The sequence below is a fragment of the Rosenbergiella sp. YN46 genome (genome assembly GCF_036620675.1).
In the GTDB taxonomy this organism is placed as follows: Bacteria; Pseudomonadota; Gammaproteobacteria; order Enterobacterales; family Enterobacteriaceae; genus Jejubacter.
The window spans coordinates 1-56,180 of record NZ_JAZHEE010000021.1 but is presented as its reverse complement, the minus strand read 5'-3'; the positions used below and the strand labels follow the sequence as shown (position 1 = coordinate 56,180).

General features: G+C 57.4%; 55 protein-coding genes, 2 tRNA genes, 1 other RNA gene and 1 pseudogene (1 of these 59 running past the window's edge). 28 read left to right on the top strand and 31 right to left on the bottom strand.

Going from position 1 to position 56,180, the window contains the following annotated elements; all coding sequences use genetic code 11:
* Both V3W49_RS14980 and V3W49_RS14975 read left to right on the top strand, forming a co-directional pair.
* Positions 1-989, top strand: the 3' portion of a protein-coding gene (locus tag V3W49_RS14980; protein WP_500146540.1) for an MFS transporter. It extends 421 nt beyond the left edge of the window; only the last 989 of its 1,410 coding nucleotides appear in the window; its start codon lies beyond the left edge, outside the window; its stop codon occupies positions 987-989.
* Positions 973-3,351: a glycoside hydrolase family 3 N-terminal domain-containing protein gene (locus V3W49_RS14975; RefSeq protein WP_500146538.1), complete on the top strand. Its 2,379-nt coding sequence runs from the start codon at positions 973-975 to the stop codon at positions 3,349-3,351. The genes V3W49_RS14980 and V3W49_RS14975 overlap by 17 nt, the downstream gene beginning before the upstream one ends.
* Before the next feature lie 61 nt (positions 3,352-3,412).
* Here the strand turns inward: V3W49_RS14975 and rprA are convergent.
* An RNA gene (gene rprA / locus V3W49_RS14970) (antisense sRNA RprA) lies at positions 3,413-3,519 on the bottom strand.
* 176 nt (positions 3,520-3,695) lie between these two features.
* Positions 3,696-4,817 (bottom strand): AI-2E family transporter YdiK, encoded by a 1,122-nt coding sequence (gene ydiK / locus V3W49_RS14965; protein WP_500146536.1) that lies wholly within the window; start codon positions 4,815-4,817, stop codon positions 3,696-3,698.
* Between the two features lie 201 nt (positions 4,818-5,018).
* Between ydiK and ydiJ the strand changes: the two genes are divergently transcribed.
* From ydiJ to sra, 3 genes are all read left to right on the top strand, one after another.
* Positions 5,019-8,075, top strand: a complete 3,057-nt coding sequence (ydiJ, locus tag V3W49_RS14960; protein WP_500146534.1) for a D-2-hydroxyglutarate dehydrogenase YdiJ — start codon at positions 5,019-5,021, stop codon at positions 8,073-8,075.
* Entirely contained in the window at positions 8,072-8,482 is a 411-nt protein-coding gene (gene menI, locus V3W49_RS14955; protein ID WP_500146533.1) for a 1,4-dihydroxy-2-naphthoyl-CoA hydrolase, read from the top strand. Before ydiJ ends, menI begins: the two co-directional genes overlap by 4 nt.
* A gap of 98 nt (positions 8,483-8,580) precedes the next feature.
* Complete coding sequence (gene sra, locus V3W49_RS14950; RefSeq protein ID WP_500146531.1) at positions 8,581-8,706, top strand: stationary-phase-induced ribosome-associated protein; 126 nt, start codon at positions 8,581-8,583, stop codon at positions 8,704-8,706.
* Between the two features lie 52 nt (positions 8,707-8,758).
* Here the strand turns inward: sra and V3W49_RS14945 are convergent, their stop codons facing one another.
* The 3 genes from V3W49_RS14945 to V3W49_RS14935 are packed head-to-tail and all read right to left on the bottom strand — an operon-like array spanning position 8,759 to position 11,555.
* Positions 8,759-9,535: an ABC transporter ATP-binding protein gene (locus V3W49_RS14945; RefSeq protein ID WP_500146529.1), complete on the bottom strand. Its 777-nt coding sequence runs from the start codon at positions 9,533-9,535 to the stop codon at positions 8,759-8,761.
* Positions 9,535-10,551, bottom strand: coding sequence for a FecCD family ABC transporter permease (locus V3W49_RS14940; protein ID WP_500146527.1), 1,017 nt, complete (start codon positions 10,549-10,551; stop codon positions 9,535-9,537). Before V3W49_RS14940 ends, V3W49_RS14945 begins: the two co-directional genes overlap by 1 nt.
* Positions 10,548-11,555 (bottom strand): ABC transporter substrate-binding protein, encoded by a 1,008-nt coding sequence (locus V3W49_RS14935; protein WP_500146526.1) that lies wholly within the window; start codon positions 11,553-11,555, stop codon positions 10,548-10,550. The genes V3W49_RS14940 and V3W49_RS14935 overlap by 4 nt, the downstream gene beginning before the upstream one ends.
* A gap of 116 nt (positions 11,556-11,671) precedes the next feature.
* Between V3W49_RS14935 and zigA the strand changes: the two genes are divergently transcribed.
* The 8 genes from zigA (at position 11,672) to ldtE (ending at position 19,885) form a co-directional block, all read left to right on the top strand.
* Positions 11,672-12,901: a zinc metallochaperone GTPase ZigA gene (gene zigA, locus V3W49_RS14930; protein WP_500146525.1), complete on the top strand. Its 1,230-nt coding sequence runs from the start codon at positions 11,672-11,674 to the stop codon at positions 12,899-12,901.
* Between the two features lie 323 nt (positions 12,902-13,224).
* Positions 13,225-13,602, top strand: coding sequence for a Fe-S cluster assembly scaffold SufA (sufA, locus tag V3W49_RS14925; protein ID WP_500146524.1), 378 nt, complete (start codon positions 13,225-13,227; stop codon positions 13,600-13,602).
* Between the two features lie 2 nt (positions 13,603-13,604).
* Positions 13,605-15,089, top strand: coding sequence for a Fe-S cluster assembly protein SufB (gene sufB / locus V3W49_RS14920; RefSeq protein ID WP_500146522.1), 1,485 nt, complete (start codon positions 13,605-13,607; stop codon positions 15,087-15,089).
* 24 nt (positions 15,090-15,113) lie between these two features.
* Positions 15,114-15,860 carry a Fe-S cluster assembly ATPase SufC gene (sufC, locus tag V3W49_RS14915; protein ID WP_500146520.1) on the top strand — a complete coding sequence of 249 codons (747 nt, stop codon included), beginning with the start codon at positions 15,114-15,116 and terminating at the stop codon, positions 15,858-15,860.
* Positions 15,835-17,115, top strand: a complete 1,281-nt coding sequence (gene sufD / locus V3W49_RS14910; protein WP_500146519.1) for a Fe-S cluster assembly protein SufD — start codon at positions 15,835-15,837, stop codon at positions 17,113-17,115. The genes sufC and sufD overlap by 26 nt, the downstream gene beginning before the upstream one ends.
* On the top strand, positions 17,112-18,332 hold the full coding sequence (sufS, locus tag V3W49_RS14905) for a cysteine desulfurase SufS (protein WP_500146518.1): 1,221 nt from the start codon (positions 17,112-17,114) through the stop codon (positions 18,330-18,332). The genes sufD and sufS overlap by 4 nt, the downstream gene beginning before the upstream one ends.
* Before the next feature lie 13 nt (positions 18,333-18,345).
* Positions 18,346-18,774 carry a cysteine desulfuration protein SufE gene (gene sufE / locus V3W49_RS14900; RefSeq protein ID WP_500146516.1) on the top strand — a complete coding sequence of 143 codons (429 nt, stop codon included), beginning with the start codon at positions 18,346-18,348 and terminating at the stop codon, positions 18,772-18,774.
* 97 nt (positions 18,775-18,871) lie between these two features.
* Entirely contained in the window at positions 18,872-19,885 is a 1,014-nt protein-coding gene (ldtE, locus tag V3W49_RS14895) for a L,D-transpeptidase LdtE (protein ID WP_500146515.1), read from the top strand.
* Between the two features lie 240 nt (positions 19,886-20,125).
* Here the strand turns inward: ldtE and V3W49_RS14890 are convergent, their stop codons facing one another.
* Both V3W49_RS14890 and pykF read right to left on the bottom strand, forming a co-directional pair.
* Entirely contained in the window at positions 20,126-20,362 is a 237-nt protein-coding gene (locus V3W49_RS14890; RefSeq protein ID WP_002908860.1) for a major outer membrane lipoprotein, read from the bottom strand.
* 312 nt (positions 20,363-20,674) lie between these two features.
* Complete coding sequence (pykF, locus tag V3W49_RS14885) at positions 20,675-22,087, bottom strand: pyruvate kinase PykF (RefSeq protein ID WP_500146511.1); 1,413 nt, start codon at positions 22,085-22,087, stop codon at positions 20,675-20,677.
* A 478-nt stretch (positions 22,088-22,565) separates the two neighbouring features.
* Here pykF and V3W49_RS14880 point away from each other — a divergent pair, with 478 nt between their 5' ends.
* Both V3W49_RS14880 and V3W49_RS14875 read left to right on the top strand, forming a co-directional pair.
* Positions 22,566-23,231 carry an integrase gene (locus tag V3W49_RS14880; RefSeq protein ID WP_500146509.1) on the top strand — a complete coding sequence of 222 codons (666 nt, stop codon included), beginning with the start codon at positions 22,566-22,568 and terminating at the stop codon, positions 23,229-23,231.
* Entirely contained in the window at positions 23,224-23,892 is a 669-nt protein-coding gene (locus tag V3W49_RS14875) for an RES family NAD+ phosphorylase (protein ID WP_500146507.1), read from the top strand. The genes V3W49_RS14880 and V3W49_RS14875 overlap by 8 nt, the downstream gene beginning before the upstream one ends.
* A 68-nt stretch (positions 23,893-23,960) precedes the next feature.
* Here V3W49_RS14875 and V3W49_RS14870 read toward each other — a convergent pair whose 3' ends face one another.
* The 4 genes from V3W49_RS14870 to mdtK all read right to left on the bottom strand — a co-directional run bounded on the left by V3W49_RS14870 (position 23,961) and on the right by mdtK (position 25,922).
* Complete coding sequence (locus tag V3W49_RS14870; RefSeq protein WP_138097268.1) at positions 23,961-24,101, bottom strand: hypothetical protein; 141 nt, start codon at positions 24,099-24,101, stop codon at positions 23,961-23,963.
* A gap of 139 nt (positions 24,102-24,240) precedes the next feature.
* Positions 24,241-24,317, bottom strand: a tRNA-Val gene (locus V3W49_RS14865).
* A gap of 3 nt (positions 24,318-24,320) precedes the next feature.
* Positions 24,321-24,397 (bottom strand) — tRNA-Val (locus tag V3W49_RS14860).
* 151 nt (positions 24,398-24,548) lie between these two features.
* Complete coding sequence (gene mdtK / locus V3W49_RS14855; RefSeq protein WP_500146506.1) at positions 24,549-25,922, bottom strand: MdtK family multidrug efflux MATE transporter; 1,374 nt, start codon at positions 25,920-25,922, stop codon at positions 24,549-24,551.
* A 387-nt stretch (positions 25,923-26,309) separates the two neighbouring features.
* Here mdtK and V3W49_RS14850 point away from each other — a divergent pair, with 387 nt between their 5' ends.
* Positions 26,310-26,960, top strand: coding sequence for a riboflavin synthase subunit alpha (locus tag V3W49_RS14850; protein ID WP_500146505.1), 651 nt, complete (start codon positions 26,310-26,312; stop codon positions 26,958-26,960).
* Positions 26,961-27,006: 46 nt separating this feature from the next.
* Here V3W49_RS14850 and cfa read toward each other — a convergent pair whose 3' ends face one another.
* Both cfa and punC read right to left on the bottom strand, forming a co-directional pair.
* Positions 27,007-28,155, bottom strand: a complete 1,149-nt coding sequence (cfa, locus tag V3W49_RS14845; RefSeq protein ID WP_500146503.1) for a cyclopropane fatty acyl phospholipid synthase — start codon at positions 28,153-28,155, stop codon at positions 27,007-27,009.
* 311 nt (positions 28,156-28,466) lie between these two features.
* Entirely contained in the window at positions 28,467-29,657 is a 1,191-nt protein-coding gene (punC, locus tag V3W49_RS14840) for a purine nucleoside transporter PunC (RefSeq protein ID WP_500146502.1), read from the bottom strand.
* A 119-nt stretch (positions 29,658-29,776) separates the two neighbouring features.
* Here punC and punR point away from each other — a divergent pair, with 119 nt between their 5' ends.
* Positions 29,777-30,688 (top strand): DNA-binding transcriptional activator PunR, encoded by a 912-nt coding sequence (gene punR / locus V3W49_RS14835; protein ID WP_500146500.1) that lies wholly within the window; start codon positions 29,777-29,779, stop codon positions 30,686-30,688.
* A gap of 15 nt (positions 30,689-30,703) precedes the next feature.
* Here punR and purR read toward each other — a convergent pair whose 3' ends face one another.
* The gene (gene purR / locus V3W49_RS14830) at positions 30,704-31,729 is read right to left on the bottom strand and encodes an HTH-type transcriptional repressor PurR (protein WP_500146498.1); all 1,026 of its coding nucleotides are present in this window, start codon (positions 31,727-31,729) and stop codon (positions 30,704-30,706) included.
* Between the two features lie 299 nt (positions 31,730-32,028).
* Between purR and cydH the strand changes: the two genes are divergently transcribed.
* Positions 32,029-32,118 (top strand): cytochrome bd-I oxidase subunit CydH, encoded by a 90-nt coding sequence (gene cydH / locus V3W49_RS14825; protein ID WP_500146496.1) that lies wholly within the window; start codon positions 32,029-32,031, stop codon positions 32,116-32,118.
* 191 nt (positions 32,119-32,309) lie between these two features.
* Positions 32,310-33,482 carry an MFS transporter gene (locus tag V3W49_RS14820; protein ID WP_500146494.1) on the top strand — a complete coding sequence of 391 codons (1,173 nt, stop codon included), beginning with the start codon at positions 32,310-32,312 and terminating at the stop codon, positions 33,480-33,482.
* A 42-nt stretch (positions 33,483-33,524) separates the two neighbouring features.
* On the opposite strand, the gene V3W49_RS14815 is transcribed toward V3W49_RS14820, so the two are convergent.
* Positions 33,525-34,193 (bottom strand): C40 family peptidase, encoded by a 669-nt coding sequence (locus V3W49_RS14815; protein WP_500146492.1) that lies wholly within the window; start codon positions 34,191-34,193, stop codon positions 33,525-33,527.
* A 342-nt stretch (positions 34,194-34,535) separates the two neighbouring features.
* On the opposite strand from V3W49_RS14815, the gene V3W49_RS14810 reads away from it, so the two are divergent.
* A complete protein-coding gene (locus tag V3W49_RS14810) occupies positions 34,536-34,883 on the top strand; it encodes a Grx4 family monothiol glutaredoxin (protein WP_500146490.1) in 348 nt (115 codons plus the stop codon).
* A gap of 60 nt (positions 34,884-34,943) precedes the next feature.
* Here V3W49_RS14810 and rnt read toward each other — a convergent pair whose 3' ends face one another.
* The 5 genes from rnt to eptA all read right to left on the bottom strand — a co-directional run bounded on the left by rnt (position 34,944) and on the right by eptA (position 39,651).
* The gene (rnt, locus tag V3W49_RS14805; protein ID WP_500146489.1) at positions 34,944-35,597 is read right to left on the bottom strand and encodes a ribonuclease T; all 654 of its coding nucleotides are present in this window, start codon (positions 35,595-35,597) and stop codon (positions 34,944-34,946) included.
* 97 nt (positions 35,598-35,694) lie between these two features.
* Positions 35,695-36,102, bottom strand: a complete 408-nt coding sequence (gene gloA, locus V3W49_RS14800) for a lactoylglutathione lyase (protein ID WP_500146487.1) — start codon at positions 36,100-36,102, stop codon at positions 35,695-35,697.
* A 97-nt stretch (positions 36,103-36,199) separates the two neighbouring features.
* Positions 36,200-37,303, bottom strand: a complete 1,104-nt coding sequence (locus V3W49_RS14795) for an alkene reductase (protein ID WP_500146486.1) — start codon at positions 37,301-37,303, stop codon at positions 36,200-36,202.
* A gap of 82 nt (positions 37,304-37,385) precedes the next feature.
* Positions 37,386-37,976: a TetR/AcrR family transcriptional regulator gene (locus tag V3W49_RS14790; protein ID WP_500146484.1), complete on the bottom strand. Its 591-nt coding sequence runs from the start codon at positions 37,974-37,976 to the stop codon at positions 37,386-37,388.
* A gap of 22 nt (positions 37,977-37,998) precedes the next feature.
* Positions 37,999-39,651 carry a phosphoethanolamine transferase EptA gene (gene eptA, locus V3W49_RS14785; RefSeq protein ID WP_500146483.1) on the bottom strand — a complete coding sequence of 551 codons (1,653 nt, stop codon included), beginning with the start codon at positions 39,649-39,651 and terminating at the stop codon, positions 37,999-38,001.
* Between the two features lie 149 nt (positions 39,652-39,800).
* Between eptA and V3W49_RS14780 the strand changes: the two genes are divergently transcribed.
* Together V3W49_RS14780 and sodC are read left to right on the top strand one after the other, a co-directional pair.
* A complete protein-coding gene (locus V3W49_RS14780; protein WP_500146563.1) occupies positions 39,801-40,043 on the top strand; it encodes a DUF1289 domain-containing protein in 243 nt (80 codons plus the stop codon).
* Positions 40,044-40,144: 101 nt separating this feature from the next.
* Positions 40,145-40,666: a superoxide dismutase [Cu-Zn] SodC gene (gene sodC / locus V3W49_RS14775; protein ID WP_500146481.1), complete on the top strand. Its 522-nt coding sequence runs from the start codon at positions 40,145-40,147 to the stop codon at positions 40,664-40,666.
* On the opposite strand, the gene V3W49_RS14770 is transcribed toward sodC, so the two are convergent.
* From V3W49_RS14770 to V3W49_RS14760, 3 genes are read right to left on the bottom strand one after another with little or no spacing between them, the layout of a single operon-like run.
* Positions 40,663-42,690, bottom strand: coding sequence for an FUSC family protein (locus V3W49_RS14770; RefSeq protein WP_500146479.1), 2,028 nt, complete (start codon positions 42,688-42,690; stop codon positions 40,663-40,665). The two genes, sodC and V3W49_RS14770, sit on opposite strands and share 4 nt — an antisense overlap.
* 5 nt (positions 42,691-42,695) lie before the next feature.
* The gene (locus V3W49_RS14765; RefSeq protein WP_500146478.1) at positions 42,696-43,553 is read right to left on the bottom strand and encodes an efflux RND transporter periplasmic adaptor subunit; all 858 of its coding nucleotides are present in this window, start codon (positions 43,551-43,553) and stop codon (positions 42,696-42,698) included.
* Positions 43,550-43,789: a DUF1656 domain-containing protein gene (locus V3W49_RS14760; RefSeq protein WP_500146477.1), complete on the bottom strand. Its 240-nt coding sequence runs from the start codon at positions 43,787-43,789 to the stop codon at positions 43,550-43,552. The genes V3W49_RS14765 and V3W49_RS14760 overlap by 4 nt, the downstream gene beginning before the upstream one ends.
* Before the next feature lie 185 nt (positions 43,790-43,974).
* Here V3W49_RS14760 and slyA point away from each other — a divergent pair, with 185 nt between their 5' ends.
* Positions 43,975-44,415: a transcriptional regulator SlyA gene (gene slyA / locus V3W49_RS14755; RefSeq protein ID WP_500146475.1), complete on the top strand. Its 441-nt coding sequence runs from the start codon at positions 43,975-43,977 to the stop codon at positions 44,413-44,415.
* 107 nt (positions 44,416-44,522) lie between these two features.
* On the opposite strand, the gene slyB is transcribed toward slyA, so the two are convergent.
* On the bottom strand, positions 44,523-44,990 hold the full coding sequence (gene slyB, locus V3W49_RS14750) for an outer membrane lipoprotein SlyB (RefSeq protein WP_500146474.1): 468 nt from the start codon (positions 44,988-44,990) through the stop codon (positions 44,523-44,525).
* A 294-nt stretch (positions 44,991-45,284) separates the two neighbouring features.
* On the opposite strand from slyB, the gene anmK reads away from it, so the two are divergent.
* From anmK to pdxY, 5 genes are all read left to right on the top strand, one after another.
* Positions 45,285-46,436, top strand: coding sequence for an anhydro-N-acetylmuramic acid kinase (anmK, locus tag V3W49_RS14745; protein ID WP_500146473.1), 1,152 nt, complete (start codon positions 45,285-45,287; stop codon positions 46,434-46,436).
* 88 nt (positions 46,437-46,524) lie between these two features.
* Entirely contained in the window at positions 46,525-46,860 is a 336-nt protein-coding gene (gene mliC / locus V3W49_RS14740) for a C-type lysozyme inhibitor (RefSeq protein ID WP_500146471.1), read from the top strand.
* 57 nt (positions 46,861-46,917) lie between these two features.
* Positions 46,918-47,574: a pyridoxamine 5'-phosphate oxidase gene (gene pdxH / locus V3W49_RS14735; protein ID WP_500146469.1), complete on the top strand. Its 657-nt coding sequence runs from the start codon at positions 46,918-46,920 to the stop codon at positions 47,572-47,574.
* 254 nt (positions 47,575-47,828) lie between these two features.
* On the top strand, positions 47,829-49,103 hold the full coding sequence (gene tyrS / locus V3W49_RS14730; protein ID WP_500146561.1) for a tyrosine--tRNA ligase: 1,275 nt from the start codon (positions 47,829-47,831) through the stop codon (positions 49,101-49,103).
* Between the two features lie 132 nt (positions 49,104-49,235).
* Positions 49,236-50,096: a pyridoxal kinase PdxY gene (gene pdxY / locus V3W49_RS14725; protein ID WP_500146468.1), complete on the top strand. Its 861-nt coding sequence runs from the start codon at positions 49,236-49,238 to the stop codon at positions 50,094-50,096.
* Positions 50,097-50,135: 39 nt separating this feature from the next.
* Here the strand turns inward: pdxY and gstA are convergent, their stop codons facing one another.
* From gstA to V3W49_RS14690, 7 genes and pseudogenes are all read right to left on the bottom strand, one after another.
* The gene (gene gstA, locus V3W49_RS14720) at positions 50,136-50,744 is read right to left on the bottom strand and encodes a glutathione transferase GstA (RefSeq protein ID WP_500146467.1); all 609 of its coding nucleotides are present in this window, start codon (positions 50,742-50,744) and stop codon (positions 50,136-50,138) included.
* A gap of 110 nt (positions 50,745-50,854) precedes the next feature.
* On the bottom strand, positions 50,855-52,357 hold the full coding sequence (gene dtpA, locus V3W49_RS14715) for a dipeptide/tripeptide permease DtpA (protein ID WP_500146466.1): 1,503 nt from the start codon (positions 52,355-52,357) through the stop codon (positions 50,855-50,857).
* A gap of 595 nt (positions 52,358-52,952) precedes the next feature.
* A complete protein-coding gene (gene nth / locus V3W49_RS14710) occupies positions 52,953-53,588 on the bottom strand; it encodes an endonuclease III (protein WP_500146465.1) in 636 nt (211 codons plus the stop codon).
* Positions 53,588-54,277 carry an electron transport complex subunit E gene (locus V3W49_RS14705; RefSeq protein WP_500146464.1) on the bottom strand — a complete coding sequence of 230 codons (690 nt, stop codon included), beginning with the start codon at positions 54,275-54,277 and terminating at the stop codon, positions 53,588-53,590. The genes nth and V3W49_RS14705 overlap by 1 nt, the downstream gene beginning before the upstream one ends.
* Complete coding sequence (gene rsxG, locus V3W49_RS14700) at positions 54,270-54,899, bottom strand: electron transport complex subunit RsxG (RefSeq protein ID WP_500146463.1); 630 nt, start codon at positions 54,897-54,899, stop codon at positions 54,270-54,272. Before rsxG ends, V3W49_RS14705 begins: the two co-directional genes overlap by 8 nt.
* A gap of 9 nt (positions 54,900-54,908) precedes the next feature.
* Positions 54,909-55,958, bottom strand: a complete 1,050-nt coding sequence (gene rsxD, locus V3W49_RS14695; RefSeq protein WP_500146461.1) for an electron transport complex subunit RsxD — start codon at positions 55,956-55,958, stop codon at positions 54,909-54,911.
* Positions 55,959-56,180 (bottom strand): annotated as a pseudogene (locus tag V3W49_RS14690) (electron transport complex subunit RsxC); the annotation flags it as partial. It abuts the gene before it with no gap.

Sequence of the window (56,180 nt, the reverse complement as noted above, 5' to 3'; positions counted from 1 at the left end):
ATCCGCGCGAGCGCCATTCGCTGCAATCCTGGCGCTTTGCGCTGTCGTTTGTCGGCGGTCTGGCGGTGACGGTGATAGCGCTGCCGCTGGTAGCCTGGCTGGGCCAGGGCGATGCCCGAAAGGGCTACTTCTTCGCGATGGGGCTGATGGGGTTATTGGGCGTCACGCTATTTTTCTGCTGCTTTGCGATGACAAAGGAGCGCTATTCTCCGCGCAGCGACTCCAGCGGTTCAATGTGGGGCGATATCAAACTGCTGGTGGCTAATCAGCAGTGGCGGATCGTATTTCTGTTTAATATTTTACTGTTGACCGCCGTCGTTACTCGCGGCTCTGCCACGCTCTATTATGTGAAGTATGTTTTATTACGCCCGGAACTGGTATTCGCGTTTATTGTTTCGGGCATGGTGGCTTCGATGCTGGGGGCGTTATTATCAGAAAAACTGCTCGGTAAATTCGACCGGGTTCGCTGCTATCAGTGGACGATTTTATGCTTTGTGGCGATCGGTGGTTCTATATTCTTTTTACCGCCGACGGCGCTGTGGCTTATTTTTGTCCTGAATCTTATCTTCAGTTTTATTCAAAATCTCACCACGCCTTTGCAGTGGAGTATGTTCTCTGATGTGGTTGACTATGAAGAGCAGCGCACCGGCCGTCGGCTGGACGGGCTGGTTTTCTCCAGCGCGCTGTTCGCCATTAAGATGGGACTGGCTCTGGGGGGCGCCGTGGTGGGCTGGGTGTTGGGAATGGTGGATTACCTGCCCAATATCCAGCAGCAAACGCCTCAGGTGCTGACCACCATTAATGGACTCTTTACGCTGATCCCTGCCGGGCTGTTTTTAACTATGGCGCTGTTATTGTGCTTCTACCAACTGAACAGTCGCCGGGTGGCCGATATCGCCGATGAACTGGCCGCCCGCCGTCAGAAAAATCCTGAAGCAGCCCCGTCTTTACCCGTAACCCAGGAGCTAACGCATGACCGCAATTTATAAGGATCCTACCCGTCCTGTCGCTGAACGCGTCGCCGATCTGCTGGCGCGCATGACCCCGGAGGAGAAATTCGCCCAGATGCACGCGTTCTGGCTGATTCTGTCGCCGGACGGTCAGCATCGGGAACGGAGTGATTTGAGCGATACCTTTGCCGGCGTCAGCGAACAGGCGGCACTGCAGGAACGCCTGAAACTGGGCGTGGGGCAGATAACCCGGCCCTTAGGCACTCATATCGTCAGCCCGCAACAGGGGGTTCGTGCCGCTAACCGGCTCCAGAAAACGCTGGTGGAAGAGACTCGCCTGGGGATTCCGGCGCTGTTTCATGAAGAGTGTCTGGTGGGGCTGCTGTGCAAGGACGCGACCCTGTTTCCTTCGCCGCTGAATTACGGATCGAGCTGGGACCCGACGCTGGTGGAGGCGGTAGCCGCCGCTATCGGCGCCGAAGCCCGGGCCGTGGGCTGTCACCAGGGGCTGGCGCCGGTACTGGATGTCTCACGGGACGTGCGCTGGGGGCGAACCGAGGAGACTTTCGGCGAGGATCCCTGGCTGGTGGGGCTGATGGCCACCCGCTATGTCCAGGGGTTACAGGGGCGGGACCGATCCCTGCTGGCCACCCTTAAGCACTATGTCGGCCACTCGTTCAGCGAAGGGGCCCGCAACCATGCCCCGGTGCATATCGGTTTTCGCGAGCTGAATGACACCTTCCTGCTGCCCTTTGAGATGGCGGTAAAACTGGCGAATGCCGGATCGGTCATGCCCGCCTATCACGATATTGATAATCAGCCCGCCCATTCGGATGCGTTTCTACTCACGGAAGTGCTGCGCGAGCGCTGGGGATTTGATGGCCTTATCGTTGCGGATTACGGCGGCGTTAGCCTGCTGCATCAGCACCATGGCGTTTCTGCGGGGCCGGCTGAGTCTGCCGCGCTGGCCTGGAATGCCGGGCTGGATATTGAACTGCCGAAAGATGACTGTGCGCGCCATCTGGGCGAAGCGCTGGAGCGCGGGCTGATAAGCCAGCAGAAAGTGGACGAGGTTGTGGCCCGTATCCTGACCGAAAAGTTCCGGCTGGGGCTATTTGAACAGCCTTATACCGATGAAAGCGCTATTGCTTTGCAGTCGGATGAGAGTCGCCGTCTGGCGCGCGAGGTGGCGACCCGCTCCATGACGCTGCTGGAAAATAACGGCATTCTGCCGCTGCGCGATGCCTCCCGGGTGGCGGTGATTGGGCCGACGGCGGACGATCCGCTGGCGCTGCTGAGCGGCTATAGTTTTCCGGTACACCTGATTATCAGCGACTGGCTGGATCAGGCGCCCCAGGTCACTACGCCGCTCCAGGCGCTGCGCGAAGCTCTGGGGGAAGAACGGGTCAGCTATGCCAGAGGCTGCCATATTATCGAGCAGCGCATGGCGGGAGCGCCGGTATTCCCGGGTGAAAGTACCGATAAGCCGCAGCAGCAGTCGCCGGTATCCCGCGATACCTCGCTTATTCCGCAAGCGGCGGCGCTGGCGGAAAGCAGCGATGTGGTGGTGCTGTGCGTGGGGGATCTGGCGGGACTGTTCCAGAGCGGTACAGTAGGCGAAGGTTCGGATACCGACAGCCTGGCACTGCCCGGCGTTCAGCAGCAGTTGCTGGAAGCGTTAGTAGAGAGCGGCACTCCGGTCGTGGTGGTGATGACCGGCGGGCGCCCCTATCATCTGAACGGCTATGAGGATAGGGTCGCCGCGCTGCTGATGGCCTGGGCGCCGGGTCAGGAGGGGGGATATGCCATTGCCGATGTGCTGACCGGCGTAGCGGAGCCGCAGGGGCGGCTTGTCGTTTCGGTACCGAAGAGCGCCGGGGCCATGCCGTACTATTACAACCATAAGCTGAAGAGCGGCGGTACGCCGCTGGCGTTTCATTTCGGTGCTCGTTATCCCTTCGGCTATGGCAAAAGCTGGACAACCTTTGACTACGGTGAGCTGACCCTGGCCGCCGAGCGGGTGGCCAACGATGAGGAGAGCGAGATCGTCGCGCAGTTGAACGTTCGCAATAGCGGCGCCGTGGCGGGCAGCGAAGTGGTGCAGCTTTACGTGCGCGACGAGCTGGCGTCGCTGGTGCGCCCGATCATGGAGCTTAAGGCGTTTGGGCGGATACATCTGGCGCCTGGCGAGCAGGCGACGCTGCGTTTCTCTGTGCCTGTCGATATGCTGAGCTTTACCGGGCAAGACAACGAACGGGTGGTGGAACCGGGGGTGTTTGAGATTATGGTTGGCGCCTCCAGCGGTGATATTCGTCAGCGTGCCAGGGTATATCTGGAGGGTGATATGCGCCATCTTGCCAGCCGCTGGCGGATGCTCAGCCGGTGTGAGGTACTCGCTTAGCGGTTAAGGATGATGTGGCGAGTGCGGTAGTGACCAACTGCACCGCCACCCTGTGTCGTCGGAAAAAAAAGGCCCATCGTAAGAGATGGGCAAAGACTACACACAGCAATTCGTTGTATCACTCAGGGGATTTCCATGCTTATAAATCAAGGCGTTGATCTATAATATGCGGCTAATAGTAGGCAGTGCCCGGGATGGCGTCGATCGGATTCCTCTCAATCGTTAATCTCTTTTAAGAAATCCGGGTGTGCATTAGATAAATCTGATGGTAATTGATTAAATTATGCGCGTATTAGATAAGATTTTCTAACCAATAGGCGGGGTTTTCCCGCCTTTTCTTAGTCTTACTGAGCCTCTTCCGGCTCTTCTTCCGGCTCTTCCAGAATCTCCACGACCTTGTCGGGATCCTCATCAGGTAGCGGAGCTTCGGCTACCCAGACTGAGTAAACCCGCCAGGAGACTGCCAGAGCCACCGGACCGATAAACAGACCGATCATTCCGAAGGCGATCATGCCGCCGATAACGCCGGAGAGGATAAGCACCATCGGCAGGTCGGCGCCCATGCGAATCAACACCGGGCGCAGAACGTTATCCAGGGTGCCCACCAGGCAGCTCCAGACCAGCAGCACGGTGCCCCAGGTGGTGTCGCCGCTCCAGTAGAGCCAGATGATGGCCGGTACCAGCACCGGCAGCGGCCCCAACTGAATCAGACAGGAGAGAATCATCACTACCGCCAGTAGCGTGGCGTAGGGAATGCCGGAGACTGCCAGACCAACGCCGCCCAGCACGCCCTGAACCAGCGCGGTAACGACCACACCCAGCGCCACGGCGCGAACGGCCTGGGCCGCCAGAATCACTGCGGCATCGCCGCGCCGCGCCGCCAGGCGGCAGGCAAAATGACGCAGACCGTAGGCTACCTGTTCGCCGCGCCAGTAAAGCAGCACGCTGAACAGCAGCATCAGGCCGCAGTGCATCAGAAATCGACCGATATGGGCCGCCTGGCCGATAAACCAGGTGGTGGTGGTGCCGATATAGGGGCGTACCTTATCCATAATGGCGTGGCCGCCGCTTTCCACCAGGGTATTCCAGCTGGAATAGAGCTTGTCGCCCACCATCGGAATGGACTTCAGCCACTCCAGGGTTGGCAGCGTCATATGGCCGCTCGTCGCCCAGTGCACCAGCGGGCCGCTGCTCTCCACCACGCTGTTGACCAGCAGGGCGAAGGGCAGTACGAAAACCAGAATCAGAATCAGCATCATCACAAGGACGGCCAGAGAGCGACGTCCCCACAGCAGTTTCTGGAGCTTAATCAGCAGCGGCCAGGTGGCGATAACTACCGTACCCGCCCAGGCGAAGCCCAGAATAAAGGGGCGCACAATCCATAAACAAGCGACGATCATCACCATCAGAAACAGTACGGACAGCAGGATCTGAGGCACATCCACGGGCCGTCGATTCATAACCATATTAAAGTATCCTTGCAGGCACCCGGCGGGTGCGGTAATGAGAGAGTTCGATTGCATAATGATGATGTATTTCAGCCAGTTTGCACAGTCTCATTATCCTGCACGGCGGCAGCGCGAATGGAAAAAATGTGATACAACCTATGGCTGCGGCTACGCAAACGATAACTCACAACACTCAATGTACAGACAGGGTCACCACTAATGATCCCACAGATTTCTCAGGCGCCAGGCCTTGTGCAACTGGTGCTCAGCTTTTTGCAGGAACTGGAGCAACAGGGTTTTACCGGCGATACCGCCACCAGCTACGCTGACCGGCTAACCATGGCCACCGACAATAGCGTTTATCAGCTAATGCCGGATGCGGTACTGTTTCCCCGCTCAACGGCCGATGTGGCGCTTATTGCCCGACTGGCGGACGACAATCGCTTTAAGAGCCTGGTCTTTACCCCGCGCGGCGGCGGTACCGGCACGAACGGCCAGTCCCTGAACCGGGGCATCATCGTCGATATGTCGCGCTACATGAATCGCATTATCGAGATTAACCCCGAACAGGGGTGGGTGCGGGTCGAGGCCGGAGTGATTAAGGATCAGCTCAATCAGTACCTGAAGCCGTTCGGCTATTTTTTTTCACCGGAGCTTTCCACCAGCAACCGCGCCACCCTGGGAGGCATGATCAATACCGACGCTTCCGGCCAGGGATCGCTGGTATACGGTAAAACCTCCGATCACGTCCTTGGATTGCGGGCGGTGCTGCTGGGCGGCGAAATTCTGGATACCCGGGCATTACCCATGACGCTGGCAGAGGAGCTGGGGCGTGAAGAGACGCAAACCGGGCGCATTTACCGCACCGTGGTGGAACGCTGTCGCAGCCAGCGTCAGCTTATTCTCGATAAATTTCCGCCCCTTAACCGCTTCCTGACCGGTTACGATTTGCGCCACGTCTTCGACGATGAGATGACCCACGTCGACCTGACGCGGATTCTGACCGGCTCCGAGGGGACGCTGGCCTTTATCACAGAAGCAAAGCTGGATATCACGCCGTTGCCGAAGGTGCGTCGTCTGGTGAACGTTAAATATGACGCCTTCGATTCGGCGCTGCGTAACGCGCCTTTTATGGTGGAGGCGAAAGCGCTGTCGGTAGAGACCGTGGATTCGAAGGTGTTGAATCTGGCGCGTGAAGACATCGTCTGGCATTCGGTGAGTCAACTTATCGCCGACGTGCCGGATAAAACTATGCTGGGACTGAATATCGTCGAATTCGCCGGTGATGACGAGGCGCAGATTGACCACCAGGTCGAACAGCTGTGCCAGCGGCTCGACGGGCTGATGGCGGCGGGCGAGGGGGGCGTGATTGGCTGGCAGCTGTGCCGCGAGCTCGCCGATATCGAACGTATTTACGCGATGCGCAAAAAAGCAGTGGGTCTGCTGGGTAACGCACCGGGGCAGGCCAAGCCAGTCCCCTTTGCGGAAGATACCTGCGTGCCGCCCGAACATCTGGCTGATTATATTGTTGAATTTCGCGCGCTGCTCGACAGCCATGGTCTGAGCTACGGTATGTTTGGCCACGTGGACGCCGGGGTGCTGCACGTCCGTCCGGCGCTGGATATGTGCGACCCCCAGCAGGAACTGCTGATGAAGCGGCTTTCCGATGAGGTGGTGGCGCTCACCGCCCGCTACGGTGGTCTGCTGTGGGGCGAACACGGTAAAGGCTTTCGGGCCGAATACAGCCCGGCCTTCTTCGGGGAAACGCTGTACGAAGAGCTGCGTCGCATTAAGGCGGCCTTCGACCCGGATAACCGGCTGAACCCCGGGAAAATCTGCCCGCCGCTGGGCGTTGATGAACCTATGATGAAGGTGGATGCGGCAAAGCGCGGCACCTGGGATCGCCAGATCCCGCTGGCGGTGCGCAGCTCCTGGCGCGGCGCGCTGGAGTGTAACGGCAACGGCTTATGCTTTAACTTCGATGCCAAAAGCCCGATGTGCCCCTCGATGAAGATCACCCGTCAGCGCATCCATTCGCCGAAAGGGCGCGCCACCCTGGTGCGGGAGTGGCTGCGCCTGCTGGCGGAGCGCGGCGTCGATCCGTTGCTGCTTGAAAAAGAGCTGCCGGATAAGCGCACCACATTACGCAGCCTGATTGAGCGCACCCGCAATTCGTGGCATGCGAAGAAGGGAGAGTATGATTTTTCCCATGAGGTGAAAACGGCGATGTCGGGCTGTCTGGCCTGTAAAGCCTGTTCCACTCAGTGCCCAATCAAAATCGACGTTCCGGCGTTCCGTTCCCGCTTCCTGCAGCTTTATCACACCCGCTATCTGCGCCCGGTACGCGACCATCTGGTGGCGACGGTGGAAAGCTATGCGCCGCTAATGGCGCGGGCGCCGCGAACCTTTAACTTCTTTATGGGCCAGCCCTGGGTTCGTCATCTGGTGCGTAACCGCATTGGCATGGTGGATCTGCCCGCGCTGTCGGTGCCTACTTTGCAACAGCAGCTGGTGGGGCATCGCTCGGCGGGGATGACCCTGGAGCAACTGGAAAAACTCAGCGTGGAGGAGCGCAGCCGTACGCTGCTCATCGTTCAGGATCCCTTCACCAGCTACTATGACGCTCAGGTGGTGGCGGATCTGGTGCGGCTGGCGGAAAAGCTGGGCTGGCAGCCGGTGATACTGCCGTTTTCCCCTAACGGTAAGGCGCAGCATATCAAGGGATTCCTGCAGCGCTTCGCCCGTACCGCCCGCAAGACTGCCGATTTTCTTAACCGCGTCGCGCAGTTGGGTATGCCGATGGTGGGGGTCGATCCGGCACTGGTGCTTTGCTATCGCGATGAGTATCGTCAGACCCTGGGGAGCGATCGCGGCGACTTCCAGGTACAGCTGGTGCATGAATGGCTGACCGGGGCGCTGGAAGGCAGAGAAGCGCAGAACCCATGCGGTGAAGCCTGGTATCTGTTCGGCCACTGTACCGAAGCGACGGCGCTACCCGGCGCGGCGGCGCAGTGGGGGGCGATTTTCCGCCAAATGGGGGCGCAGCTCGAAAGCGTCAGCGTGGGCTGCTGTGGTATGGCGGGCACCTACGGTCATGAAACCAGCAACCTGGCGAATTCGCTGGGGATTTATGAACTTTCCTGGCATCAGGCGCTGCAAAAGTTACCGCGTAACCGCTGCCTGGCGACCGGCTACTCCTGCCGTAGCCAGGTTAAACGGGTAGAGGGCAGCGGCATTCGTCACCCGCTGCAGGCCCTGCTGGAGATAATCGGATGATCTGGCGACGTGAAGTTTCGCTCGAGGCGCTGAACGCCACGGGCAACGGCAATATGGTGGGGCTGCTCGGCATTCGTTTTGTTCACCTTGGCGATGATGTGCTGGAGGCGACTATGCCGGTGGACGATCGCACCCGTCAGCCGTTCGGCCTGCTGCACGGCGGCGCTTCGGTGGTGCTGGCGGAAACCCTGGGGTCGGTGGCCGGCTGGCTCTGCACCGAAGGCGAGCAGAAGGTGGTGGGGCTGGAGGTTAACGCCAACCATCTGCGCGCCGTGCGGGAAGGGCTGGTTCACGGCAGTTGCCGGGCGCTGCATCTGGGGCGGCGTCATCAGGTGTGGCAGATAGAGATAACCGATGAAGCCGGGCGTCTGTGCTGTAGCGCGCGCCTGACGACGGCGCTGGTCTGAATACTGGTCACAGAATCACCGGAGACAGTTGCCAATGTTGCCTGGATGTTGCATACTCGAGTGGCTTTTTTCAGATAAACCACGCAGGAGAATGATGAATGAAAACCAATCGTCAGGCCCGTAAGTTACTGAAAATGGACCACTGGGCATCGAACAAGTACAAAGTCCGCGTCGGCGAGGACGGCACTGAAAATGTCTCCCGCAAATCAAGCGGCAGAAAATAAGCCTCCAGACCTTAGCCTGAGCCCGCCATTCGGCGGGCTTTTTGTTGTGCTGTTATCCGGCCTGTGCCTGGGGAGGCAGGAAATGAATCATCATGCCGTCGGGTGGACAGTGCTCCACCCTGGCTTCAACCTGCCAGGCGCGGGCAATGTTGCCGGGTGTCAGCACCCGCTCGGGTTCTCCCTGTGCCGTTACGGTGCCGTGATTCAGCAATACCAGATGCTGGCAGTAGCGGGCGGCCAGGTTGAGATCGTGCAGGGCGATAATCACCGTGACAGGCAGTTCGTGAATCAGCTGCATCAGCGCCAGCTGGTGGCGGATATCAAGGTGATTGGTCGGTTCATCCAGCAATAACAGCTGCGGCTTTTGCGCCAGCGCCCGGGCAATCTGGCAGCGCTGACGTTCACCCCCGGATAGCTGACGCCACGGACGATCGGCCAACGCCTGTAGTTGCGTCAGTCGGATTGCCTGCTCCACGGCGGCGCTATCTTCCCGACGCCAGGTGGAAAAAGCGCCGCGATGCGGCGTGCGCCCCAGGCGAACGATCTGTTCGACCCGCAGGTCGGGATCGGCGCTGGCGTGTTGGGGAACAAAGGCCAGCCGGCGGGCGAGAATGCGGTGCGGGTACGCGGCCAGTGGAGTGGCGCCCAGGGTAATGCATGGCGAGCGTGAGGGTATCAGCCCGGCCAGGCAGCGTAGCAGGGTCGACTTCCCGGAGCCGTTTGGCCCCAGCAGCCCGACGGTCAGGCCCGGCGCGGCGCTAAAGGCTACATCGCGCAGAAGGGCGCGGCCTTTCAGCGTGACGTTCAGTCGTTCGACACAGAGTCTCATTAGGGGTTCTCCCGGGTGCGGTAGAGAATGATGGCGAAAGCTGGCGCGCCGATCAGTGCGGTGACCACGCCGACGGGCAGCACCTGGTGGGGGAGCAGGCTACGAGATGCCAGATCGGCCAGAATCATAAAGTGGCTGCCCATCAGAAAAACGACGGGGATGAGCGTCAGGTGGCTGGTACGGATCAGCATTCTGGCCACGTGGGGAATAACCAGCCCCACGAAACCCACGGCGCCGATAGCGCTGACGATTGTGGCAGTCACCAGCGCGGTGACCAGGATCAGTACGATCCGCAGCCGGATCACCGGAATACCGAGCGTGGCGGCCACCTCTTCACCGAAGGCAAAGGCGTCCAGCGAGCGGGCATAGCACAGGGCGATGACCAGACCTGCCGTTGCGGCTGCCAGCCCCAGTAGCGCTTCCGGCCAGCGAACCCCACTCAGGCTACCCATCAGCCAGAACATGACGCCACGTGACTGCTCGGCATTGGCGGAGGTGCTGACCACCCAGGCCGTCAGCGCGTTAAACAGCTGGGTTCCCGCCACGCCCGCCAGAATGATGCGCGTTGCTTCATCGCGCAGGCCACCGGCCAGCAGCATAATCAGCCCGAAGGCGCAGCAGGCGCCGAGAAAGGCGCCACCGCTCACGCCGAGCAGCCCGCTGCCCACGCCCAGCAGCATTATGCAGACCGCGCCGGTGGAGGCGCCCGCCGAGATCCCCAGCAGCCACGGCTCGGCAAGAGGATTGCGTAGCAGGGTTTGCAGTATCAGGCCACATAGCGCCAGACCGCCGCCGCTACAGGCCGCCATCAGCGCACGGCTCATGCGGTACTGCCAGACGATCCCTTCATCAATGGGCGATAGGCGGTAGTGGCCGATACCCAGACCGTTGGCGATGGCCCGCACGACGTCTGCGGGAGCGATTGGCATATCGCCGCTGGCCGCGGTGACCACCATCATTAGCGGAAGGCAGAGGGTGCCGCTCAGAATCAGCAGGACGCTACGATTTCTCATCATGGGAGCTGCTTGCCTATCTGTTCCACGGCATCGACGTTACGCAGTGAAGGATTCAGAGACATGGCGGGAATCACGATGATGCGGCCCTGTTTCACGGCCGGTATCTCCCGGGTGACAGGATCATTTTTCAGAAAGGCGATTTTTGCCGCGGCGTTATCGGCGGGATAGAGTCGACGCTCCATATCGGCGATAACGATAATATCGGGCCGGGAGCGGGCAATATGCTCCCAGGTCACTGCCGGCCACTCCTCACGGGAATCGATAATATTTCGCAGGCCCAGGGTGCGGCTGATCCAACCTGGAGCGCCATCGCTACCTGCGACCCAGGGATCGCCGTTCAGGCGAGGACTGGAAAACCAGAATACCACCTTAAGGGGTGTGGAGCCGGGGCGCGCTGCCTGCTGGCGAGCATGCGCAATCCGCAGCTTAAGCTGGCGTCGCAGCCTCTGGCCCCGTTCGGTGACGTTAAAAATGCGCGCCAGTTCGTCGATTTCGCGGTTAATGCTCTCCAGGGTAAAGGGGGCGGTGCGGGCACCGTCGCCGTTGGAGTCGGCAGTGACGGCTTTACCGACACAGTCGGCCGGCGCTACCCAGGTGTGGATACCCAGATCTTCAAAGCGTTCCCGGGTTGCGACTTCGCCACGGGGGCCCAGGTGCCAACTGTATTGTGCCAGCACCAGATCGGGGCGTTGGGCGGCGACTGCTTCGAATCCCGGCGCGTTATCTGCCAGTCGTTTCAGCCCATGGCCCGCAGGTGCCAGCGCCGGAGGCAGGCGGCCAAACCAGACCGCAGTACCGACAATGCTTTTGCCTAACCCCAGCGCCAGCAGCAGCTCGGTTTCGTGTTGCCCAAGGGTAACTACCCGCTGCGGCGGCTGAAGGAAGGTCTGCGAGCGGCCGCAGTTCTCCACCGTCAGCGGATAGTGCGTCGCGTGGCTTTGCGCATAAACGCTGCCCGTCAGGCAGAGCAGCGCCGGCAGTAACCGCAGTGATTTTCTGAACATCGGTATCCTTTATCTCCTGAAAAGCGGGGGCTGGAAAATCAATGTTGAGATGTTATAACATAACAAATACTGTAAAAGATAGACCTTCACTTTTAACGATATAAGGGGTTGTCACCATGTCAGAGCCGTTCACCAGACGCCGTGAGGCGAAAAAACTCCCCGTTACCGTACTGTCAGGATTTCTTGGCGCGGGTAAGACTACGCTGCTTAACCATCTCCTCAACAACCGCGAACAGCTGCGCGTGGCGCTGATTGTGAACGATATGTCGGAAGTGAATATCGATGCCGGACTGGTCAGGGGCGGTGAAGCGGCGCTGTCGCGCACCGACGAAAAGCTGGTAGAGATGAGTAATGGCTGTATCTGCTGTACGCTACGCGAGGATCTGTTACTGGAGGTTAACCGGCTGGCCAGAGAAGGGCGCTTTGATTATCTGTTGATTGAATCTACCGGGATATCGGAACCGCTGCCGGTGGCGGAAACCTTCACCTTTGCCGACGAAAACGGCAACTGCCTGACGGATATCGCCCGGCTGGATACGATGGTCACCGTGGTGGATGCCTGTCACTTTCTGAGGGATTATGACGAAGGAGAGAGTCTGCATGCTCGCGGAGAATCGTCGGGTGAACAGGATAGCCGCACGGTGGTGGATCTGTTGAGCGACCAGATCGAGTTCTGTAACGTCCTGGTGGTGAATAAAACCGACCTGGTCAACGAAAGCCAGTTACGTAAGATAGCGGCGATTCTTCACTCCCTGAATCCGGAAGCGCGGATCCTGTATACCCGCTTCGGTGAGGTCGCGCTGGAAGATGTGCTGGATACCGGACTGTTCGATTTCGACAAGGCCGCTCAGGCGCCGGGATGGCTTAAGGAACTGCGGGGCGAGCATATTCCGGAAACTGAAGAATACGGTATCAGCAGCTTTGTCTGGCGGGCGCGGCGTCCGTTTCATCCCAAACGCTTCCATCATCTGGTGATGCATGACCTTGCGGGCGTGATTCGCTCCAAAGGCTATTTCTGGCTGGCGAGCCGCCCGATGCATGCCGGTATCTGGTCCCAGGCTGGCGGAGTAGCGCGACAGGAGCCGGGTGGTATGTGGTGGGCGGCGGTACCGGGCAATCGCTGGCCGACCGATCCGGAATCTCTGGATTTTATTCGCCGTCACTGGGTGGATGGCGTTGGTGATGCACGTCAGGAGCTGGTCTTTATCGGCAGTGAAATAGATGAGAACAGGTTGCGGCAGCGGCTTGATGCCGCGCTGCTTAACAATAATGAGATGGCCATGGGGCCGGAAGCCTGGCGCCGGTTCAGCGATCCCTTCGACCCCTGGTTTGCCGAAACGCTCTGATATTCCCCTTCAGGCGCCGCTTCATCTTTCCGGCGCCTGCTATTTTCCCGCCAGTCGCTATCAGATAAATAGGTATTACCTATACACCTTTAACACTGATTGCTAAAGCCTTTTGCAGAGTGCGACTGATTCTATAAATATCAATCATATAGAACATTGTCCCGGGGAGCGGCAAGCCTGGTGACAGGGTCTATCCTTATAAAAAACCCCCGTAAAAGCTCTTCTGCGGTGAATGCCCCTGCGGAGCTTGGGTTGAAGTGAGAATTGTTATCATTACCATTATGCTATCGACCCATTAACAGGGTCAAAAGTGAGGTGAAGCTATGGAACTGCATGCAGGAACATTCGATCCCGGCGATTTTGCATGGCAGGGGCTGACGCTGACGTCAGCAGCCGCGGAGCAGATTCGCCAGTTAACTCAACGGGAACCAGGCGTACTTGGTCTGCGATTGGGGGTGAAAAAGAGCGGCTGTGCGGGTTTTGGCTACGTGCTGGATACGGTAAGCGAACCTCAGGCTGACGATCTCCTGTACCAGCGCGATGGCGCACGACTGTACGTATCGACCCAGGCGATGCCGTTTATCGACGGCACCGAAGTCGACTATGTGCGTGAAGGTTTAAACCAGATCTTTAAATTTCATAACCCGAAAGCGCAGAACGAATGCGGCTGCGGTGAAAGCTTTGGGGTTCAGGCGGAATAGTTATGTCCAGAGATACCACAGAAGACAATGTACAAACCTGGAGCGGAAGCCTGAACTATAAAGAGGGCTTCTTTACACAGTTACAGACCGATGAACTGGCGAAAGGCATTAATGAAGAGGTGGTGCGCGCCATTTCAGCGCGGCGCAACGAGCCCGACTGGATGCTGGAGTTTCGCCTTAACGCGTTCCACGCCTGGCAGAAAATGGAAGAGCCACACTGGCTGAAGGCGCACTACGACAAGCTCAACTATCAGGATTACAGCTATTACTCGGCGCCTTCCTGCGGTAACTGCGACGATAACTGCGCATCGCAGCCCGGCGCCGTGCAGCAGACCGGCCAGGAGAGCGCCTTTCTGACCAAAGAGGTGGAAGAGGCTTTTAACCAGCTGGGCGTACCGGTGCGCGAAGGCAAAGAGGTGGCGGTGGACGCTATCTTCGATTCGGTCTCTGTCGCCACCACCTATCGCGACAAGCTGGCGAGTCTGGGCATTATTTTCTGCTCCTTTGGCGAAGCGATTCATGAATATCCGGAGCTGGTGAAGCGGTATCTTGGCACCGTGGTGCCGGGCAACGATAACTTCTTCGCCGCGCTGAATGCGGCAGTGGCGTCGGACGGCACCTTTATCTATGTACCAAAAGGGGTGCGTTGCCCGATGGAGCTTTCCACCTACTTTCGTATTAACGCCGAAAAAACCGGTCAGTTCGAACGCACCATCCTGGTGGCGGACGAAGGCAGCTACGTCAGCTATATCGAAGGCTGTTCGGCACCGGTTCGCGACAGCTACCAGCTGCATGCCGCGGTGGTCGAGGTCATCATCCACCGGGATGCCGAAGTGAAATACTCTACGGTGCAGAACTGGTTCCCTGGCGACAGCAATAACGGTGGGATCCTGAACTTTGTCACCAAGCGAGCGCTGTGCGAAGGCGAAAACAGCAAGATGTCCTGGACTCAGTCCGAAACCGGGTCGGCCATTACCTGGAAGTACCCGAGCTGTATTCTGCGTGGCGATAACTCCATTGGCGAGTTTTTCTCGGTGGCGCTGACCAGCGGCCGTCAGCAGGCGGATACCGGTACCAAGATGATTCATATCGGTAAAAACACCCGCTCCACTATTATTTCTAAGGGCATTTCCGCAGGCCAAAGCCAGAACAGCTACCGTGGACTGGTGAAGATCATGCCGACCGCCACTAACGCCCGTAACTACACGCAGTGCGACTCGATGCTGATAGGCAGTGAGTGCGGCGCGCACACCTTCCCGTATGTGGAGTGTCGTAACAACAGCGCCCAGCTGGAGCATGAGGCTACCACTTCGCGTATCGGCGAAGATCAGCTGTTCTACTGCCTGCAGCGTGGCATCAGCGAAGATGACGCTATTTCGATGATCGTCAACGGATTCTGTAAGGACGTTTTTTCGGAGCTGCCGCTGGAATTTGCGGTAGAGGCCCAGAAGCTGCTGGCCATCAGCCTTGAACACAGCGTCGGGTAACCGCAGTTTTATAAAGGAAACACTATGTTAAGTATTAAAGATTTGCACGTAAGCGCGGAAGATAACCCGATTCTGCGGGGCCTGAATCTTGAGGTGAAACCGGGAGAAGTGCATGCCATTATGGGGCCGAACGGCTCCGGCAAGAGTACCCTGTCGGCGACCCTTGCAGGCCGCGAGGATTACGAGGTGACCGGCGGTGAAGTGCTGTTTAAGGGCAAGGATCTGCTTGCGCTCGATCCCGAAGAGCGGGCGGGCGAAGGGATTTTCATGGCATTCCAGTATCCGGTGGAGATCCCGGGCGTCAGCAACCAGTTTTTCCTGCAGACCGCGCTGAACGCGGTACGTGAATATCGGGGCCAGGAGCCGCTCGACCGTTTCGATTTTCAGGATCTGATGGAAGAGAAAATTGCGCTTTTGAAGATGCCGGAGGATCTGCTTACCCGTTCGGTTAACGTCGGCTTTTCCGGTGGCGAAAAGAAGCGCAACGATATTCTGCAAATGGCGGTGCTGGCACCTTCGCTGTGCATCCTCGACGAATCCGATTCCGGGCTGGATATCGACGCCCTGAAGATTGTGGCGGATGGGGTGAATTCCCTGCGCGACGGCAAGCGCTCGTTTGTGATTGTGACCCACTACCAGCGCATTCTGGACTACATCAAACCTGACCATGTACACGTGCTATATCAGGGGCGCATCGTGAAATCCGGCGACTTTACCCTGGTGAAACAGCTGGAGGAGCAGGGCTATGGCTGGCTTACCGAACAACAGTAGTAACGCGTTGCAACAGTGGCATCATCTGTTCGAAAACGAGGAGGTTCGTAGCCCTGAAGCGCAACAGCATATGCAGCAGCTACTGCGAGAGGGGTTGCCGAGCCGTAAGCATGAAAACTGGAAGTACACCTTTACGCCGCTGGAAAAACTGCTGGCTTACCGCTTTGTACAGCCGCAGGGCGAGCCCGTAACGGCGGAGCAGCGCGATGCGCTGGCGCTCAGTATCGATGCGTTCAGGCTGGTCTTCGTCGACGGGCGATACAGCGAAGCGCTGAGCGACGAACTGAGCGGCAGCGGCTATGAGATTGCGGTGAGCGCCCGGCGTCAGGAACTGCCGGTCGCGATTCAGCCAGAGATTTTCCTGCACCTGACCGAAAGTCTGGCGGGCGAAGTGACCCATATCCGGGTACCCCGCAATACGCGCCCGCAACGGCCGCTGGTATTGATGCATATCACCCGCGGGCGGGATGGCGATGAGATGAATACCGCCCACTACCGCCATCATTTGACCCTGGAGCAGGGGGCGCAAGCCCGGGTGATCGAGCATTTCGTCAGCGCCGATGCGCGTACCCACTTTACCGGCGGGCGTCTGACCATGCAGGTGGCGGCGGGGGCCAGTCTGCACCACACTAAACTGGCTTTTGAAAATCCGCTCAGTTACCACTTCTCCCATAACGATCTGTGGCTGGAGAGAGACGCCAGCGCCCTCAGCACCAGCTTCCTGCTGGGGAGCAGCGTGCTGCGTCATCACACCAGTACCCGTCTGGAAGGCGAGAATACGACTCTGCGCCTTAACAGCCTGGCGATGCCGGTTGGCAGCGAAGTGTGCGACAGCCGTACCTGGCTTGAGCATAACCAGGGCTGGTGCAACAGTCGCCAGCTGCATAAAACTATCGTTAGCGATCGGGGGCGGGCGGTGTTCAACGGCCTGATTAACGTGGCGCCCCACGCCGTTAAGACCGACGGGCAGATGACCAACAATAACCTGCTGCTGGGCCGGCTGGCGGAGGTGGATACCAAACCGCAGCTGGAAATTTATGCCGACGACGTGAAATGCAGCCACGGCGCGACCGTAGGTCGTATCGATGATGAACAGCTGTTTTATCTGCGCTCGCGCGGTATTGGCCATCAGGCGGCGCGCCAGATGATTATCCACGCTTTTGCCGCAGAGTTAACGGAAGCCATCGACGACGAAGCGCTGAAACGCCAGGTTCTGGCCCGTATTGACCAGCGTCTGGCAGGGGGGCAGTCATGAGTTTCTCAATCGAACAGGTGCGAGCGGATTTCCCTATCCTGACGCGAGAGGTCAACGGTCAGCCGCTGGCCTATCTGGACAGCGCCGCCAGCGCGCAGAAACCGCTGGCGGTCATTGAAGCAGAAACGGAACTATACCGCCACGGCTACGCGGCGGTGCATCGCGGTATTCATACCCTGAGCGCCGAAGCGACGGAGCGCATGGAAAACGTGCGCGCCGGCGTGGCGAAATTTATTAACGCCCGCTCGGCGGAAGAGGTTGTCTTCGTGCGCGGCACCACTGAAGGGATAAACCTGGTGGCCAGTAGCTGGGGCAACCAGGCCGTGGGGGCAGGGGACAACCTGATTATCAGCGCGATGGAACATCACGCCAATATCGTTCCCTGGCAGATGCTGTGCGAGCGGGTCGGCGCCGAGCTGCGGGTGATTCCGCTGAATCAGGACGGCACCCTGCAACAGGAACGGCTGGCGGAATTGATTGATGAACGTACCCGGCTGCTGGCTATTACCCAGGTTTCCAACGTGCTGGGCACCGAAAATCCGCTGCGGGAGATGATAGCCAGGGCCCGGGCTGCCGGTGTGAAGGTGCTGGTGGATGGCGCTCAGGCGGTGATGCATCACGCGGTGGACGTTCAGGCGCTGGATTGCGACTTTTATGTTTTCTCCGGCCATAAAATTTACGGCCCTACCGGTATCGGCGCGCTCTACGTTCGCCAGGAGATTCTGCAGGCGATGCCGCCCTGGGAAGGGGGCGGTTCGATGATAGCCACCGTCAGCCTGAGTGAAGGCACTACCTATGCGGCCGCTCCGTGGCGCTTTGAAGCCGGTACGCCGAATACCGCCGGGATTATCGGTCTGGGTGCGGCGCTGGATTATGTCTTACGCGTGGGGCTGGACGAAATCGAGCAGTATGAAACCACGCTGATGCGTTATGCGCTGCGCGAACTGCAGGCGGTGCCGGATTTAACGCTGTATGGCCCTGAAGAGCGGCGCGGCGTGATCGCCTTTAATCTGGGGCAGCATCACGCCTACGATGTGGGCAGCTTCCTGGATAACTACGGGATTGCGGTACGTACCGGCCACCACTGCGCCATGCCGCTGATGGCGTTTTACCAGGTTCCGGCCATGTGCCGCGCTTCGCTCGCCATGTACAATACCGAAGAGGAAGTGGACAGGCTGGTGGCCGGGCTGATCCGCATCCATCGTCTTTTGGGTTAACAGGGGGGCCGAGATGGCTGCGATGCCGGATAAAGAAAAGCTGCTGCGAAACTTCAACCGCTGCGCCAACTGGGAAGAGAAATATCTCTACATTATTGAACTGGGGCAGCGTCTGGCGCCGCTCAGCGAAGAGGCGCACACCCCCGATAATCTTATTCAGGGCTGTCAGAGCCAGGTGTGGATCGTGATGGAGCAGGCCTCGGATAACGTTATCCAGCTACGGGGCGACAGCGATGCGGCCATCGTTAAGGGGCTGATAGCCGTGGTGTTTATTCTTTATCACCAGATGACGGCACGCGATATCGTGGCATTTGATGTGCGCCCCTGGTTCGAGAAGATGAATCTGACCCAGCATCTGACCCCATCGCGCTCTCAGGGGCTGGAAGCGATGATTCGTGCGATTCGCGCGAAAGCCGCCGCGTTGGCCCCGACTCTCAGCTAAACTTTCAGATAACAGCTTTCATTCTGTGGATGCGGGGCGGGGCTCTCCTCCCCGCGCTTTTTCTGCATTCCGGCACATTGCCGGTGAGGGGTTCAGTATGAAACGCGCGTTATCTCTCTCTATGACCGGGTTGCTGTGTGCGCTGGCGCTTGCCCCGCTTGCTGTCCGCGCCGTCGACTATCCGCTGCCGCCCCCCGGCAGCCGCCTGATTGGCCATAACCAGCGCTACATCATGCCCGACAACGGGAAGAACCTTGAGTACGTAGCGGACAAATTTGGTACAGGCATTCTGTTACTGCTGGAGGCGAACAGCAAAGTCGACCCGCTGCTGCCGAAGGCGGGCAGCGAAATCATTATCCCGTCGCAGATGCTGCTGCCGGATACTCCCCGGGAAGGTATTGTCATTAACCTCGCGGAGCTGCGACTTTATTACTATCCGCCGGGGCAAAATAAGGTAGAGGTTTATCCTATTGGCATCGGTCAGCTCGGTCGCGAAACGCCGGAAATGGTTACCCGTATTAGTCAGAAAATCCCCAATCCCAGCTGGACGCCGACTGCTAATATTCGGGCTCGTTCGTTGGCCCAGGGAATAAAACTGCCTGCGGTCGTTCCGGCCGGGCCAAATAATCCACTGGGGCGCTATGCATTACGCCTGGAGAAAGGTGGCGGGGAATATTTAATTCACGGAACTAACGTGCGTCGCAGCGTCGGCCAGCGGGTTAGTTCCGGATGTATCCGTCTGCGCTCCGAGGATATCAAAGCGCTATTTTCGAAAGTGGATTGGGGTACCCGGGTTCAGATTATTAATGAGCCGGTGAAATATTCCGTTGAACCGAATGGCCGACGTTATGTGGAAGTCCACCAGCCGCTTTCAACTAACGACTGGGAAAATCCGCAAACGGTGCCGATTGCCATCAGCGCCAGTTTCGGGCGTTTTATCGATGATGAACGAAGCGATCGCAACGCGGTGGATAACGCGATGACCCGACGGGCCGGATATCCGGTGGAGGTGTCTGGCAGCGCGTCGCTTACGCCGTCGACGGCGCCGATGCAGAGCGCCCACAACGCGTCCAGCGAACAGAGCGAAAGGCTGCTTTCCGGGGTTCAGTAATTCCTCTGGTCTCTGCCCTGAACTGCGGCGCCATTCGACACCGTTGCTTTATCTGGCCTCAAAGCGTCTGAACGGCGTGCTAAAGCGTTCTGGCCGGGAGCTATGTCACTGCATAGAAAAAGCTTCAGAATGCGGCAGAAGCCATTTGAGGGCGTGAAAACAGAGGATAGCAGTAAACCGGGAGTGGAAGACAGATAAAAAAATGGCGCACAAGGTGCGCCATTTTTATTACAGGAACTCTTACTTACGGTAAGAGTGAGCCTGGTTGTCCAGACGCTGGTTAGCGCGAGCTGCGTCGTCTTTAGCAGCCTGAACGTCAGAACGCATTGCGTTCACGTCGTTGCTCAGCTGGTCAACTTTAGCGTTCAGAGTCTGAACGTCAGAAGACAGCTGATCGATTTTAGCGTTGCTGGAGCAACCAGCCAGCAGAGTAGAACCCAGGATTACCGCGCCCAGTACCAGTTTAGTACGATTCATTATTAATACCCTCTAGATTGAGTTAATCTCCATGTAGCGTTACAAGTATTACACAAAGTTTTTTCGCTTGAGAATATTTTTTTTGTGCGAACACACTCAAATTTGATCGTTCGCTCAAAGAAGCAGCGAATTGCCGCAAATTGCTAAAAACTCTGAGTTAAACGCGGGGACTTTCATCGGATTCATCTTAAGTTTAGTCTGGCTTAAATAGTAAAAGCCGATTTGATTTTTTATTGATAGCGGCTACGCGAAGTTAAAAAATAAAAAAGGCGCCGGATGGCGCCTTGTAGTGATTTACCGCCAGGCGGTTTATTACAGAACGTGTACCGATGCGGTATTGGTGGTGCCGCTCGGCACCAGCGCGCCGGAAACCATCACGACCACGTCGCCTTTATGGGCCAGGCCGCTTGCCAGCGCCGCTTCTTTACCCAGGCGATAGAAGTCGTCGGTCGAGGCGATGGACTTAACCAACTGAGGAATAACGCCTTTGCTCAGTACCAGCTGACGGCAGGTGATCTCATTGGTGGTCAGCGCCAGAATGTTGGCGTTCGGGAAGTATTTGCGTACCGATTTCGCGGACTTACCGCCTTCGGTCGCTACCACGATCAGCGGCGCTTCCAGGTTTTCAGCGGTTTCAACCGCGCCACGGCACACGGCTTCGGTGATGCGCAGTTTACGATTGCTGTTCGCGTGGTCGAGGCGGCTCTGCATCACGCGGTCGGTGCGTTCGCAGATGGTCGCCATAATAGATACCGCTTCCAGCGGGTATTTACCCTTGGCTGATTCGCCGGACAGCATCACGGCGTCGGTGCCGTCGAGGATGGCGTTTGCGACGTCGCCAGCTTCCGCACGGGTCGGACGCGGATTTTTGATCATGGAGTCCAGCATCTGGGTGGCGGTGATCACCACTTTACGGGCGAGGATACATTTCTCGATCATCATCTTCTGAGCGAAGATCACTTCTTCTACCGGGATTTCAACACCCAGGTCGCCGCGAGCGACCATGATACCGTCAGATGCGTTGAGGATTTCGTCGAAGTTATTCAGGCCTTCCTGGTTTTCGATCTTGGAGATTATCTGGATATGGTCGCCGCCGTGGGCCTGCAGATGTGCGCGGATCTCTTCAACGTCGGAACGCTTACGGATAAAGGAGGCCGCCACAAAGTCGACGCCCTGCTCGCAGCCGAAGATCAGGTCTTTTTTGTCTTTTTCCGCCAGGGCTGGCAGGGCGATGGAAACGCCTGGCAGGTTAACGCCTTTGTTTTCGCCCAGATCGCCGTTGTTCAGCACCTTACAAACCACTTTGTCGCCTTCGATGGCGGTGACTTCCATGCCGATCAGGCCATCGTCCACCAGAACGGTGTTGCCGACGGAAAGATCGCTGGTGAAGCCTTCATAGGTTACAGCAACGGTTTCGCTGTTGCCGACCACGGATTTATCGGTGGTGAAGGTGAAAGTCTGACCAGCCTTCAGAGAGACGTCGTTGCCGCCTTCCAGCTTCATGGTACGGATTTCCGGGCCTTTGGTATCCAGCAGAATCGCTGCTGGTTTACCGGTCTTCGCAACGACGTTGCGCAAATTTTTAATGCGCTGACCGTGCTCCTCGTAATCCCCGTGGGAGAAGTTGAGGCGCATGACGTTCATGCCTGCTTCCAGCAGTTTGGTTAACATCTCTTCAGATTCGGTTTTCGGACCGATAGTACAAACGATTTTGGTCTTTTTCATGACAGTCTTAGTCTTAAGTTGGGAAGGATGGGAATTTAAGCTCCGGCTGCGGTAACCGCTGTGTCGGCAACCGGAAACGATATTTCGATAAACGTTGAGCCACATCCACAAGAATAGGTGACAGAAGCAGAGCGTGCAGAAGAAAGTATCCGGGCGTTTGTGAACGCCATCGGAGGCTGGCTCGGTTTGTGATGTGGATGCAGTTCAAAAAGCTGAAACCATTCAAGTTCAATTTTCGCCTAGTATAAGTCAAATGTTAGGGTAAAAGGAATTAAAAACAGCGTTTCATTCTTTCAACGGAGGAGTTTTAGCGCAGTCAGGGCTGCCATGAAAGGAAAAAAGACAATCAGACTGCGGCGGATTTTTCCTGCGCCTGGCAAACGTGACAGAGAAGCGGTGGTGTGGCGAATATTTGACCATTCGGCGTGATGGTGTATGATAACCAATATCACGAATATCACGCAGGCGAGGGATTTTGATGAGTGATAAAACGCAGGTTCAGGTTTCAGCTTCCGATATGAGCTACCCGAAATTCGCCACTCTCAGCGGTGAAGAGCTGCGCCATCTGAAAACGGATAAGGGCAGTCACTATCTGGTGATGGAATTGCCTGAGGCGCTGGCGGGAAGCCGTCAGGAGAGGGTGCTGCAACTGGCGCTGGAAAGTGCATTGCGTTTGACGGCCTCGTTGACCGGCGAAGCCCCTCAGTCGGTGATTCAGGCTACAGCGCGCGCCCTGCCTTCGGGACAAATGGTGGATGCACAGACGCAGCTTAGTGAACGCATACTGCGCGAATCGGAGTGGCTGACTGCCCGGGATATTTCGATGCGCGCCGGGCTGGCGCTCTCTAACCCGAGCGCGGCGCCTAACCGCTGGAAGACGAAAAAACGTATTTTCGCGCTGTCGGTAAACGGACGGGACTACTACCCGGCGTACGGACTGGATGAAGGTTATATACCGCTTCCGGTTATGGCCAGACTGATAGCCTTGTTTGGAGAACGTAAAACCCCCTGGGGAATGGCTATCTGGCTGGGTTCAGACAATAGCTGGCTTGGCGGGCGTAAGCCGAAAGAGCTGTTGGCTACGGAGCCGGAAGCCGTTTGTCGCGCTGCGCAGGCAGAAATTCAGGGACCGGTACATGGCTGACGGAAGGTCGGCCTCCCTGATTCCGTTACCTGGCCACGATAACCGGGTAAAAACCGGCGTTTGGGAGGCGGGGCGTCCGTTACACCGTATTCACTCTTTACGCTTCGGCGCCAGCCAGTTTAACCCGGGGCTGGGCGAAGCGCGCTTCAGCCCGCTGCGCGACGCGCAGGGGCTTCCCATACCCACACTCTACGCCGGCGCTTCCCCCGATGTTGCTATAATGGAAACCCTGTTTCACGATCTGCCGCAGTACAGCGATGGCGCTCCGTTCGATCTTGCGAAGCTGGCCGGGCTGGTCTGGTCACAACTGGTACCGCGGCAGCCGCTGACGCTGGTGAAGCTAACGCCGATGACGCTGCGGCGTCTGGGGATTAAACGTGCCCAGTTGCTGGACAGCGATGCCAGCCAGTATCCGATCACCCGCCTGTGGGCGCTGACACTGTGGCAACAGAATCCCATAGCCCAGGGACTTTGCTGGTCGTCGCGCCAGCACGGCGATGAGGCCGTGATGCTGTTCGGCGATCGCGTCGCTCAGCGGCTTTTTGAAGTCAAAGTCGCATCCCGGCCGCTGATTCAGAGCGATGAACTGCTGGTGCGGATCGAAGCGCTGGCGGATGAAATGGGCGTTGTGCTGCTACCGCCGGGGGGAGGATACCCGTAAAAGGCAGGAAGAACGCAGCGGAAGCACATCATCAGACGGCTTCCGCTTCCGAATGGGGCGCTCAGCGCTTAAATTTTACAGGCATCGCCGCAATCGTCGTCGGCCACGATGGCCTGCGCTTTTTTATCCGCTTCTTCCAGACGTTCAGCGTTACGCTCTTCGGCTTCTTCCAGTCCGCTAATGACCAGATTGTCGAGATCAATTTCCATAAGTCACCTGTCTTTAGTTCAGTTTCACTTCGGGTCGATTATAGGGGAAAACAGCGGTTACGCCAGCGGTGGCTGAATCGATTGTCGGGAAAACAGGCGATAAGGCAAAAAGAGAAAAGCGAGAGAGTCGCACCAGAAATGGTGCGTCCGAGTGGACTCGAACCACCGACCCCCACCATGTCAAGGTGGTGCTCTAACCAACTGAGCTACGGACGCAAATGGTGCGTTCAATTGGACTCGAACCAACGACCCCCACCATGTCAAGGTGGTGCTCTAACCAACTGAGCTATGAACGCAACGCTGTAGGTGACAGTGGGGACGAATATTAACGACAGCGATGGGGCCTGGCAAGGGGAAAATGATAAATTTACCGGGAAATTAACGCGATTGCTGACCAACTGCGCAATGCGTTGAAAAAACAGCCGCCCGTAGGCGGCCGTTGCAGGATTAACGTGCGGCGCGCTGCAAAATCAGCACCGAAGGTTGACGCTGGAACCAGCGGATCCGTAGCACCATCATAATCGCGGCAGCGGTCAGGCCGATAATAAAGCCTATCCAGAACCCCGCCGGGCCCATGGCTGGAACGATAAGATCCGTCAGAGCCAGCAGATAGCCGCTGGGCAGCCCCAGAATCCAGTAGGCGGTCAGCGTGATAAAGAAAATGGAACGGGTATCTTTATAACCGCGCAGTACGCCGCTGCCGATGACCTGAATAGAGTCGGAGATCTGATAAATCGCCGCCAGCAGCATCAGGTGGGAGGCCAGCGTCACCACAGCCGGGTTGTCGTTATACAGCAGGGCGATGGGTTCGCGCAGCAGTATGGTAAACAGCGCTGTGACGCAGGCCATCATCACGCCAACGGCTATCCCGGTCCACGCCGATGTGCGGGCGTCCAGCGTTGAGCCCTGGCCCAACCGGAAGCCGACGCGAATCGTTACCGCCGCCGATAATGACATCGGCAGTACGAACATCAGGGAACTGAAGTTAAGGGCTATCTGGTGCCCGGCTACGTCGATAATGCCCAGCGGCGATACCAGCAACGCCACCACGGCAAACAGCGTCACTTCAAAGAACAGCGCCAGCGCGATGGGCAGGCCCAGCTGTACCAGGCGCTTCAGAATCTGCCAGTCCGGAGCGCCGAAGCGTTCAGCATTACGGATATCACGCATCGAACGAGCGCGCTTCACCCAGCCCAGCATGCACAGGAACATCACCCAGTAAACCGCCGCGGTGGCCACGCCACAGCCGACGCCACCGAGCTCCGGCATGCCAAAGTGGCCGTAAATAAAGATGTAGTTGACCGGAATATTGACCAGCAAACCGATAAAGCCCATCACCATCCCAGGCTTGGTCTTCGCCAGCCCTTCGCACTGGTTACGAGCCACCTGGAAGAACAGATAGCCCGGGGCGCCGCACAGCAGGGCGCGCAGGTAGCTTACCGCTTTATCGGCCATCAGCGGGTCGATATTGTGCATGGAATGAATGATGTAGCCCGCGTTCCAGAGCACCGCCATCACCAGTACGGAAACCATGCCTGCCAGCCAGAACCCCTGGCGAACCTGGGCTGCCACGCGCTCACGACGGCCGGAACCGTTCAACTGGGCGACCACCGGGGTGAGCGCCAGCAGCAGGCCGTGTCCAAAGAGAATCGCCGGCAGCCAGATAGAGGTACCGATGGCGACCGCTGCCATATCGGTGGCGCTGTAGCCGCCCGCCATCACGGTATCGACAAAACCCATCGCAGTCTGGGCGATCTGCGCGAAGATCACAGGGATAGCCAGAGCTAATAACTGACGCGCTTCGTTTAAGTACTTTTGCACGGAAACACCTGTATTATTGTTGTGTATACCCGTCATTCTTCGAGCCGCCGGCGCGTTGGCTGCGTTCACTTGCCCTGGTCGCATAGTCTCTATGCTCCCGGAGATTCGCTCTCTTGCCACCTTCCTGCAACTCGAATTATTGAGGGGATAGAGAGACAAAAAGGCCGCCTGTGATAGGCAGCCAGAAAAAATGCGGGAATTTAGCCGGATATTGTAGCTGCTGTTGGCCGTTAAGTCAGCGAAATAGTAGCGGGTTATTGTTGATATCTGGCAACCTTTATTGCCAACTGCTATGGTGATGGTCTTCTGTGCCATAGCGGCCTGCCTGCTCATGTATAATTGCGGGACGCGGCCCGTGTTTGCCGCACGGCGTATCTGGAGTGAAATATGTTTACTGGTATTGTGCAGGGCACCGGTCAGGTGGTGTCCATCGAAGAAAAGGACAATTTTCGCACCCATGTGGTTGAGCTGCCGGAAGCGTTACTGCCGGGGCTTGAAACCGGCGCATCGGTCGCTAATAACGGCTGCTGTCTGACCGTGACCGCGATTGACGGCGCGCGGGTCAGTTTTGACCTGATGAAAGAGACATTGCGTTTGACCAATCTGGGACAGCTACAGGTGGGAGATAAAGTCAATCTGGAGCGGGCCGCGAAATTCGGCGATGAAATCGGCGGCCATCTGATGTCCGGCCATATTATTACCACGGCGGAAATCGTAAAAGTGCTGACTTCGGAAAATAACCGTCAGATATGGTTCAAACCCCTGGATCGCACCCTGATGAAATATATTCTGCATAAGGGGTTCATTGGCATTGATGGTATCAGTCTGACGGTTGGCGAAGTGACCAGCAGCCGTTTTTGCGTGCACCTGATTCCGGAAACCCTGCAGCGCACCACCCTGGGGGAGAAAAAGCTGGGCGACAGCATTAATATTGAAATCGACCCGCAAACCCAGGCCATTATCGATACCGTCGAGCGGGTTATGGCGACCCGCGAAGCAGCCATCGAAAATGCCGCAGAGCCGGCGCAACAGGCCTGATTCTGCCGTAGATAAAAAAGCCCCCGGCTATTGCCGGGGGCTTTTTTTAGCGGGGGACTCGCAGGCCGTTTTCAATGCCTCGGCTGAACATTACCTGCCATAGCTGAATGTCGCGGGCGCGGAAGGCGCCGGCGCAGGCGTTCAGGTAATAGCTGAACATTCTCTTAAAGCGTTCACTGTAGTTGCTGGCGATCTCCGGCCAGGCCGCCTGGAATCGCTCGAACCAGGCCATCAGCGTCTTATCGTAGTCGGCCCCGAAATTGTGCCAGTCTTCCATGACCAGTCGACCTTCGCTCGCTTCGGCGATATGCCGAACCGATGGCAGGCAACCGTTGGGGAAGATGTATTTATTGATCCAGGGATCGACGTTATGGTCGGTTTTGTTGGAGCCGATAGTATGCAGCAGAAACAGACCATCCGGCTTCAGATTGCGATCGACCACTGAAAAGTAAGTATCGTAGTTCTTCGGCCCGACGTGTTCGAACATGCCCACTGAGACAATGCGGTCGAAACCCTGGTCGAGATCGCGATAATCCTGGAGCAGAATGGTGACATCCAGCCCTTCACAGCGGGCCTGAGCCATCTTTTGCTGTTCGGCGGAGATCGTTACCCCGGTCACAGAGACGCCGTAATGACGGGCGGCGAATTCAGACAGGCCACCCCAGCCGCAGCCGATATCCAGCAGTTTCATGCCGGGAGCGAGCTGTAGCTTTTCGCAGATCATCTTCAGCTTGGCCTGTTGGGCATCCACCAGGTTGTCAGCCTCTTTCCAGTAGCCGCAGGAGTACTGCATCCAGGGATCCAGCATTCGGCTAAACAGGTCGTTACCGAGGTCGTAATGCTCTTTGCCGACGATCCACGCCCGCTTCTTGCTTTGCAGGTTGACCAGACGGGCGGCGGCGATGCGCAACGTATCCTTAAGGTGGTGCGGCAGTTGATTTTCCAGGCCAGCGCGCAGAACTTTGGTAAAAAAGATATCGAGCCTGTCGCATTCCCACCAGCCGTCCATGTAACTTTCGCCCAGCCCCAGCGAACCTTCCTGTAATACACGCTTGAAGAAGTTGGGATTCTTAACCTGAATATCGCCCGGTGCGGTGCCATTTATATTGATGCTGGCCCGTCCGAGCATCTCACTGGCGATGCGATACCACTCGCTGTCAGTGACGCTGGTTTCTTCTATACACGATGAACTCATAGTTTCTCCATCACCTGATTGCGATCGGGTCCATTACAGCTTTTACGCTATCAGAAAAAGCGTAGTCGCTATTTTGGCCTTGTGAGAATTCTCACGGAAAATCCGAGCGTCCGATTACCGACGTGAATAAAGAAGGAGAAGTCTTCCTTGTAAGACCCTCAAATAACAGAAAACGGGAGCAGGGCGCTCCCGTTACTACCTAATATTTATGATATATATCCAGAGCTGTTTTCAGTATATGCCTCTGATAAAAGTGATTCAATAAAAATTGTTAGTGCCCTAATTAGATGGGAATAGCATTATTTATCCCGTTATTTTCCCTGGCGTGATGGGCGCCACTGTTGCTGCGGTGCGCGCTGCATCAGGTAGCCCAGTAGCGCCAGTACTACGGTAGCAACCATTACGCCGGTGGTGGTAATCAGCGGCTGTTCCACTCCCCATGAAACCAGCAAACTGGCCAGAAAACAAAGCCCGAGCTGCAGCGTATTCTGCAACGCGGCGGCACGTCCGGCATCGCCCGGAAATGGCAGCAGGGCCGCGGAAACGACGATGGGGTAGATTGCGCCGTTAGCCAGCGCCATTATGCAGAAGGGGATTAGCAGCAGCGTCAGGGTCGCATGGCCGGAAAGCGCTACGCCCCAGGTCGCCAGTACGCTCAGCGCAAAGAGACTCAGCAGCCACGGTAACAGTTGCTCGCCGCTCCAGCGGGATAGCGCGCTGCGACAGCCGTAGCCGCCTGCCAGAAAAGCGATAGTCTGGGGCACGTAGCTCAGCCCGGTGGCGCCGGGGCCGTAGCCCAGATCGCGCAGCAGAAACGGCGAGCCGGTAAGCCAGGCGAAGAAACTGGCGGAACAGGCCGCGTAAATCAGCACGTTGCCGCGGTAGCCGCGACTGCGCAGCAGCGTCACAAACCCGGTTTTCGGTGCCTGTGTGCCCTCAGATGGCGCAGGAAAATGCGGAGGCAGACGCAGGGCGGGAGCCATCAGCAGCAGAGTGATGATAAACAGCGCAAGGAAGATAGCCTGCCATTCGAAGTGCACCAGCAGCCAGCTGCCCAGTAGCGGCGCCAGAGCCGGGGAAAGCGCCACCAGCGGCATAATAGTGGCGAAAACCCGTTTTGCCTGGGGCCCCGGATAGCGGTCGGCCACCAGCGCCTGCCAGCTGACGGTGGCGGCACAGACGCCAACCGCCTGAATAAAGCGCAGCGTCAGCATCAGCGCCGCGCTCTTCACCCACAGCATTCCCAGACAGCCGAGAGCGAACAGCGTCAGCCCTGCCAGCAGTATCGGGCGGCGGCCGAAGCGATCCGACAGCGGCCCCCAGACCAACTGGGCCAGGGCGAAACCGGCCAGAAACAGGCTCAGGCTGGCGCTTATCGCGCCAGGCGCGGCGTTCAGACTGTGCTGCATGGCGGAAAATGCCGGCAGGTACATATCGGTGGCCAGAAAGCCGATAACGCTCAGCCCGGCCAGCCAGGCCATAAATCCTTTTCCAGATCGCATGATTTTTCTCTAACGCTTTTTCTGGTGATACACAAACAATGGGTGCAGTGTAAGGAGTGCGCTATCGCTTGTGAAACGCTAATATTTGCCTGTTGCATTCAAATTTTTTGCAGGCAGATATGTGGTCAGAATACTCACTGGAAGTGGTAGATGCCGTTGCTCGTAACGGCAGCTTTAGTTCGGCGGCTCAGGAGCTGCATCGGGTGCCTTCGGCGGTCAGCTATACCGTGCGTCAGTTAGAGACATGGCTGGCGGTACCGCTGTTCGTGCGCCGCCACCGCGATGTTGAACTGACGGAGGCCGGGGCCTTTTTTCTGCGCGAGGGGCGAGAAGTTATCAAAAAAATGCTCGCCACTCGCCAGCGCTGTCAGCAGATAGCCAACGGCTGGCGCGGTCAGTTTTCCATCGCCGTGGATAACATCGTCAAACCGGCGCGTATCCGCCAGCTGGTGCTGGATTTCTATCGCCATTTTCCCGATGTGGAGCTGCTGGTTTCCCGTGAAGTGTTTAACGGCGTGTGGGATGCGCTGGAAGACGGGCGCGTGGAGCTGGCGATCGGCGCTACCCGGGCGGTGCCTGTTGGGGGGCGTTACGCGTTTCGGGATATGGGGATGCTGCGCTGGCATTGCGTGGTGGCGGCCAGTCATCCGCTGGCAGAAGAGAGGGGACCGCTGGATGACGAACGGCTGCGGCGCTGGCCTTCGCTGGTGCTGGAGGATACTTCGCGTTCGCTGCCTAAGCGTACCACCTGGCTACTGGATAACCAGCGCCGCATGGTGGTACCGGACTGGGAGAGTGCAAAAGAGTGTCTGGATGCCGGGTTGTGTGTCGGTATGGTGCCGGCCCATATTGCGCAACCTCGGATAAAAAGTGGTCGCTGGACGGCGCTGACCCTGGAAAACCGTTTTCCGGATGCCGCCTGCTGTCTGAGCTGGCGTCAGAATGAAGCGTCGCCGGTGCTGGTCTGGCTGCTGGATTATCTGGGGGATAGCGAAACGCTGAATGCGGAATGGCTGAAGGAGCCCGACTGAGCGGGCTCCCTGGCGTTAGCGCCGATAGTCGCGGAACGGGCCATCGGCCACCGAGCGGCGTTCAATCAGGCGTGGGTGAACTTCCAGAGTGCGGGACTGCTCGCGCTTATTGACGATACGGTCGATAAGCATATTAAAAGCCGTTTCTCCCAGAGAATCCTTGGGCTGGTGGATGGTGGTCAGCGCTGGTGTGAAGTAACGGGAGTTGCGCACATTGTCATAACCGATAATCGAAATATCCTGAGGAACCCGCAGGCCCATTTCGTCGGCGGCGCACAGGGCGCCCATCGCCATTACATCGCCGCCGCAGAATACCGCCGTGGGGCGCTGCGGCGCGGACAGAATCTGCTGCATGGCGCGGTAGCCGGATTCCGGCTCGAAGTCGCCCTGAACCACCCATTTTTCGTTCAGTCTGATGCGCGCTTCTTCCAGCGCCTTTTTAAAGCCTGCCAGACGGCCAGCGCCAGTATTGCGGTGCGGCGAGCCGGGGATCGCGCCGATATCGCGATGGCCGCGTTCAATCAGATAGCGTCCCGCCATGTAACCCCCTTCGAAGGCATTGTCGATCACCGAGTCGGTGAAATCGGCTTTCGCTTCGCCCCAGTCCATCACCACCATCGGAATGTGGCGGTACTCTTCGAGCATCTCCAGCAGCGGCTCCGGATATTCCGAACACATCACCAGCAGGCCGTCAACGCGCTTCTGGGCCATCATCGACAGGTAGGCGCGTTGCTTTTCCTGGTTGTTCCAGGCGTTGCCCAGTACCAGGGTGTAGCCCGTATCAAAACAGTTTTTCTCTATGGCCTCGATAATTTCCGCAAAGTAGGGGGCTTCACTGCTGGTGGCCAACAGCCCGATGGTCCTGGTGTTATTCACTTTCAGGCTGCGGGCTACGGCGCTGGGTGAGTAATGTAGCTCTTTGATGGCGGCCCATACCGCATTACGGGTCTCTTCCGCGACAAAGCGGGTTTTATTAATGACATGTGACACCGTCGTGGTGGAGACGTTTGCCCGCTTTGCCACATCTTTAATTGTTGCCATCAGTCGTCACTCCCGGCCATTTCCTGGGTTCCTGAATACCGGCCGGTTAATCGTTTGCCTGGACTTATCCCGGGGCGCAACTTTTCGGGCTGCGGGTATGTCGGGGAGGCGACATTAAACGGGAGGAGGGCATAACCGGACGGCGCATAAACAAGTTAGCCGGGGATTTTGTCCTATCTTCGCCAAAAGTGGAAGAGGAAATCTGCATATAAAGCCACTTGATGCAGGATTTTCAGAGCCGTTTGTGGGAAAATGAATCAGTCCTTACACTAAATATGGAAAAGGAGCAGGAGAAACGCATGAGTACCGATCTGAAATACTCGCTGATCACCACCATTATCGCCCTTGGCGTGATTGTTGGCGGCGCCCTGACCGCCGTACTGCATTAATCTCCGGCCCGGATGCGCCCTGTTGCGTATCCGGGCCTTTCTATTATTGCCATTTGCGCAACAGCCTTTTGCTTTTAACACGACTTTAACTTTTCCCTTCAGACTGTCATTATTCTCCGCCTGACGATATCCGGAAGCAGTGAGTTCCGCCCTTGCGGAAGCTGTCTCCCGAATTTACCGGAGAAATAACAATGAAAGTCAATTTCCCCTTACTGGCGCTGGCCATCGGGGCATTTGGTATAGGAACAACAGAATTTTCCCCTATGGGCTTATTACCGGTGATCGCCGATGGCGTAGGGGTTTCCATTCCCGTGGCCGGTATGCTGATTAGCGCTTACGCAATTGGCGTAATGGTTGGCGCGCCGCTGATGACGCTACTGCTATCGCATCGTGCCAGACGCAGTGCGCTGCTGTTTCTGATGGGAATCTTTATTGTCGGCAACCTGCTGTCAGCGCTGGCGCCGAATTATGGCATGCTTCTGCTTTCCCGCATTATCACCAGCCTTAACCACGGCGCTTTCTTTGGACTGGGATCGGTAGTGGCGGCGAGCCTGGTACCCAAAGAGAAGCAGGCCAGCGCGGTAGCCACTATGTTTATGGGACTGACTATCGCTAACATCGGCGGCGTGCCAGCTGCGACCTGGCTGGGCAGCGCCATCGGCTGGCGTATGTCCTTCCTTGCCACCGCCGGTCTGGGCGCGATCGCGATGCTGAGCCTGTGGCTGTCACTGCCTGCGGGCGGCGCTGGGGCTCGTCCGGACGTGAAGCGCGAGCTGGGAGTACTGATGCGTCCTCAGGTATTAATGGCGCTGCTGACCACGGTTCTGGGCGCAGGGGCGATGTTTACCCTTTATACCTATATCGCACCGGTACTTCAGCGCGTGACTCACGCATCACCGGGTTTCACTACCGGGATGTTGGTGCTGGTGGGGCTGGGATTTTCGCTGGGTAACTATCTGGGCGGCCGCTGCGCTGACCGTTCGGTTAACGGTACTCTGAAAGGTTTTCTGCTGCTGTTGACCGTGATTATGGTGGCGATACCCTGGCTTGCGCGCAGCGAGGTCGGCGCCGCTATCGCCATGGTAGTTTGGGGCGCGGCAACCTTTGCCGTGGTTCCGCCGCTGCAGATGCGGGTGATGCGCGTAGCCCATGAAGCGCCGGGGCTCTCTTCGTCGGTCAATATTGGTGCTTTTAACCTCGGTAACGCGCTGGGCGCGGCGGCGGGCGGTGCGGTAATCTCCGGTGGGCTGGGATACGGCTTTGTTCCGGTGATGGGCGGCATTATCGCCGCACTGGGACTACTACTGGTGCTGTTTTCGTCGCGTAAGACGTCGGAGCGGACGCTGGCCGTGGATGCCGAGTAATGAAAACGACGCCCCCTTGAACCCAGGGGGCGAATCCACGCGTTAGCGCAGAGTGTTCGGGGTCATAACCCGGCGGGCGCCAATGTAGTGGCGCTGCCAGTAGTCGTCACTCAGAGAGGTTATCTGGATATCGCGCCCGGTGCGCGGCGACTGGATAAACTTGCCATTTCCCACATAGACCCCTACGTGATCGGCGGCGCCGCGGCCGCGAATGCGGAAGAAAACCAGATCGCCGCGCTGTAGCTCGCCGCGATTCACCGGTGCTGCGTCGCGCAGGTGATACATTTCGTTGGCGGTGCGGGGGATGCGGATATTGACCAGATCTTTATAGGCATACCAGACCAGACCGCTGCAATCAAAACCGGTACGCGGCGAACTTCCTCCCCAGTGATAGGGTTTTCCCAACTGATTCATTAATTTACTCATTGCCAGTTTGCGGGCCTTTTCGATTCTGGCTCTGTGAGCGCTGGCTATTGAGGCGTCTGTGGCGTGAGCGCGGTTTTTTCGCTGAGCGGTGTGTTTATTACTGCGGGCGCTGGCGTGGCGTTTGCTGGTGCGCAGCGCCGGCTTATGACGGGTACCTGACTTATGGGGGCGAGCCTTGTGCTGTGTCGTCTGGTGGCTGTGTCCCGCAGCCTGGGCAGGAGCCACCAGGGCGCTGCCCAGGAACAGCGCGCAAACGGTAAGCGCAAATTTTCTTTTTCGGGCCACTCGTTATCTTCCTGAACGATGGTTAGTGCGGCGCCGGGCGGCGTCGTCTCTGAGCGTCAGGGGATTTTAATCTACTGAAACCGCATGCGGGAAGCGGGTTTTTTGTTTCCAGACGTGACGGTGGGGGAGGCTATTCGTTTTTTTCACCATCAACCGAATAAAACCGTGCCGATCCTGGCTGGGGAATGTTCACGCGCCCGCGAGTAAAGTGTTATTCTGTATGCAGCTTTTCCCACGCGTGGCCGTCATGGCGATAACCCTGTGAAAGCGGGTGTTTTACCACTGGCCGTGAGTGGCTACAATGTAAGGCTAACGCCGTAAAAAGCTTGAGGAAGCATGACAATGAGCACCACTATCGAAAAAATTGAGCGCCAGATTAACGAGAACCCCATCCTGCTGTACATGAAGGGGTCGCCGAAGTTGCCCAGCTGTGGCTTCTCTGCTCAGGCTGTTCAGGCGCTGGCCGCCTGCGGCGAGCGCTTCGCCTACGTGGATATTTTGCAGAATCCGGATATTCGCGCCGAGCTGCCGAAATATGCTAACTGGCCGACCTTTCCGCAACTGTGGGTGGAAGGCGAACTGGTTGGCGGTTGCGATATCATCATCCAGATGTATCAGGCCGGCGAGCTGCAAACGCTTATCAAAGAAACCGCCGCAAAGCATAAGTCGGAAGAGTCCGACGCGGAATAAGTCGCTCTTTGACTGATAAAAAGGCGGTTCATGATGAACCGCCTTTTTTGTGGCTGTGACTTATACCTCGTCGCTTTCGACCTGAGGCAGCGGCCAGCCGCCCAGCCGCTTCCAGCGGTTGACGATTTCACAGAACAGTTGCGCCGTGCGTTCGGTGTCGTAGAGCGCAGAGTGCGCCTGTTCGCCGTCGAAGTCGATCCCGGCGGCGATGCAGGCTTTTGCCAGCACGGTCTGGCCCAGCGCCAGTCCGCTCATGGCGGCGGTATCGAAGGTGACAAACGGATGAAACGGATTGCGTTTCAGACCGGCGCGCTCCGCCGCTGCCATCATAAAACCGTGGTCGAAAGTGGCATTGTGCGCCACCATAATCGCCCGGTTGCAGTTGCTTGCTTTCACCCCTTTGCGCACCATTTTGAAAATGGCGTGCAGGGCGTCGTATTCGCTGACCGCGCCGCGCAGCGGGTTATGGGGATCGATACCGGTAAACGCCAGCGCTTCCGGCTCCAGAACCGCTCCCTCAAAAGGCTCAACGTGGAAGTGCAGGGTTTCGTCGGTCGTCAGCCAGCCGTCTTCGTCCATCTTGAGCGTGATAGCGGCTATTTCCAGAAGGGCGTTGGTCTTTGCGTTAAAACCGGCAGTTTCCACGTCGATTACAACGGGATAAAAGCCGCGAAAGCGGTCGCACAGACCGTTCAGTTGAGCGTTGTCGGACATCCGGGGTCTCTTGTTACGGGGGAAACGAGCAAGCGGGTATTATGGCAAATTTTAGGGCTTAATGCAGTAAGTGGGGCGCCATAGCGCCCCGGAGGGATTAGTTGCCCAGACCTTTTCCGGCGTCTTTGGCTTCAATAAGCTCGATTTTGTAGCCGTCCGGATCTTCCACGAAGGCGATTACGGTGGTGCCGCCTTTAACCGGGCCGGCTTCACGGGTAACATTTCCCCCGTTGCTGCGGATACGGTCACAGGCTTCAGCGGCATTATCCACGCTCAGGGCAATATGGCCATAGGCGTTGCCCAGGTCGTAGCTGTCCACCCCCCAGTTATAAGTCAGCTCAATCACTGCCTCTTCGCTTTCCGGGCCGTAGCCTACGAAAGCCAGGGAGTATTTGTATTCCGGGTTTTCGCTGGTGCGCAGTAGCTTCATGCCCAGCACGTTAGTGTAGAAATCAATGGAGCGTTGCAGGTCGCCAACGCGCAGCATGGTATGGAGTAAGCGCATAAAGTCCTCGTAATTTAACGGTTTTTTATTATCCGTCGATAATAGAACGTGCTAAAGAGTATAGCGGCGAACGGGCGCCGCTATCAATGACAGTGGCTCAGAGCGTGGGGTAATCGGTGTAACCTTCAGCGCCGCCGCCGTAGAAGCTTTCCGTGCGCTGCGGGTTAAGCGGGGCGTTTTTACGCAGGCGCGCCACCAGATCCGGATTGGCTATCCAGTCGCGACCGAAAGCGGCGGCATCAATATAGCCAGCCTCAATCATCTGCTCGGCCTTTTCGCGGGTGTAGGCGCCGGCGCCGATAATCACGCCGCTGAAGCGTTCGCGAACCTGGCGGCGGAATGCGTCGCTGTAGGGTTCGCCGCCCGCCCAGTCCGGCTCGGAAACGTGCAGATAGGCCAGTTTGCGCTTATTCAGTTCATCAATCAGATACAGCGCGGCTTCTTCCTGATCCGGGCCGTTGTCCAGCCCATTGAACGGCCCCAGGGGGGAAATACGAATCCCGATGCGCCCGGCGCTCCAGTCCGCAATGGCGGCATCCACCACTTCCAGCGCAAAACGGGTGCGATTCTCAATGCTGCCGCCGTATTCGTCTTCGCGCTGGTTGGATGCCGGAGAGAGGAACTGGTGAATCAGGTAGCCGTGGGCACCGTGCAGCTCCACCATGTCGAAACCGGCTTCCCGGGCGTTTTCTACCGCTTTGCGGAAGTCGGCGATGATACCGGGGATTTCGTCACGTTCGAGGGCGCGCGGCATAGAGGTGTCCACGCGAATGGTTTTGCCGTTCTCATCACGCAGGCTGGTACGGCCTTCGGCGCGGATAGCGGAAGGGGCGACCGGCGCCTTGCCTTCGGGCTGCACGCTGTTATGCGAGATACGACCGGTATGCCATAGCTGAACGGCGATATGGCCGCCTTCGGCATGAACGCCGTCGGTAATACGGCGCCAGGCCTCGATTTGCTGCTGGCTGTGCAGCCCGGGAGCGCCGGCATAGCCTTTCGCCTGAGCGGAAATCTGGGTTGCTTCGCTGATGATAAGCCCGGCGCTGGCGCGCTGGCGGTAATATTCACCCATTAGCGGCGTGGGTATATCGCCCGGCTCAATGCTGCGCAGGCGAGTCAGGGGGGCCATAATCACCCGGTTAGGGATGTCAATGGCCCCCATCTTTAAGGGGCTAAACAGTTTCTGGTGTTGGTCTGACATGCTAACTCCTGTGTTGAGTAGACCGGTCGTCTAGTTGCAGGATAAAGAAAAAGCGCCGGTTTGTATACCGCCGCCTGAATTTTTAGCCGCGCAGCAGTCGGCTGACCTGCGCCTGCGCGCTTTCCAGCGGCATGGCGCTGCGCGAAATTTTAGCCTGCAGGCTGGCGCCCAGCCACAGAGCGTAAAGAGCGTTGGCCAGACTCGCGGGGTCGTCGCCTTTCATTAATCCTTCTTCCCGCTGAGCCCGGCTAACTATCTCAGTCAGCATGGCGATTACCTGCGACGATCCCTGCTCCAGCGCTTCGCGCATCTCTTCCGACAGATCGCAGACTTCGGCGGAAAGTTTCACCGTCAGACAGTCGCCGATCATGCCGCTGCGGCAGAAGTGCGCCAGCGCCTGGTGGTACCAGTCAAGCAGCAGCGTGCTGGCGGGTGTTTCGCCCGGGGCAAAGGCATCGCGCATGCGCTGGTTGGCGCAGGCGTAATAACGTTTCAGCATTTCAACGCCGAAAGCCTCTTTCGAACGGAAATAGTGGTAAAACGATCCGCGCGGCACGCCGGCGGTGCGCAACAGCTCGCTCAGTCCCATGCCGGTAAAACCCAGACGCAGGCAGAGCTGCTCGCCAGTGGCGAGCAGGTGTTCGCGGGTATCATATTCAGAATGTTTGCTCATAAGCGCCACTCTACCAGGCTCTTTACCCCCGCGCAAGGCGCTCGGGCGCGCTACGGCAATCGCTCAACAGATCCAGTCCGGGGCGGTAAATCCGGGTACGGACATCCATCATCCCCAGCACGGTATCAAACAGATTATCCTGGGATATCGTTGTGCTACGGGCCTTCTGGCGCAGACAGGCGCTGTCAGTTCCGGTCTGGCGTACATAGTCTTCAGACAGCCAGAACAGAAACGGAATGTCGATCTGTTCATCCGGTGCCAGCATACGCGGCGTACCGTGCAGATACAGCTCCTCTTCGCCCAGCGATTCGCCATGGTCGGAAAGATAGATCAATGCGCCGTTAAGCCTGTCCTGACGGTTACGCAACTTATCAATAACGCGGCTAACCACATCGTCGGTATATAAAATAGTGTTGTCGTAGGTGTTTACCAGCGCCTGGCGACTGCACTCCTGAATCTGGTTACTGTCGCAGGTAGGCGTAAAATGCCGGAACTGCGGCGGGTAGCGGCGGTAATAAGCCGGGCCGTGGCTGCCCATCAGGTGCAGGACGATGGTGGTGTCTTTTTGCACGCCGTCGAGGATATTATCGAGGCGGTAAAGCAGGGCGTCATCCTGACAGCTGCCTTTGCTGCACCATTCCGGCAGGTTCCAGAGCGTCATATTGGTGTGGGGGATTCGGTCGCAGGCGCCTTTACAGCCGCCGTCGTTATCGCGCCACAGCACGTTGATACCCGCGTGAGCCAGCACGTCCATCAGTCCTTCCCGGTGGCGGGCAGTACCGGCGTCGTAGCCCGCGCGGGTCATGCCTGAAAACATGCAGGGCACCGATACCGCCGTTTCGGTGCCGCAGGAGGTGGCATTATCAAACCAAATGACGTTTTGTTTTTTAAGTTCCGGATTGGTTTCACGGTTATAACCGCCCAGCGAGTAATTCTGCGCCCGGGAAGCCTCGCCAACCAACACAATCAGCACCGTTTTCTTACTGGCCTTCGCAAGCGTGCCGCCGCGTCCGGCATCTTCACCGATATGAATCAGGTTCTGATCGCCAGCGAACCAGCGCTCCTTACTGTAATTTATCAGGCCGCTGATGTAATTTGGGGGGGTAACCAGTTTGGCAATGCCTTTGGTATTGCGAAACAGTGAGGCATAGTCTTTATAAAACAGCGCGGCTACCAGCAGAATCACCAGCAGGCTGAGCAGCAGGGTCAGCAGCCGGGTGCATAGCGGATACCACCAGTTGGTAGCGCGGCGGATACGCAGGGCGCAGATGAGTGCCGCCGGGAGCAGCCCGACCAGCCCCAGCCATAGAATTAACTGCGGCGTAATGAGCGCCATCGCCTCCTGGGTATCGGTTTCGAAAACGTTGCGCATCATATTGGTATCGATGACCGCACTGTAGCTATACATAAAATAGTTGGCGACGGCACAGCCGACGATCAGCACAGCCAGCAGGGGTTTACGCAGCAGCGGCAGGGCGAGCAGGCTGAAGATCGCAAGCCAGGCGCAAAACAGCACCATCGGCACAGAAGCGGCAAAGAAAAACGCGTGCGGTGAATGGGGGGAAATGGCCTGCCAGCTACGATGGATAAATAGCATATTCATTAAGGTAAAGAGGGCAGCGCACAACAAATTAAATAATAAATCGTTACACTGTAACTTATTTTTCAGCAGCATCGGGATCTCTTCCTGTACGGTGGCTGCGCACAGTTTGCTGAGAAAAGATTAATCAGACCTTAACATCCTGGTGAATGAAATTTGTACCGTCACGCTTGCATCACAGCGCCTGAGGGGCTTCAATTGTAGCAATGTCGTTAAAGAGGCGTATCGTGGCTGAGCAACTTGAATTTTTCCCCGTCCAGAGTCCCTGCCGCGGCATTTGTCAGTCGGACGAGCGCGGTTACTGCCGCGGCTGTATGCGCAGTCGCGATGAACGCTTTAGCTGGCAAACAATGAGCGATGCCCAAAAGCGTGAGGTGCTGCGCCTGTGTCGCCAGCGCTGGCTGCGTAAGCTGCGTGCCGCGAAAGGGCCGGAACAGGATCCGCCTGAGCAACCCACCTTGTTTTAATTTTCTGACGGTCAAAAAGATGATTCGCCTGGCAGCATGTTGTGGTCAGGCTGGCTATGCTTAGCCAGACATTCTGTAAAACTTAAGGAGAAGAGAAAACGATGAAGCGATTAACTCTGGGCCTGGCTCTGCTGGTGGCCTGTGGTGCGGCACTGGCGGCAAGCGAGAAAGTAGAGATGAAACTGGCGACCGGGCAGGGAGCGGGCGACGCCATCGGTACGGTAACCATTAGCGAAAGTGCTAATGGGCTCACCTTTACGCCGGATCTGAAAGGGCTGCCGGGCGGTGAGCACGGCTTCCATATTCACGCTAATGGCAGTTGCGATCCCAAAACTATCGACGGTAAGCTGACGCCCGCCGGCGCTGCAGGCGGTCACTTCGATCCCCACAATACCGGCAAGCACCTGGGGCCCCAGGGCGATGGCCACCTGGGCGATCTGCCGGTACTGACGGTGAGCCAGGACGGCAGCGCGACGATGCCGGTAACCGCGCCGCGCCTGAAGTCGCTGGATGAGATCAAAGGCAGGGCGCTGATGATTCACGTGGGCGGCGATAATATGTCCGACTCGCCGAAACCGCTGGGCGGCGGCGGCGCACGCTTCGCCTGTGGCGTTATCGGTTAAGACGTTGCCTTCGGCGGTGCCTCATCGGCAGGTACCGCCTGTTCCAGCTGCTGAAGCGAACCGTGCAGGCGCCAGATAATCCCCGCCAGATCCCGGGCTACCGGATTATGATGCCGGGACAGTGCGTCGCACATTCTCTGTAGTTCTGCCAGCGCCCCGGCCAGCGGTCGCTGGCGAACGCCCCGTTCGCTCATCACGTCGCGCAGGGTGGTGATGCAAACATCCCTTACTCGTGAGAGCGGATCGGAACGCGATTCCCATTCGCGCAATTGCCACACCACGTGAGAACAGTTCAGCAGCACCACTCCCCAGCGTAGCAGCCAGCGTCGCGATTGTTCGTCTTTACTGTTACTGAGCTGACTGACGTGATGGTAAACCAGCGACTCAAAAGCGCCTTCGCTACGCTGCGGGTGGCGGCTGAGCTGGTCGATAAAGCCACGGCGCAGGGCGCGAATATGACGCCGTCCTTTGCGTTTATCGGAGCTTGGGCGCAGCAGAGAAAACGCCACCCAGCACAGTGCCACGCCGATCACCTTGGCCAGATTGGTATTCAGGAAGTCGGCAAAATCATATTCGGGGGGATTGGTCACCGAGATAAACGAGCCCATAAAGACGATCAGTTGCCCCCACAGCCCGGCGTATTTTTTGTGCTGCAGTTTAAAAAACTGCATGGTGACCAGCAGCGGCAGCAGAAAGATCAGGAACTGCCACAGCTCGGTAATCTGAATCATCAGACCGAATTTGACCATAAAGCTGAACAGCGATAGCAGCCCCAGGGTACGCAACAGCATAGTGACCGAGCCGACCGGAGAAGGTGAGGCGGAGTAGAGCACGCAGCAGATGGCGGCCAGAGTCATGGCCGCGCTGCCGGCCTCCCACTGGGTGGCGATGCACCAGGCGCCGGTCAGGGTGATAACGCAGAAGGTTCGAAATGCGCTCCAGCTGTTTTCCGCATTATCGGTATGGCGGGCAAGAGAAGGGGCGCCAGGCGGGTTGAGTGATTCCACCGGGGTGGCGGTCTCCAGCCGCCATAGCCAGCGACGGCCGTTCAGCCACAGCCAGCAGAAATAACGCAGCCTGAGCCAGAACGCCCGGTGGCGGTAATCGTCGGGGCTCGCCGGCATCATTTGCTGAAGCAGCCGGGCTATCTCATATTTGCTGACTTCCGGGCGCGCCAGTTCGCGCAGCAGGTTTTCCAGCTGCGGCCACAGATGGGCAGGCGCCTCCGGCCAGTTAACGAGCATCCGTCGCACGCTGGAAATAATGCTGGTCAGCCGCAGTTGCTGATGCAGCAGGTAATTGAGCAACTGGTTCTGTTGGCGGAAACGGTAATGGCTCCAGAAGGCCTGAATGCGCAGCAGATTCATGGTCAGGATCTGGCTGATAATACTTTCGTGGGCGGTACGAATGGCGTCGCTGGTTTCCGGTTTCCACAGCATGCTGGCATGCTCCAGCAGCCGGTCATGCATACTCTTTAGTGCTTTAAGCAGCGCTTCGCCGTCCGAGGTGCTCGGCAGCACCATCATCATGAAGGCGCCGCACAGAATCCCGACGATCACTTCGCATACCCTGGCCTGGGCGATATCCCACAGTTCGGTGGTTTCCAGGGTGTTGACCATCGGGAAGGCGATAATGGCCGCGGTATAGCCCGCCAGTGCGAAGGCATAGGCGACGTTGTTCTGGTACTGACAGGAAACCCAGGTGCAGGTGGCCAGCCAGGCGGCCATTGCGAAGGTGAACAGCCAGGGATCGTTCAGGGTGTGCCCGGCAATGATCAGCGATGCGGTGGCGCCGATAATACTGCCGGCGATACGGCCGAGGCTTTTACTGATAACGCCGCCGACGGTCGGGAAACTTACTACCGCGGCGGAAGTCATCGCCCAGTAGGGCTGATCCAGTGAGAGAGCGTAGGCGATACTTAGCGCCAGACACATAGCGATACTGTTACGTAGCGCATAGCGCCACTGGCCCGTCGTCGCCTTGCCCCATGGCGTGTTGCGCCACTCAAGCCAGCTCAGGTTCATGATATTCAGCGCAGAATAGAGACGGTACAGGTAGTACCGGACACCAGCGTGATGTTTTGTGGCACGCTGGCAAGTTCAATGCGAACCGGTACGCGCTGGGCCAGACGCACCCATGGCACGTTGGGTTTGATGTCCGCCACCAGCTGGCTGTCGGTTTCTACGCTCTGGTCATAGATGGCGCGCCCGATGCTGGCGACCCTGCCTTCCAGCTTCTGGTGGCCGCTATAGAGCGTGATATCGGCGTGAGCGCCGGGGCGGATATTGCGCAGTTTGGTCTCTTCAAAGTAGCCCACAACGTAAAACGAGTGACTGTCCACCAGCGCGAAAATCGGCGAGCCGCTGGCGGCGTAGTTGCCCACCCGGGTAGACAGATTGGTTATCCAGCCGTCTACCGGAGCGGTCACGGTGGTCTGGGAAAGGCGCCAGCGCGCCTGTTTCAGGGTGGCTTCGGCGACATTTACCGACGCTTTCGCCGCCTTCACGTTAATATCGGCGGTATCCATATCTTCGGCGGAAATATAGTTTTTTGGCAGGTGATGACGACGGTTCGCCTCATTGGTGGCCTTTGCCAGATCGGATTGCGCTTTTGCCAGTTGGGCTTCGGCATTCAGCACATCAATATGAAATGGTGTGTCATCTATCCGAAACAGCACATCGCCGGCATGAACGAACTGATTATCCCTGACCCGTAACTCCGTGATGGTGCCGGAAACCTGAGGGGCAATACCTACCTGTTCGGCCCGAACTTTGCCGTCCCGGGTCCAGGGGGACTGCATGTAGTAGTTCCACAACAGCCAGCCCGCCACCAGCGCCACTGCTACGACCAGCAGCGTAGAAAAATATTTTAATGTTTTCAGATTCATAGAAATGTGACCAGCAATACCATACCCAGACAGACGGAGATAACGAACAGGGAGAGATCCATCAGCGTGGGGTGCCAGATCTCCCCGGAGTAGATCCATCCACGCAATAGCCGATGAGCCACCAGCCAGATAAAGAAACCGACCAGCACGGCCCGAAATACCGGAGGAAAATAGACAGAAGCACCGAAAACCAGATCCTGGAGGGGCATGCCGGAAGGGGATAACAGGGCGTTCATGATTAATAATCCTTTAGAATGAACATAATGGCTGCCTTTCCTGTCTCATAACCCATAGAATAGCCAAAGTGTGAGATGACTGGCATTTGCATCTATCCGTTAATCATAGGGTAAAAAAGCGCTATGCAGACAGTCTAATATGGCTATAATAACTTAGCAAACTAATTATTTTAAATTGAAAGGAGATGAAATTGGAATCGCCACTGGGATCCGATCTGGCACGTCTGGTGCGCATCTGGCGTGCCCTGATTGACCATCGCCTGAAGCCTCTGGAATTAACGCAGACTCACTGGGTCACACTGCATAACATTCATCAGCTGCCGCCGGAACAGTCTCAGATCCAGTTGGCTAAAGCGATAGGTATTGAGCAGCCGTCGCTGGTGCGCACGCTCGATCAGCTGGAAGAGAAGGGGCTGATTTCTCGCCATACCTGCGCCAACGATCGCCGGGCCAAACGTATTAAGCTGACCGAAAAGGCCGAGCCGCTGATTAGTGAAATGGAAGATGTTATCGCTAAAACCCGGCGTGAGATTTTGTCGGGAATTAGCTCAGAGGAAGAGGCATTGCTGATTAGCCTGATTGCGCGGCTGGAGCAAAATATTATTGCGCTACAGGTTCGGGACTAGTCTTCGCCTGGTTTTCAGGCGCGCCAACGGTCGTGGGGCGTCGCTGATTTCCCCATACCCTCTTGCTGCAAAGCGAAGCGGCGTCTTAACCGACGCCGCCTGAGCGATTAACGCGGAGAAACGGTAACCTGGCGACCGTTGCTGGCGATAGCAACGCGCTGTCCGGCAGAGAAACGGGTGTTGCCCTGCTTCTGAACCACCATAATGGTATTACCGTCGTCCTTGCGGATTTCCAGTTCCACGCCCTGCGTTTTATTCACAGAACTCTGAATCTGATCCCCCGCTACGCCACCGGCTACCGCACCTGCGGCAGTCGCCAGGGAGCGACCTGTACCGCCGCCTATGGTGTTACCCAGGAAGCCGCCCAGTACGGCACCGCCGATGGTACCGATAATGTTAGCGTCGTTGCCTGCCTGAATCTGCACCGGGCGCGTACTAACGATGGTGCCGTAGGTAACATTCTGCACCTGCTTGGCTTCAGACGCGCTATAGACGTCGCCAGAAAGGGTACTTGTGTTAGCACAACCCACCAGCGTCAAACCAACCAGTGAAACTACCAGCACACGTGAAATCATCTTATGAATCTCCTGTTCACAATAAAATGCTCTGATGGGCCTCCATCATCCTTTAATTATACGGCATTTGAGCATTCTGTTTCATATGGTTCTTTTACCCACGGGTAAAAATAGTAAAAAATCGCGTCTGAACCAGATGTAAACGGAATGAATAAAGTATTACGACGGTTAATTCAGGCTTTCGTGGCGAATTAATTAACCGCTTTTTTAAAAAATATTAATAATTCATGGTATTAACCTGTGCTTTATGGTGGAGTAATTCATTCAACACAGGGCGTTATCAAGGAATTGCTGATGAGATCGGGTCGCTATATTGGCGTTATGTCCGGCACCAGTCTGGACGGAGTGGATGTGGTACTGGCTGTGATTGATGAAAACATGGTGGCGCAGCAGGCCAGCTACTGCCATCCCATTCCCGGGCCGTTAAAACAGGATATTCTGGCAATATGCCAGGGGCAGTCGGTGACGCTTTCGACGCTGGGTCGTCTGGATCACCGTCTGGGATTGCTGTTTGCGCAAGCGGTACAGGCTCTGATGCAGCGTGAAGGGCTACGGCCCGTCGACGTAGTGGCGATTGGCTGTCACGGACAAACCGTATGGCACGAGCCTGCGGGCGATGCCCCGCACACCATGCAGATAGGCGACAACAATTTGATTGTCGCCCGTACCGGCGTCACCGTCGTCGGAGACTTCCGGCGCCGTGATATGGCGCTGGGGGGCCAGGGGGCACCGCTGGTACCGGCTTTTCATCAGGCGCTGTTGGCGCATCCCGTAGAGCGGCGCATGGTGCTGAATATTGGCGGCATCGCTAACCTGTCTCTGTTGTTTCCCGGGCGTCCGGTACGCGGCTTTGACACCGGCCCCGGCAATATGCTGCTGGACGCCTGGATCTGGCGCCGCTGCGGCCTGCCGTTCGACCGTGATGCCGAATGGGCCAGCCAGGGGCGGGTTATCCTGCCGCTACTGCAACAGATGCTTAACGATCCGTATTTCGCACAGACGCCGCCCAAGAGCACCGGGCGCGAATACTTTAATTACGGCTGGCTGGAACGCCAGCTTGTCGCTTTTCCGGGACTGGCCCCGGAAGACGTGCAGGCAACCCTGGTCGAACTTAGCGCAGTGACCATCTCCGAACAGGTGTTGCTGGGGGGAGGCTGTGAACGCTTGCTGGTGTGCGGCGGCGGCAGCCGTAATCCGCTGCTGATGAACCGCCTGGCGGGGCTGCTGCCGGGAATAGAAGTATCGACCACCGACGAGGCAGGCATTAGCGGCGATGATATGGAAGCGCTGGCTTTCGCCTGGCTGGCGGCCCGTACGATGTCTGGCCTGCCGGGGAATCTGCCGTCTGTGACTGGCGCTTCGCGCCCCACGCTGCTGGGCGCTATTTATCCTGCCGATCGGGAAAAGGCGGCTGTAATTCCGGGGGAAATTTCAGAATGGGACTAAATCACCCGCCGACGGAACGTTCCAGACTTATTGATTAACCCGGTGTGGGGGTTGTCCGCGCCACCATGAAACTTTCAAGGACTTTCCAATGAAAAAACTGTTTATTCTTCTGCTTCCAGCCATGCTGGGGGGCTGTAGCTATTACCATTCAGTCTATAACGCGGTGATGGATAAGATGAACACGGACACCCTTGAGTACCAGTGCGACGAACAGCCGCTATCGGTCACCCATAACAGCAATCGCGACGAGGTTAGCTTTGTCTATAACGATCAAACGCTGAGCCTGAAGCAAGGGATCTCCGCCTCTGGCGCGCGTTACAGCGACGGTATCTACGTCTTCTGGTCGAAGGGCGATACCGCCACGGTGTGGCACCAGGACAGCATCGTGTTGCATAACTGCCGGCTGCAAAACAGCGAAAGTTGAGATTTGCGGGAGGCGGGCGCACAATAGCGCGACCCGCTGATTTCCTGAAGAATCAACATGTCTGACCAGCAAGATTTACAGAAAATTGCCCATCTGCGCCGTGAATATACCCACGGTGGCCTGCGTCGTCGCGATCTGACTGATGCCCCGTTACCGTTGTTTGAACGCTGGCTGAATCAGGCCTGCGAAGCGCGCCTGGCCGACCCCACCGCTATGGTGGTGGCCACTGTCGACGCCAGCGGCCAGCCGTTCCAGCGCATCGTTTTGCTCAAACACTTTGATGAGCGCGGCATGGTGTTTTATACCAATCTTGGCAGCCGCAAGGCGCAGCAAATTGAACAGAACCCCCGGGTGTGCCTGCTGTTTCCCTGGCATGTTCTGGACCGGCAGGTGATCGTTCAGGGGCATGCCGAGCGCCTGTCTACCCTGGACGTCATGAAGTACTTCCACAGTCGCCCGCGTGACAGTCAAATCGGCGCCTGGGTGTCGAAACAGTCCAGCCGTATTTCCGCGCGCGGCGTACTGGAAAGCAAGTTTCTTGAACTGCGCCAGAAGTTTCGGCAAGGCGAAATTCCGCTGCCCAGTTTTTGGGGGGGCTTCCGGGTGAGTCTGGATCAGGTTGAATTCTGGCAGGGAGGAGAACATCGTCTCCATGACCGTTTTTTATACCGTCGCGAAGATGACGCCTGGCAAATTGATCGTTTAGCCCCCTGATACGGTGAAATTGTCACTCATAGCGCTGGCACTGAGAAGGCCGGCGCTTTATTCTATTACCCTTCATTCTTCAAGCTGCAGGTGTGTTGGCTGCACTCGCTCACCCGGTTACATAGTACGGCTATGATTCCGGGGATTCGCTCCCTTGCCGCCCTCCTGCAACTTGAATTATTTTGGGTAATAACACTCTATTTTCGCAACACATGCGAAAAGCCGTGTACCGGCAAAGGTGCAGTCGTTTTTACATGGAGAATTTGATGGCAAGCAATCTGATTGAGCAATTGCAAGAGCGGGGCCTGGTGGCCCAGGTGACGGACGAGGAAGCGTTAGCAGAGCGACTGGCGCAGGGGCCAATCGCACTCTATTGTGGCTTCGACCCCACCGCCGACAGCTTGCATTTGGGCCATCTGGTTCCGTTACTCTGCCTCAAGCGCTTCCAGCAGGCTGGTCATAAGCCCGTAGCGCTGGTAGGCGGGGCCACCGGGCTTATCGGCGACCCCAGCTTTAAGGCGGTCGAACGTAAATTAAATACCGAAGAGACGGTACAGGAGTGGGTGGAGAAAATCCGCCGCCAGGTCGCGCCTTTCCTGGACTTTGAGAATGGCGACAACGCCGCTATCGCCGCCAACAACTATGACTGGTTCGCCAGCATGAACGTGCTGACGTTCCTGCGCGATATCGGTAAACATTTCTCTGTTAACCAGATGATTAACAAAGAAGCCGTAAAACAGCGGTTGAATCGCGACGATGTGGGCATCTCTTTCACCGAGTTTTCCTATAACCTGCTGCAGGGGTACGATTTCGCCTGTCTGAATGAGCGCCACGATGTGGTGCTGCAGATTGGCGGTTCCGATCAGTGGGGCAATATCGTTTCCGGTATCGATCTGACCCGTCGACTGCATCAGAAACAGGCCTTTGGGTTGACTGTACCGCTGATCACTAAATCCGACGGCACTAAATTCGGTAAGACTGAAGGCGGCGCGGTATGGCTGGATCCGAAAAAGACCAGTCCGTACAAGTTCTATCAGTTCTGGATTAACACGGCGGACGCGGACGTTTACCGCTTCCTGAAGTTCTTCACCTTTATGAGTATTGAAGATATCAATGCCCTGGAAGAAGAAGACAAAAACAGCGGTACGGCGCCGCGTGCCCAGTATGTGCTGGCTGAAGAAGTGACCCGTCTGGTTCATGGTGAGCAGGGGCTGGCCGCTGCTCAGCGTATTACCCGCAGCCTGTTTAACGGCAGCCTGGGCGACCTGACCGAAGAAGATTTCGCTCAGCTGGCGCAGGACGGTGTGCCGATGATCGAACTGGAAAAAAGCGCCGATCTGCAACAGGCGCTGGTGGATTCCGGGCTGCAGCCTTCCCGCGGCCAGGCGCGTAAAACCATCGCCCAGAACGCCATCACCGTTAATGGTGAAAAGCAGAGTAACCCGGAACATGCGTTCAGCGATGCCGATCGTCTGTTCGGACGCTATACGCTGCTGCGCCGCGGTAAGAAAAATTACTGCCTGGTGTGCTGGAAGTAACTGAAAGTATAACGATGAACAATACCGGTGCCGTGAAACCCCGCGTTTGCGGCGCCTGTAGACGACTGAAAGGCGTGGGAGAATACCCACGCCTTTTTTATGGCAAGTGAAGAACTCTTCCCGGATTACACTATGAAAAACATTCTCGCCATCCAGTCCCACGTGGTGTTCGGCCATGCGGGCAACAGCGCCGCGGAGTTTCCCATGCGTCGCCTGGGGGCCAACGTCTGGCCGCTTAATACCGTGCAGTTCTCTAATCATACCCAGTACGGGCAGTGGACCGGCTGCGTGATGCCGCCTGAACATTTGAGCGAAATCGTACAGGGAATCGAGAATATCGGTCAGTTAAAGCGCTGTGACGCCGTACTGAGCGGCTATCTGGGGTCGGCGGAGCAGGGTGAGCATATTTTGCGTATCGTGCGTCAGGTTAAAGCCGCGAATCCTAAGGCGGTCTGGTTTTGCGATCCCGTGATGGGGCACCCGGAAAAGGGCTGTATCGTGGCGCCAGGCGTGGCGGAGTTCCATGTTCGCTATGCGCTGCCCGCCTGCGACATGATAGCTCCCAATTTGCTGGAGCTGGAGATGCTTAGTGGTGACACTGTCACTTCAGTGGAGCAGGCGATCGCGGCGGCCCGTAAGCTGATCGGTCAGGGGCCGAAGATTGTGCTGGTGAAGCATCTGGCCCGCGCCGGGCGCGATCCCCACGGCTTTGAGATGCTGCTGGTCACCGCCGACGAAGCCTGGCATATCAGTCGCCCTCTGGTGGATTTCGGAGAGCGTCAACCGGTGGGCGTGGGCGACGTCACCAGCGGTCTGATGCTGGTGAAGCTGCTGCAGGGCGCTGCGCTGAAAGCGGGTCTGGAGCATGTGACGTCTGCCGTATACGGGCTGATGCAGGTGACGAAACGTATGGCCGAATACGAACTGCAGGTGGTGGCCGCTCAGGAGGAGATTGCGACGCCGTCCGAATGGTTTAACGCCGTCGCGCTGTAAATCCTGCGGCGCTCCGCAAGCCAGGAGCGCCGTCTTCTATCAGGTGCTGGCTTTTTCTGCCGCCAGCGCGGCCTTCACGGATTCCCGCTCGTTCATGCGCTGCATAAAGCCCGCGATATTATCCAACCCCGCCAGATCCAGCTTCAGTGCCTGGGCCCAGCGCAGTACGGTAAACAGATAGGCATCCGCCACCGTGAAGCGCTGGCCGGTTATCCATGCCTGATCCTTCAGCGATTCGTTCACATAGCGAAATCTGGCCTCCAGCGCCTGGCGCGCCAGCGGCTTGTAGTCTTCCGGTGTGTCCGGCCGAAACAGCGGCGTAAAGCCCTTGTGCAGCTCTGTAGCGATATAATTCAGCCATGCCAGGGTCTGGTAGCGCTTTACGCTGCCGACGGGCGCCAGCAGCTGCCTGTCGGCCACGCTATCGGCCAGATACTGCACGATAGCTACGCCTTCGGTCAGAATGGTGCCGTCATCCAGCTCCAGCGCCGGTACCTGGCCTTTAGGGTTAACATCGAGGAAGCTGGCTCCGTCTTCAATCTGCTTTGTGGCAAGATCAACCTTCACCAGACTGAAGTCCATCCCGGTTTCACGTAACACGATATGGGGCGAGAGGGAACAGGCGCCGGCTTTGTAAAACAGTTTCATCGGACACTCCTTGGGGGTACGGGCTGAAAGATAACCTATGTTAGTGCGCGGGCGGATAAAAAAAAAGCCGCTGGCGTAACACCGGCGGCTTTCTGATAAAAACCGTCTAATCAGGCGGTGGCCTGTTCGACCTCTTTGATTTCTTCGCCGTCGTGAGTCATGCGGTTCAGCAGTGGAGCTGCCAGCAGCATCAGCGCGGCGATAATCGCCGTCACCACGCCAATCTGCAGGAATACGCGACCATAGACTTCCAGAGACACCAGCGGGTCGGTGACGTTTTCCGGTACCGCCATCAGGTTAGCCACTTTACCGGCGATAATAGCTGCGCCTGCGGTGGTCAGGAACCAGCTACCCATAATGAAGCCCATCAGGCGCTGAGGCACCAGCTGCGCCACCATGGCAAGGCCCAGACCGGAGATCATCAGCTCGCCGATGCTCTGCAGTGCATAGCTCAGAATCAGCCAGTTTACTGAAACGATACCGGCGTCGGTCGCGAATTTCGCGCCCAGCGGCAGCACCAGGAAAGCGCCGGAGCACAGCACCATGCCGATAGCGAATTTATGCGGCATTGGCAGACGGTCGCCCATCTTGTTGTAGATGGCGGCCAGAATCGGGCTGGCGACCATGATCCAGAACGGATTCAGGGCCTGATACTGTTCCGGTTCGAAGGCGATGCCCAGAATAGAGTGTTCAACGTTGCGGATAGCGAAGAAGTTGAGAGAAGTCGGCATCTGGCTGTAAAGCACGAAGAAGACCACGGCCTGCAGCATCAGGACAAAAGCGACGATCATGCGGCGACGCGCAGTACCGCGCATGGCGAAGGTCTCTTTGGCGAAAATCAGTACGATGCCCAGCGCGATAACGCCCAGCGTGATACGCGCGATCTCCTGGTTATGCAGCAGCCAGGTGGCGATAGCGACCAGCACGACGATGCCCGCCAGGGTCGCCAGCAGTTTGCCGTAGTGCAGGGGAGCGAAGTCCGGTTTCGAACCGTACTGCTTTACCCAGCCGCGGCAGAACAGGAAGTTCACCACGGTGATCAGCATCCCCACTACGCTCAGCGCAAACGCCACGCTCCAGCCGAATTCAGCGGCCAGCCACGGCGTCGCCAGCATTGAAAAGAACGAACCGATGTTAATCGCCATGTAGTACATGGTGAAAGCGCCGTCGAGACGCGGGTCGTCTTTATCATAGCAGGTAGAAAGCAGGGCTGAAGGGTTAGCCTTAAACAGGCCGTTACCTACGGCGATGGTTGCCATACCGGCGTAAACCACGGCGGCGTCATGCCCGGACCAGGCCACCAACGCGTAGCCCAACGCCAGAACGATGGCGCCCAGCAAAATCACACGTTTGGTGCCCAGAACTTTATCGCCCAGCCAGCCTCCAATCGCGACCAGACCGTAGACCAGCGCGCTGAAAGAGGAGAAAAGCGTGATGGAGTCGCCTTCGGACATGCCCAACTGCCTGACCAGGTAGACCGCCATGATCCCCTGAAGGCCGTAATAGCCGAAGCGTTCCCATAATTCGATGGAGAAGATGAGATAGAACGATTTTGGTTGCTTAAAAGCGTTCAGGCTAACGCTTTCTGCTGGTTTTTTGTTTGCAGTTGACACATATACCTCTTTTTTTAATCCCCGTTTTAACGAGGAAGCCGTCTGCGTATTTCCGCCGGGCGGTCACGCTTTTAGTTATATGGGGAGGGAAAACGGGAAGTAATGTTCCCTATCCTGAAGCGTCAGGCAAGGCTTTTGACATACTTTGTTACACAAGCACTGGGTGGAATAAAGCTCGGCCATCACGAATGTTATTCAGCGTTAAATTTTATGAAATGGCTATTGCTTGTATTTTTATCTTATTTTTCGCGCATTTTCTCACCTTTTGGTGATATGTCCTGATGACAAAGCGCAAAGATGGTGTATCAGACTGCTCTTTGAGAAAACTCTGGTTATATCTGTTGCTATCAAATAATAATCACTAACAATAGCAATGAGTTAGCAGGTGAAAAAAAACACAAATTTAACAATATGTTATCAGTGTGATCTCAATCACGAATCTATAGAAAATTACTAATAAAAAAAAACAATCTACCATCTGAAGTGGTTTTTGGGATGATTGAGGAAGCCAGCACGCTTTTGCTGCCGGGTTGATAACAGAATCTTTCAGAAACGCGGCTACAGGAGAATCCCCTCCATAGCGAAGGGGAAATCGTCAGGGATAAACCTTTTCTTTAAATTCGCAGAGATCTTCGATCAGGCAGGAGCCGCAGCGCGGCTTTCGGGCAATGCAGGTATAGCGACCGTGCAGAATCAGCCAGTGATGGCAGTCCACTTTAAATTCCGCGGGTACGACTTTTAGCAGTTTTTCCTCCACCTGCTCGACGTTTTTGCCCGGCGCAAAGCCGGTGCGGTTGCAGACCCGGAAGATGTGGGTATCGACGGCAATGGTCGGCCAGCCAAAGGCGGTATTGAGCACCACATTGGCCGTTTTGCGGCCCACGCCCGGCAGCGCTTCCAGCGCGGCGCGATCGGCAGGAACCTGGCCGCCGTGCAGGTCAATCAACATGCGGCAGGTTTTAATCACGTTTTCCGCTTTGCTGTTAAATAGTCCGATGGTTTTGATGTACTCCTTCACGCCCTCTACGCCCAGAGCCAGCATACTCTGAGGCGTGTTGGCGCGCGGAAACAGCCTGGCGGTGGCTTTATTGACGCTAACGTCAGTGGCCTGAGCGGAGAGCAGTACCGCAATCAGCAGTTCGAAAGGCGAGTTAAAGTTAAGTTCGGTGGTTGGGTGAGGATTGTTGTCCCGCAGGCGGGTCAGAATCTCCAGCCTTTTCGCTTTGTTCATCAGGCTTTCTCCGGCGTCCCTGGAATGGTCGCGTCGTTGTTTCTGGCACGGCGCGCTTTCATTTTTTCGTCGATAAGATATTTAAGCGCCAGCAGCAGTCCCAGACCGATAAACGCGCCGGGCGGCAGCATGGCCAGCAGGAAGGGGCTGTCCATATGGAAGACTTCTACCCGCAGTACCCGGGCCCAGTTGCCCAACAGGGCGTCGGCGCCGTCGAACAGCGTACCATTGCCGAGAATCTCGCGCAGTGCGCCCAGCACAAACATGGCGCTGGTGGCACCCAGGCCGATAGCCAGACCATCCAGCGCCGAGTGGAAGACCCCGTTACGGGCGGCGAAGGCCTCGGCGCGGCCCACCACGATACAGTTGGTGACGATCAGTGGAATAAAAATGCCCAGTGACTGATAAAGGCCAAAGGCGAAGGCGTTGATCAACATCTGCACCACGCTTACGACAGACGCAATAATCATTACATAGATGGGAATTCGCACCGCTGGCGGCATCCAGCGCCGCAGCGCGGACACTGACGTATTGGTTAGCGTCAGCACCAGAGTGGTCGCCAGCCCCAGCCCCAGGGCGTTGGTGGCGGTGGAGGTAACGGCCAGCAGCGGGCACAGCCCCAGGAGCTGCACCAGCGCCGAGTTATTTTTCCACAGCCCGTCGGCAAAGATCTGTTTTACATTACTCATGGTTCTCTCCGCAGGTGGGTAACTGATTAAGCCGCGCCGGTAGCGTTTCGGCAAACAGACCCGCGCGCTTAACGGCGTTCACCACCGCGCGTGGGGTAATGGTGGCGCCGGTAAACTGATCGAACTGGCCGCCATCCTTTTTCACCGCCCAGCGGGGGTCGTCGGCACCTTCAATTTTTTGATCGCTAAAACCGGTGATCCAGGCGCTGCGACGGCGCTCTATCTTATCGCCCAGCCCCGGCGTTTCATGATGTTCAGTGACCCGGGCACCGAGCACCGTCCCACTGAAATCGGCGCCGACCAGCAGCTGAATCGCGCCGGAATAGCCGTCAGGCGCGGTGGCTTCCATAATAACGCCTACCGGCTGGTCGCCTTTACGCGCCACATACAGGCGGTGCTCCCCGGCCCCGAGCTGCGGGTCGCGAATCAGGTAGCAGCTTTGCTGTGGAAAGTTATCGTAACTCTCCGGCGGAATTACCTGATCAAACAGCTGCTTCTGCTGGCTTGCGCTCTGTGCGGCAATAGTGGTTTTGGTCAGTTGGTTAACGACCGCCGTCAGGCCGGTAGTCAGCGCGGCGAACACCGCCAGCGTGACGCCATGTTTCTGTATGGTCTTCAGCATAGCGACTCCTTAGCGATGACCATAGACCCTGGGACGGGTGTAGTGATCGATTAACGGCACGGTGATATTGGCCAGCAGTACGGCGAAAGCGACGCCATCCGGATAGCCGCCGTAAGTGCGGATGAGCCATACCAGCAGGCCGGCCAGCGCACCGAATAGCAGGCGGCCGCGATTGGTGGTGGCGGCGGTCACAGGATCCGTCAGTATAAAGAAGGCGCCCAGCATGGTGGCGCCGGAAAACAGGTGTATCAGCGGCGAAGCGCAACTTTCAGGGGCCAGCCACCAGCCAAGCGTGGAACACACCAGCAGCGAGGCCAGGAAGGCCAGCGGAATATGCCAGCGGATGGTGTTACGCCACAGCAGAAACAGACCACCAGCCAGATAAGCAAGATTGACCCACTGCCAGCCCACGCCTGCCAGCAGACCACTGTAGATCGGCGCCTGCAGCAGATGTTCTGCGCTTTGTCCGGCGTGCAGCCCGGTCTTAAAGGTATCCAGGGGCGTGGCCTGGCTGACGCCGTCGATGCCCATGCGCAGGGCGTTCATCGTCAGGCCATTCGGAGTCTGGCCGTGGAAAATCACGCTTAGCGCGTCAGTGATGCCCGGAACCGAAGCGGCCAGACTCTGGGGTGGCAGCCAGCTGGTCATCTGAACCGGAAAGGAGATCAGCAGCACCACATAACCGATCATCGCCGGGTTAAACGGATTGTTGCCCAGGCCGCCATATAACTGCTTGGCGATGATTACGGCGAAAACGGTACCGAGTACCACCATCCACCACGGCGCCAGCGGCGGGATACTGATACCCAGCAGTAATCCGGTCAGCAAGGCCGAATTATCCCTGAGAATGGCGGTAGACTGATGGCGCAATCTGATGACCAGCGCTTCCGCCGCTATGGCGGCCGTGATGGCCAGAATTAGCTGGATAAGGGTTCCCCAGCCGAAGAACCAAAGCTGTACGGCAATTCCCGGGATGCTGGCCAGAATAACCAGCATCATTATGCGCGAGGTCTGGCGCTGGTTGTGGGTATAGGGGGAGCTTGCGATTCTGAAAACCATTTATTCCTCGTGGACCACTTGCTGCTGTGCGGCTTTACGTGCTTTAACCCGGGCGATAGCGGCTTCCACCGCCGCCTTGCGCGGATCGGCGTCGGGCTGCCCGGCGGTAGCGTCGTCGCTCTGCCGGGGCCGATCCTGATTCTGGGCGGCTTTACGTGCTTTAACCCGGGCGATAGCGGCTTCCACCGCCGCCTTGCGCGGATCGGCGTCGGGCTGCCCGGC

Bases quoted from the DNA above. Each gene is read 5' to 3' on its own strand.
- V3W49_RS14975 (WP_500146538.1), top strand. From the start codon at position 973: ATGACCGCAATTTATAAGGATCCTACCCGTCCTGTCGCTGAACGCGTC.
- ydiK (WP_500146536.1), bottom strand. From the start codon at position 4,817: ATGGTTATGAATCGACGGCCCGTGGATGTGCCTCAGATCCTGCTGTCC.
- ydiJ (WP_500146534.1), top strand. From the start codon at position 5,019: ATGATCCCACAGATTTCTCAGGCGCCAGGCCTTGTGCAACTGGTGCTC.
- menI (WP_500146533.1), top strand. From the start codon at position 8,072: ATGATCTGGCGACGTGAAGTTTCGCTCGAGGCGCTGAACGCCACGGGC.
- sra (WP_500146531.1), top strand. From the start codon at position 8,581: ATGAAAACCAATCGTCAGGCCCGTAAGTTACTGAAAATGGACCACTGG.
- V3W49_RS14945 (WP_500146529.1), bottom strand. From the start codon at position 9,535: ATGAGACTCTGTGTCGAACGACTGAACGTCACGCTGAAAGGCCGCGCC.
- V3W49_RS14940 (WP_500146527.1), bottom strand. From the start codon at position 10,551: ATGATGAGAAATCGTAGCGTCCTGCTGATTCTGAGCGGCACCCTCTGC.
- V3W49_RS14935 (WP_500146526.1), bottom strand. From the start codon at position 11,555: ATGTTCAGAAAATCACTGCGGTTACTGCCGGCGCTGCTCTGCCTGACG.
- zigA (WP_500146525.1), top strand. From the start codon at position 11,672: ATGTCAGAGCCGTTCACCAGACGCCGTGAGGCGAAAAAACTCCCCGTT.
- sufA (WP_500146524.1), top strand. From the start codon at position 13,225: ATGGAACTGCATGCAGGAACATTCGATCCCGGCGATTTTGCATGGCAG.
- sufB (WP_500146522.1), top strand. From the start codon at position 13,605: ATGTCCAGAGATACCACAGAAGACAATGTACAAACCTGGAGCGGAAGC.
- sufC (WP_500146520.1), top strand. From the start codon at position 15,114: ATGTTAAGTATTAAAGATTTGCACGTAAGCGCGGAAGATAACCCGATT.
- sufD (WP_500146519.1), top strand. From the start codon at position 15,835: ATGGCTGGCTTACCGAACAACAGTAGTAACGCGTTGCAACAGTGGCAT.
- sufS (WP_500146518.1), top strand. From the start codon at position 17,112: ATGAGTTTCTCAATCGAACAGGTGCGAGCGGATTTCCCTATCCTGACG.
- sufE (WP_500146516.1), top strand. From the start codon at position 18,346: ATGGCTGCGATGCCGGATAAAGAAAAGCTGCTGCGAAACTTCAACCGC.
- ldtE (WP_500146515.1), top strand. From the start codon at position 18,872: ATGAAACGCGCGTTATCTCTCTCTATGACCGGGTTGCTGTGTGCGCTG.
- V3W49_RS14890 (WP_002908860.1), bottom strand. From the start codon at position 20,362: ATGAATCGTACTAAACTGGTACTGGGCGCGGTAATCCTGGGTTCTACT.
- pykF (WP_500146511.1), bottom strand. From the start codon at position 22,087: ATGAAAAAGACCAAAATCGTTTGTACTATCGGTCCGAAAACCGAATCT.
- V3W49_RS14880 (WP_500146509.1), top strand. From the start codon at position 22,566: ATGAGTGATAAAACGCAGGTTCAGGTTTCAGCTTCCGATATGAGCTAC.
- V3W49_RS14875 (WP_500146507.1), top strand. From the start codon at position 23,224: ATGGCTGACGGAAGGTCGGCCTCCCTGATTCCGTTACCTGGCCACGAT.
- V3W49_RS14870 (WP_138097268.1), bottom strand. From the start codon at position 24,101: ATGGAAATTGATCTCGACAATCTGGTCATTAGCGGACTGGAAGAAGCC.
- V3W49_RS14850 (WP_500146505.1), top strand. From the start codon at position 26,310: ATGTTTACTGGTATTGTGCAGGGCACCGGTCAGGTGGTGTCCATCGAA.
- cfa (WP_500146503.1), bottom strand. From the start codon at position 28,155: ATGAGTTCATCGTGTATAGAAGAAACCAGCGTCACTGACAGCGAGTGG.
- punC (WP_500146502.1), bottom strand. From the start codon at position 29,657: ATGCGATCTGGAAAAGGATTTATGGCCTGGCTGGCCGGGCTGAGCGTT.
- punR (WP_500146500.1), top strand. From the start codon at position 29,777: ATGTGGTCAGAATACTCACTGGAAGTGGTAGATGCCGTTGCTCGTAAC.
- purR (WP_500146498.1), bottom strand. From the start codon at position 31,729: ATGGCAACAATTAAAGATGTGGCAAAGCGGGCAAACGTCTCCACCACG.
- cydH (WP_500146496.1), top strand. From the start codon at position 32,029: ATGAGTACCGATCTGAAATACTCGCTGATCACCACCATTATCGCCCTT.
- V3W49_RS14820 (WP_500146494.1), top strand. From the start codon at position 32,310: ATGAAAGTCAATTTCCCCTTACTGGCGCTGGCCATCGGGGCATTTGGT.
- V3W49_RS14810 (WP_500146490.1), top strand. From the start codon at position 34,536: ATGAGCACCACTATCGAAAAAATTGAGCGCCAGATTAACGAGAACCCC.
- rnt (WP_500146489.1), bottom strand. From the start codon at position 35,597: ATGTCCGACAACGCTCAACTGAACGGTCTGTGCGACCGCTTTCGCGGC.
- gloA (WP_500146487.1), bottom strand. From the start codon at position 36,102: ATGCGCTTACTCCATACCATGCTGCGCGTTGGCGACCTGCAACGCTCC.
- V3W49_RS14795 (WP_500146486.1), bottom strand. From the start codon at position 37,303: ATGTCAGACCAACACCAGAAACTGTTTAGCCCCTTAAAGATGGGGGCC.
- V3W49_RS14790 (WP_500146484.1), bottom strand. From the start codon at position 37,976: ATGAGCAAACATTCTGAATATGATACCCGCGAACACCTGCTCGCCACT.
- eptA (WP_500146483.1), bottom strand. From the start codon at position 39,651: ATGCTGCTGAAAAATAAGTTACAGTGTAACGATTTATTATTTAATTTG.
- sodC (WP_500146481.1), top strand. From the start codon at position 40,145: ATGAAGCGATTAACTCTGGGCCTGGCTCTGCTGGTGGCCTGTGGTGCG.
- V3W49_RS14770 (WP_500146479.1), bottom strand. From the start codon at position 42,690: ATGAACCTGAGCTGGCTTGAGTGGCGCAACACGCCATGGGGCAAGGCG.
- V3W49_RS14765 (WP_500146478.1), bottom strand. From the start codon at position 43,553: ATGAATCTGAAAACATTAAAATATTTTTCTACGCTGCTGGTCGTAGCA.
- V3W49_RS14760 (WP_500146477.1), bottom strand. From the start codon at position 43,789: ATGAACGCCCTGTTATCCCCTTCCGGCATGCCCCTCCAGGATCTGGTT.
- slyA (WP_500146475.1), top strand. From the start codon at position 43,975: ATGAAATTGGAATCGCCACTGGGATCCGATCTGGCACGTCTGGTGCGC.
- slyB (WP_500146474.1), bottom strand. From the start codon at position 44,990: ATGATTTCACGTGTGCTGGTAGTTTCACTGGTTGGTTTGACGCTGGTG.
- anmK (WP_500146473.1), top strand. From the start codon at position 45,285: ATGAGATCGGGTCGCTATATTGGCGTTATGTCCGGCACCAGTCTGGAC.
- mliC (WP_500146471.1), top strand. From the start codon at position 46,525: ATGAAAAAACTGTTTATTCTTCTGCTTCCAGCCATGCTGGGGGGCTGT.
- pdxH (WP_500146469.1), top strand. From the start codon at position 46,918: ATGTCTGACCAGCAAGATTTACAGAAAATTGCCCATCTGCGCCGTGAA.
- pdxY (WP_500146468.1), top strand. From the start codon at position 49,236: ATGAAAAACATTCTCGCCATCCAGTCCCACGTGGTGTTCGGCCATGCG.
- gstA (WP_500146467.1), bottom strand. From the start codon at position 50,744: ATGAAACTGTTTTACAAAGCCGGCGCCTGTTCCCTCTCGCCCCATATC.
- nth (WP_500146465.1), bottom strand. From the start codon at position 53,588: ATGAACAAAGCGAAAAGGCTGGAGATTCTGACCCGCCTGCGGGACAAC.
- V3W49_RS14705 (WP_500146464.1), bottom strand. From the start codon at position 54,277: ATGAGTAATGTAAAACAGATCTTTGCCGACGGGCTGTGGAAAAATAAC.
- rsxG (WP_500146463.1), bottom strand. From the start codon at position 54,899: ATGCTGAAGACCATACAGAAACATGGCGTCACGCTGGCGGTGTTCGCC.
- rsxD (WP_500146461.1), bottom strand. From the start codon at position 55,958: ATGGTTTTCAGAATCGCAAGCTCCCCCTATACCCACAACCAGCGCCAG.